This window comes from Paraburkholderia graminis C4D1M, from assembly GCF_000172415.1.
Taxonomy (GTDB): domain Bacteria; phylum Pseudomonadota; class Gammaproteobacteria; order Burkholderiales; family Burkholderiaceae; genus Paraburkholderia; species Paraburkholderia graminis.
The window spans coordinates 1-56,585 of the sequence record NZ_ABLD01000024.1; the positions used below are offsets into that span (position 1 = coordinate 1).

Consider the following 56,585-nt stretch of genomic DNA (forward strand, 5'->3'; position numbering starts at 1 on the left):
GAGGGCCATATAAGCGCGAACGGCGAAATACCCGACGTCACGCAACTGCGGATTCCGGTCAAGTATCTTGCCAATCTTCTGACTGCCGGAGACGAAGCGCCGGTTATCCGCGCACTCGAACGAATGCTGGCAATGCGCACGTATCAGCGCGGCAAGCATGTCGACGGCTGCGAGAATCTGGCAGTGCTCGAGCAGGTCGGCTTGAGCCGCGACGAAGTGGAAGACATGTACCGCGTCATGGCGCTCGCAAGTTATGAGGACCGCTTTATGGTGCCGGGCACGCATCGTGAATACGCGGAGAACCTTTATGACCTGAAGGGCGGTTGCGGCTTCTCATTCGGCAACGGATGTTCGGATGGCGTTGGCGAGACAAGCCTGTTCGGCGGCGAGAAGAGACGCACCATTCCGATCAGGGAGCAGGTATGAAACGGGCCGACATGAATAGTGACGCTCATCATGTGGCCGCTCGCGTGCTGGCGGCGTTACTGAACTATCCCGGCGCTGAACTGCGCGCGGCCTTGCCGGATCTGCGCGTTGCGCTGCAGTCATCAGAGCGGGCGCTTTCCGACGAGAGCCGTGAAGACGTCGTCTCGCTGATCGACACTCTGCAAGACGCCGATGTGCTGGACGCCGAAGCGCTATATGTCGACACATTCGATCGCGGACGCCGAACATCGCTTCATCTATTCGAACATGTGCACGGAGATTCGCGCGAGCGCGGTCCCGCGCTGATCGATCTGCAACAAACGTACGCACAACAAGGCATGTTTCTCACCGCCGATGAATTGCCGGATTACCTGCCGGTCGTTCTCGAATTCGCCGCGATGCAGCCGCAGCATACGGCGCGCGAGTTCCTGGCCGAGATGGCGCATCTGTTGCAATCGATTCATGCGGCGCTCGTGTGTCAGCACAGTCCGTATGCCGCAGCGGTGGCGGCGACGCTGGACCTCGCGGGCGAGCCGGTGCAGCCGCCCGATGCCTCTGCGCGAGCGCCTGCCGAACCTGCGATCGACGACGAATGGCGCGAGCCGGACGCATTTGGCGGATGCCCGGCAACGGTTTCGCATTACGCGCCCGATATTCGGACCATTCAGTTCGTTCGGCGCGACGCCACTTCTTTCGCTGCGCCCAAGGAAGGCTTGCTATGACCGCTATCGACACGCTCCTCTTCGGCATCTATCCCTATGTCTGCTTTACGGTGTTTCTTGTCGGCAGCCTGCTGCGGTACGACCGCGAGCAGTACACGTGGAAAAGCGATTCGTCGCAGCTTCTGCGCTCAGGCACGCTACGCTGCGGCAGTAATCTGTTTCATGTCGGCGTGCTGTTTCTGCTATTCGGGCACTTCTTCGGCATGTTGACGCCGCACTTCGTGTACGAGCCGTTCATCAGCGCGGGCACGAAGCAGATCGTCGCGATGGTCTCCGGCGGAATTGCCGGCTTGCTCGCGCTGATCGGCGTGACGCTGTTGTTGCGCCGGCGTCTCGGCGATCCGCGTATTCGCGCGACGTCGAAGACCAGCGACATTGTTCTGCTTGTGTTGTTGTGGGTGCAACTGGTTTTGGGGCTCGGCACGATTCCGTTGTCCGCGCAACATCTTGATGGCAGTACGATGCTCAGGCTCGCCGGCTGGGCGCAGCACATCGTGACGTTCAGGTCAGGCGCGGTGCAACTGCTCGACGGCGTGAGCTGGGTTTTCAAGGCGCATATGGTGCTCGGCATGACGGTGTTTCTGATCTTCCCGTTCACGCGGCTGGTGCATGTGTGGAGCGGTTTTGCTTCGCTCGCGTATGCGTTGCGGCCGTGGCAGTTAGTTCGCGATCGACGGATGAATCTGCCGGCGAGCCGGCAGGTGCCGCAGCAGCAACGCCGCGGCTAGCAGCGGACGTCGCTTACGTTCGCGCGTGCTCGGTGCCCGATGGCGCGAGATCAAAACCGCACACCGATGCCGCCCTCGATCAAATCCGTATCGCGGTTATAGCGGGTGACCACGCGATTCCACGTCACGCGGGCGAGCCAGCGCGAGCCGAACCGATAGCTCGCCGACACGGCGAAGAGCGCGGAAACGCGGCCGTCGCCCGTGCGGTCTTGCGGAAGGTTGTCGGTCTGCGTGATCGCAACATAAGGACCAACGCCCGCCGATAACGTGAGGCTGTCGCCGAAGAATGCGCGCGTTGCCCACAACTGCACGGCGATGCCGTCGCGCCGCGATTGAATGTGGCCGCCTTCGTGCAGATATGACGCGCTCACGTCGACATAGCGCCATAAGCCGCGCCGGTATTCAAGGCTTCCCGCACTCGCCGATTCTGACTCGTTGCTGTTGAGGATCGTTTTGCCGAACATGACCGTTAGCTCGTTGTTGGTCACGTTCGAGCTTCGCGGCACCGGTCGCTCACGCGGGCCCGGCTCGCCGGACGCCTCGAGCTGATAACCGACGCCGAATAGCAGCGCGGTCGTGTTCGGACCGCCGAACGCATGTACATGATTCAGTTGGGCGAGGGCAATCCAGCGTCGGTCGAAATAATAGGCGGCGCGCAGGCTAGCCAATACGCCCCAGCCGTGGGTGTTCGAATAATCGCCCCCGGCGCTTGCCGCGGTGGTGTCGAAGTACCGGTATGGCCCGGCGCCCGCCGACAATTCGAGGCGATCGTTCCATAGCGGCATACGTCCCCAGGCTTGCAGCGCCTGTCCGTCACGATGATGGTTGGGCAGGTGTCCCTCGTTGAGCCAGGAAAAGCTCCACGCCGCATAGCGCCCCAAACCTTCGCGATACGTCGCGCTCCACGAGTAGGTATTCGAGCCTGCACTAAAAAGGGGACCCGCCAGTAGCGAGAACTCCTGCGCCTGTGCGCAAGAAGAAAAGCCGGCGAGAGCGCCGAACAGAAGCGCCGACAGAGGCGCAAGAACATGTTTGGAGGATCGATTCGCGGACACTATCCGATAGTCACCAGAGTATGTACAACGAAGGTAGTGTGCAGATGGCCGCGGCGCAAGAGAAACAAGGGTCGGTGTGAGGGAATTAGCGCACGGCACTCAACACTATAGCGGCGCGATCGGCGCGTACGTGTGTTGACGCACTAAACGCAGTTGTCGTGTTCTTGATGCGGTGTGCGGGTTTGCTAATAGGACAAATACCCATTAATGCATGCTGTCAGGTGCTTATATCTCTATTGGCGAGGGATGTTTTAATCTCGCTTGGTGAGAGCCTTGCTTGTTGCCCGGTTTGCGAACGCTGGGTTTTTTGTCCGTTGCCAACGACTCGCTCCCCGCTTGAATGCGCTCGAATAGCGTTAACCACGAGAAAGGAAATTTCGTCGGACGATTGAATGCGGAAAATTCCATCCGTCGTTGCGTAGGCGGCGTGCGTTGTTAGATCGGCTTTCGTCTGATGATGGTTAATTTTTCCTATGGCGTGCACCACTTCTGCGCTAGAAAGAAAGACTTACTGCAAGCCCATGTAAAAGAGAACAATTGTCCTAGGGTCGGATGCACTAACGCGCTGTCCATCTAATCTTCCGATCATCATCTGAAAGCAGGAATTTTTGCGTTACGCGAAGTTCTCGGAAAGATTCCTGCTTTTTGCCCCAAAAGCACCGATTTCCGTGTGACCTGTCCAGCATTACCGGGTACGATTTACCCCGGTCGCGACGGAGAAGCGAACAACTTTCCGAGCGAGTGACCGGTAACAGCTGTCTCGCAGGCGGCGTTTCCAGGTGGTCCATTAACGAATCGCGGCGTCGAGCGCATCGCGACGGGCGGAGCTTTTTCTACCGCCAACCGATTTATTCCACGTTGTCTCCGGCAATGTGATCGCACTTATGCAAAGTGCCGATGGCGCAGCATGCAATTGTGCATAGATAAGCACAACGAATTAATAACAATTGTTTTTTTGAATAATCGCAGGTTCTACCGAACTTCACAAACTCATCTTTTGATTTTTTATCGAGAACTTTCTCGACAGTGGGAAAAACAAACATGGTGAAACGACGACAATTCCTCGGCGGCTTGACGGCCCTGGCCGGCAGCTATCTTCTCAGCGCGTGCGGCGGCGGTGGCTCCGGCGACGGCAGCACGGGTTCGACAGCAAAGGCCTCCGCGAGTCCAATGGCGAAAGTCTCGGCCGCGAACGCCTCGGCAAACGGTACGGTGATGCCGGGAGCCGCTTCGATCATTGACGGTTACGGCGACGTATGGACGCTCGTCAACGGCGTGATTTACCGCAACGGCTCGACGGTCGGCAATACGTATAGCGTGTCGCTCGTGCTCTGGTATGGCGGCAAGATATGGCATTGCGGCACCGGCGGTCAGTTCTATGTGAACGCGGATGACGTGCCCGAAAAATGGCTGCATTGCAGCGACCCGCGTATCGACGTGGCGCCCGTTCCGGGCAGCTTCTACGGTATGAACGGACACGCTGACTACACGTATACGCCGGAACAGGTCGTGTCGATTCTGAAGGGAATGAATTGCACGAGCTATCGCGTTGGCGTGACCGACGATCCGAAAGATCTGAATGCGGTCGTCAAGCTTGCGCAAGCGTTTCAGTCGGCGGGACTTACGCTACTCGTGCTGATCGACCAGGGCGTGTATGAATCGGGCGGCCTGATGGGCAGTGAATCCGTTGCCTACAATCGCGGTTATTCGGTCGGCGCAACCGTCGCTAACGCGTTGAAGCCGTATGGCGTGACGATTTACGAGTGCGGCAACGAGTTGACGCGACAGGACGCGACCGTGGTGGACTTCACGTACGCGGGTTCGAAGGCGAGCGACTTCAACAATCAGAACTGGCCGATCATGCGCGGTGTCATGCGCGGCATGATCGACGGCGTGAAGTCGGCGCAGCCGTCCGCGAAGTGCGGGATCAATTTCTGCGTGGCGGACGTGGGCGCCTCGGATGCACTATGGGAAGGCAGGCAGCCGGACGGCAGCGGTGGCCATCCGACGGTGCGTTGGGATGTCACGACGTGGCACAACTACGAAGTATACGGCGACCTGTTCAACGTCGGCACCGACGGTGCGGGACCGGGCTTCGACTTGGCCACGTATTGCAAGGCCCGCTACGGCGTGCCGCTGATTGTCACCGAGTGGAACACCGGGCCGGAGAAGTCGGAGAGCTATCGCGGGACTTACATCTCGGACAGACTCGCCGCGTTCTACAATGCCCGAAAGACCCACAACATCCAGTCGGTCATGTACTACGTTCTGGATAGCGGAAACAACACGTACGGCATAATGGTCGACGGTAAGGCAATCGACGCACCGTACAACGCGTTCACCAGCTTCACGTCCGGCCACGCGGACACCTGAACGACGTCTAAGATGCTGTTGCAATGAACCTGGTTCTCGCCTCCCTCGTGGGGCGAGGCCAGGTTTTATATCAGCGGCAGAAGCTCCGCGGCACCAGTTTCCCCCACTCGTAGTCGATCTTGTCTGGCGTAAAAGGCAGAACGCCCGCGCCCGGAGTGAAAGTTAGCTCACCGAAATAAACGCGGTTATCCGGCGCGTATAGATCGACGCGAACGTAGTCGAAGTCTTCGCATAGTCTCGTGGCCGCGTGCAGAATGGCCTCCAGATTCTCGGGGCGCGGCGCCGGTATCGGGCTGCGTTTGTAGTAGCCAATCGCTATGTCGAGATGATTCCAGTCGACGTCATAGACGTCGCCCCGCGTATTCCCGCCAAATCTGTCCGAAATCACCAGAATGTAGATGATCGGGCGTCCGCTTCTTCCGCCAAAGCAGTGCAGTTTGTAATCGGCAGGAATCTTGCCGCTCTCGTCGAGCAGCAGTTGCTCAAAGAAGATGCGTGGCTTGATCTGCCGATAGTGTCTTTCGCGCGCGATCTTGTAGAAATCGAGCGACAGCCAGTAGTTCGCGAGATCCCGCAGCTTCTCGAACGATGTTGCCGATTTATCCCTGACCACCTCGACGTAACTGCTGCCGTGGTTGGCCTTCATGACGAACGCATTAGGCAGCGCGTCGAATACTTCTTTCGTGAAGACGTCGGGCGTAGCCAGCAACGGTATGACGTGCTGTTCGCCGATTTTCCTCGCAACATACTCGCGAACCGTCAGCTTGTCGGTCAGCTCGACGAACCACGGGTCGGGCCGCAGGCTTTTCTGCAGGATCTTTTCGTTGAACGTAGTGGGGCGCAGCAGGTTCGGATAGCGGCCAATTTCCTTGTGATGCAGCAGGCTCAGAAATATCGGTGCCGGCAGCATCGACTTGGCTGCTTCTTTTAGCCTTCTGGCCGGAGATTCCTTGCGCGGCGCCAAGTGGTGGCTCGCGGTGTCCTCCGGCATATCGGCCTGGTTGGAGAACTGTACAGACTTCGTTGTTGTCATTGTCCGGTCCCTTTTGAATAGCGGCTCGACGCTCAATCGGCGTGCGTAGCCTGCCAGGGCCAGCGGGGACGGCGCGCTATCGCTCTATATATGAGTGGCGCGGCTCCCGCTCACACTGGCATTAGCCGTCAATCGTCAATCGTCGATCGCCACGCATCGTTCCGCGACTTCCAGGCGCTGCTGCGCGCGGAATTGCGTGGGAGACATTCCATAGCGTTCCTTGAAAAGGCGGCCGAGACGATTGCCGTCGCCCATTCCACAACGCCGCGCGATCTTGTCGACGGGCAGATCGGTATTGCGCAGCATTGCGCGGACGACTTCGAAGCGTGTGCGCAGCAAGTACTCGAGGGGCGTCATGCCGAACTCGAACTTGAACCGGCGCTGATAGTTGCGCTTGCTCATTGCCGCGCACTCCGCGGCTTTCGCGACGGAAATAGGATTGCTGTAGTTCTCCTTGATCCACCGCGCCGACTCGCGGATCTTCTCCGTTGTCGTCGTAATGCTCGCATCGTCCAGTTCGAATTTGTCCGACTCGACGTAGGTGGTTTGCAGCGTGTCGGCGATCTTCCGCGCGACTTCGGTACTCAGGTCGCGTTCGATTTGCGCGAGCGCAAGATCGGTCGGCGTCGCGCTGTTGGGACGGGTCGTGGTCGGCGCATCGTCGAACAGGAAGATCGGCACGGTGGAATGCAACGGGTCCTTGCAAATGACCACCAGGTTCGCGCCTTGCTGAATGTCGAACGACGCAATAGAGCCTTGGCGCGCTATCCATGAGAGCAGGCGGTCATTCGACTCCAGTGCCCGCGCAGCGTCGCGGCACGCGACAAACAATGCATGGAAGTCACCGAGCCGATTGCGCTCGATGCTTTGGGTCCAGATCGAAATGCCGGAGGAACTGGTCACGAGCCCGCCGCTTTCAGAAAGTACTGAAAGACGATAGGGTGAGTCGTCGGTCGCGCCTTCAGACAATTCGTTTGCGAGCCGGAACGCGTCGCCGATTGCTCCAGCAGTCGCCATCGAGCATTCCTGCGACACCAGTAGTCCAATGTGCTTTGCAGGTTTCCGTGTCGCCACTCTTGGGCCGCTGCGGTGCGTATCAAGATACGACGAAAGAAAGTCGGTGGAAGTTGTCACGCTTAGTTCTCCAAACAGGGTGAATCACTGTCTACGTGACGAGATTAACGTACTCAAATCACCCTTGCGAACCTGGCCGGTAATCGATGGTGTTTTGGCGCAATAGTGATGATTGGGGAAATTGTTACCTTGCCTGGCTAAATAAAGCCATACAAAAGGCAGTGAAAAGCAGCAAGATTTGCTTCGCATAATTCAGAAGCCGCTAATAAGGGTCGCAGTGCTCTTTCGCCCGAGAAGCCCGTCCGACAAGGCCGCTCGGGGCGCAACGTGCATTGAATGCCGCGATCAACCCTCTGAAGTGTCACTAAATGTTAGTGACAGAAAATTGGCTGACGCGTATCACTCTGTTACATCCATTGCACATAGCTACAACACTTTCTGGATGGGGTGTTGCGCGGAAATCGCTTCGGCGGAATCGGCCATTAGCACCCGAATTTATGCCGCTAATGATCCACTCATTCGCACGAGCGCTATGCTTCACTGCAACATCTGCAGAAATAGCGGTTGCCGCGGTAGGCGCTATGGAATGCCAGCAATGCGCAATATCTTCACCTTTTGGCGTGGATGGTTCCATTGAGGTGTAGTTATTGCCGTGTCCCGAAGTGCCGTGCACTGACGAAGTACGACGAGGCAACGCTCACGCAAGTCCGGGGCCGGACTGCGTATTGGCGACTCGACGATTCGCTCAGCGCTTCATTGAGCAAGCGAACCATTTGTAGAACCAAATAAAACGCGGTGCGCGGCGTAAAGCCGTTGTCCGGAGATTGGGGGATTCGAAGTCTGGAGACGGGGCGAGCCGTGCTGTTGGCGGTGCAGCCTTTGATCGTTCAAGCAGGTGGACAGCCACTTGGCTTGGCAAGACCATGACGTAGCTTCGACCACGCGTCGCGCTACGCCATACGCATTCCTGCCGGAGACGGCTCTGGACTGTGGACCGTTGGTGCAGCCAAGGCGGTGTCGACTCATTACTGTGCCCATCAAACATGGAAGGATCAAACCGGTGGACTACTATCCTCTGAATTCGCTCCCTGGCACTGCCAGTACAGAGCGTGGACAGCTTAGCGCGAGCGCCATGCTCCGTCTCATGCGCGACCATATCTGGGAGATCGTGCTGACAACGGTCGTCGTTTTCAGCCTGGCCGCCGCCTATTTGCTGATTGCGTCGCCGATCTATTCCGCGGATGTACTCATTCGCGTCGATCCGCCAGAACCGAATGCACTCGGCCTCGCACTCCAGAATCAGGAGAACATGCCTCCGCCAGCTCCGTCTCCTGTGACGGAAATGGGCGTGATCCGCAGCCGCTCGGTGCTCGAACCGGTTATTCAGCGCTTCCGTTTCGATGTCTCGGTGACGCCGCGCAAGCTGCCGCTGCTCGGCGATATCGCGGAGAAGTTCGCGACGCCTGGCGAGCCCTCGCGGCCCTGGCTCGGACTCAAGTCATACGCATGGGGAGGCGAGCAGGTAAAGATCGGCGCGCTCGACGTTCCCAAAGATCTCGAAGAAGAAAAAATGACGCTGGTTGCCCGCGACGACAACACGTACGAGTTGCGCGGTCCGCAGGATCAGGTATTCCTCCAGGGCACGGTCGGCAAAGCGGTATCGAGCAACGGCATTTCGATGCGCGTCGATGCACTGGTCGCGCGGCCTGGCACTGAGTTCACGGTCGTACGCTGGAACGCGGTGGACGCCATCAAGCGTTTCGACGCGCTCATCAAGGTCGGCGACAAAGTGAAAGACTCGGGTCTTGTGCAGATCGAGTACACCGACAAGAGTGCGGCAAAGGCTGCGGAAGTCGCCAATGCGTTGGGTCAACAGTACCTGGCGACGGCAATCGCGAGCCGCCAGCTCAACGATACGACGACGCTCGCGTTCATCAACGGAGAACTTCCGCGTCTGCTCGGCGACCTGAGAAAGGCGGAAGAAGCGCTTAAGTCATTCCGCGCCAACTCGCAATCGATGCAGCCGACGGCTGAGGCGCAAGCCTACCTGCAAGGCGGTCTCGACATCGACCGGCAGATTGCGACGCTGCAATTGCAGCGCACGCAGCTTCTCGAACGCTATACGCCGCAAAGCCGCTGGGTGCAGAGCGTCGACACGCAACTCGCGCAGCTCAATAGCGCGAAAGCGAATTTCAGCGGCCACTTCAACGGTATGCCCGCTTCGGAGCGCCAAAGCGTCGATCTTCTGCGCGCGCAGAAAGTCGCGGAGACGATCTATCTGGGCATGGTGCAAAAGGCCGAGCAATTGCAGGTGCGTCGCGCAAGTACTACCGGCGGCGCGCATATCGTCGACCAGGCAATCACGCCGCATCGTCCGGTGAAACCTCAGCCGATTCTCGTGCTGCCAGGCGGTCTCGCACTCGGCATCGTCTCGGGCATCGTGCTGGTGTTCATGCGCCGCCATGTGCTGACGGGCGTTACCGATCCGCGTTATGTCGAACGCAGAATGAGTGTGCCGGTGTTCGGCGAGATCCTGTTCAGTCAGCAGCAGTCGTTGCTCGACAGAACCAGTCCAGGCGCCAAATCATTGCCCGGTGCCGCGGCGCGGGCCGGATTGCCGCAGCCGGTGGCGGGCGGTGCGTCCGAAATACAGGTGGCGGCGGGCGGCAACAGGGTACTGGCCGAACGCTTCCCCAACGATAACTCCGTCGAGGCGCTGCGAGCAGTGCGCACTTCGCTGGCGCGCGATCTGGCGCATGCACGCAACAACATCCTGATGGTGATTGGACCGACGCCGTCGGCAGGAAAGAGCTTTGTCGCGGCCAATATCGCGACCTTGCAGGCAGAGATCGGCGCACGCGTTCTTCTTATCGATGCGGATATGCGTCGCGGTCATCTCGCATCGCTCTTCAATCAGAGCAATCGTGGCGGACTTTCCGAAGTGCTTTCCGACCGGATGCCGCTGCGCAATGCGCTTCGTCATACGGGTATTGAAGGCTTGTCGTTCCTCTCATGCGGATCGCGTCCGGACAACCCGGCTGCATTGCTCGCAAGGCCGCGTTTCAAGGAAGTACTCGAACGCCTCAGCGCGCAATTCGATCTGGTGATCTTCGATACGCCGCCGTTCCTCGCAGTCACCGACGCGTCGATCATTGCAAGCGAAGCCGGTGCATCGCTGCTGGTTTTGCGCTCGGGCATGCAGAGCGAGGAAGAGATTGAAGACACGATCAAGAAGATGGAGCGCGCCGAGGGACGTATTGCAGGCGCTGTGTTCAACGGCATTCCGCTTCGGCGCAGTACTCGCACCTATGGATATGCGACGAACTACGCCAGCGATTACGGCGATGCCGATCCGACCAGCGCACCTCTCCGGACGTGAGCGAGTTGCCACTGTCGTCGATGAATTCGCAAAACGGAGAAGCAGATGGCGTTTGCAATTAACGGGAAATTTACTTCGCAACCCGTCACGGGTGTTCAGAGAGTCGCGTATGAATTGACGAGAGCGATGCAAATGCGGGTTCCCGCAGGCGAGCAGCTCGAGATCTACGTCCCGCGCAATGCGAGAGAGCCGGGGGCGCTGTTGAAATGGCAACGGCGCTTTTCGTGGCTGCGCGGCACGCTATGGGAGCAGATCACGCTGCCCATCGCCGCGAGAGGTGTCACGCTTCTGAATCTGTGCAACATGAGTCCGCTGTTCAAGCGCCGCCAGGTCGTCATGGTCCACGACATGGCGGTGTACGACGTACCTGGCGGATTCTCGAAGAAGTTCTTGCTGTGGTATCGCCTGTGCTTTTTCATGTTGCCGCGCATGGCGCCAACGATCCTGACCGTGTCGAAGTTCTCCCGATCGCGTATTTGCCATCACCTGAAAATCGATGAGTCGCGAGTCGCAGTCGTGCATCCCGCAGCGGATCACCTCGACCGCGTGACGTCGGAGCCCGCGGTATTGGAGCGCCTGAGTCTCGTCAAGGACGCGTATTGCGTAGTGGTCGGGAGTCTCGATCCGCGCAAGAACCTGCAACGCGTGCTGGAAGCAATTGAGAAGCTCGGCCATCTCGACCATGTGAAGTTCGTCGTGGTCGGCGGAAAGAATGCGCGCATTTTCAACAGCGAACTGGCTGAGGAAAAGCCGCAGTCCGAGAAAGTGGTGTGGGCCGGTTTCGTGACTGACGGCGAACTCAAGGCGCTCTATGAAAACGCGGGCTGTCTGGTGTTTCCGTCGCTATACGAAGGATTCGGCTTGCCGCCGCTCGAGGCCATGTACTGCGGATGTCCGGTCGTCGCTTCTTCGCGGACGTCGATACCCGAAGTGTGCGGAGATGCGGCGCTGTATTGCGACGCGACGTCCGCAGACGATATTGCCAAAAAGATCTCGCTCATGATGACCGACGACGCACTCCGCCAACGCTACAAGACAATGGGATTCGCGCGTGCGCGCGAATTCCGCTGGGATGTGACGGCGCAGACGGTGCTCGAGATCCTCAAGGGGCAGGCGGGCGTTCGGTTGTCGGGCGTGCCGGCCCGCGCGTCGGCGAGCTAACGCATGTCGGTAGGCAGGCCAATGTATCGCATTCGAAAGAGTGCCGGCAGACGTCGGGCGTTGCGAACCATTGCGGGCCTCCTTGGCGCCGCGATACCGCTCGCGTACGGCAAGACATCGCCGTCAGGAAGCGCCGCGCCGCAAACGGGCAGCAGCGGCGGTCGCAGGATCACGGATCTGATCGGCGCGAACGGCTGGGCAGGCGCAAGCCGCGACGTCGAAATGTGGCGTCAAATGGGTATCACATGGGGGCGCGATTCGGTGGGCCCAGGGCAGCCGGAATCGCCGAGAGCACCCATGCGTGTCGACAAGACGGGGTCGCAATTCGACGCCGATCTTCCGACAGCGCTGCTCTTGAACAATCGCAACGGCATCAAGTCGCTGCTGTTGCTCGGCTATACGGCGCCGTGGAACGCCACTGTTCCCGGCGACAGCAATTCCGCGCCGATGGATGTCGGCGCGTGGACGCGCTATGTCGAGGCTGCCGTGCGCAAGTACTCCGCTCCGCCGTTCAACCTGCGCTACTTCCAGATCTGGAATGAGGCGGCCGGAACGTTGTCTGGCGGCGCGCAGCAGGCGACGTTCTGGCACGGTCCGACCTTCAGCAAGGACGGCAAGCACGAGAAGCCGTACGAGCGTGCCATGCAGGATTACGTGGAGCGAGTGCATCTGCCCGCTGCCCGCATTATCCGCAAGTACAACGCCTATATCGTCTACGGGGGGTGGCCCGATCAGGGCGGTCTGTCCAATTACTGTAAGTGGCTCGAGTACAGAAGTCCTGCATCGAACGAACGCATGCTGGACTGGGTCGACTATCTCGACACTCACTACCTCGGTGTGCGCGATCTCGACGAGCTGTATCAGCGGTATGTGAAGAACGGACCGGCGAGAGGCATCTGGCAAACCGAGATCGGCGATGCGTATATGAAGGACCCGCATTACCTGCCAGAGTACTTCTTCGACTTCGCGGTATGGGCACTCGATCACAACTGGGACGATCCGAACAAATACGTCTCGATGATCTATCACTGGGACGGCTATGAGCCATTCCGTCTGACTCATCGGGGGCCGCCGGTACGTACTTACAACGTGTCGGGCAGGAGCCTCATCGTGCTTCATCAGACTGTTTCAGGGCCGCTGGCAAGTTTGTCGAACCCTTTGCAATTTGGTCCAGGCGCTTCGGGCAGTGGCTTGCGTTCGGGCAATGACATCGTGCTCCAGGTGAGCGCGTCGGCGGGTTGGCGAAGGGTGACAGTAGCGGGACTCAAGCGACCCGCGTCGCGCGAAGTAAAGGTTGAGTTCATAGATGCGTTGACGGGCACAGTAAGTGCACAGGACGCGATGACGACCACCTGGAGTAACGACGGTTTGCAATTGAGCTTCAAGGTACCCGATCGGGTCAACGGTGCAGGAAACGATCCGCCGACCCACCTTGCGTATATCGCGGTCCGTTCCCTTGCGTAGCCATTCCGATTCACCGAAACATCAGACAGCGTCGAATGCCATGAACCAGGTCACAGTTGTCATCTGCAACTACAACTACGAACGCTATTTAGCGGACGCGATCGACTCCGCGCTCAATCAGGACTATCCCGGCACGCGCGTCGTCGTGCTCGACGACGGCTCGACGGATGGCTCGCGCGCGATCATCGAGAAGTACGGCAGCCGCATCACAGCGATCTTCCAGGAGAACGGCGGCCAGGTGTCCGCCTACAACCATGCGATCAGCGCGCTCGAAACGGAATACGCGATCCTGCTCGATTCGGACGACATTCTGTATCCGAGCGCCGTATCGGAAGTCATGGAGCTTTTCTCCAGCGGCGCGTGGGCCAAGGTGCAGTTCAGGCTCGACGTGATGGACGCAAACGGCGCAACGACAGGCGCTTATGTGCCGAACACCGAGCCGCCGCCCAATTGCGGAGAGCTGTTGCAAGCGGGCTGGCTGTACCCGTCGCCGCCCGCCTCGGGCAATGCTTATCGGGTGAGTGCGCTAAAGCAGGTCTTTCCGGTTCCCGCACCGGGCATCAATCGCTACGGCGCCGACTTCTTCGCGATCTACGGAGCTGCGCTGGTCGGCCCGGTCGCGACGCTGCGCAAATCGCTCGGCGGCTATCGCGTGCATAACGCCGATGGCGGCACGGTGTCGTTCGCCAATTCCGAGCAGATTTCCAAGGCGCCCAAAGCGTTGGGTATGCGCTGGGCAATTCTGCGCAACATCGCGCGGTCGCGTCTCGGTATCGAGTTGTCGCCGACGTTTCATGATTTCGGCCACGAGAAGGCGATCTTCTGCTCAAGCGTCTATCGCGCGACGTTCGCGCACCGCTGGCGCTGGATGATGCGCGATTCGCGGGGCTATTTCCACGCGATCCTGGCCAATCCATTCTGGAGTGTGAAGAAGAAATTCGGAACTGTGGTTCTTTCCGGCTTGTGCCTCGTGCCGTACTCGCCGCTTTCTGACTTTGTGGTTCGCTACATATCGAACCCGCTTGCGCGTCGGCGCATGGCGCAGCGTTAAGCCCGGGAGCAGGCATTTGGAGAACGGAATGGAAAGACGAGACAACGCAAGCGTCATTGCGTTTGTTTACGGCGGATATCTGATGAGGTACGTGTACCTCATCATCGTGGTGCCGTTCTACGGAAGAATTCTCGGCGTCGCCGAGTATGGGCGAGTGCTCGCGTCGATGTCGCTCATGAACGTCATCTGGATGCTCGTGAGCTACGGCTTCACCTTCGTCGGCATGCGCGAAGTCGCTAAAGCGCATTCGGCGAAGGAGTGCAATGCAATCTATTCGCTTCACGTGAGCGCGCGGCTCATGCTCGCCGTGATTGGCGGAAGCATCGGTCTGATTGCGACGATGTGCTCGCCCACCTTGTCCGAGCGGCCGCTGATCGGCGTGCTGGGCACGCTGCTCGGCATCGTGTCGGCAATGAATCTCGGCTGGCTATTCCAGGGCCGTCAGCGTTTTCGCACGCCGATCATGATCGAGGTATTCGGCTTTGCCGTGAGCCTCGTTCTGGTGCTGAGCCTCGTGAGAAAGCCCGAGGATTCCGTATGGGTGCTGGCGAGTCTGCTGGTTGCCGGCGTGGCGTCGTCGATCATTTCGTATGGCATCACCACGTCGCAATTGGGACTGCCCCGACTGAAAGTGGAAGGCGTGATGCCGCTCATTCGCAGCTCGACGATGCTCTTTTGCTACTCGTCAGGCTCCGTTGTATTGACGGCGTCGTCCACCTATCTATTGACGCTCTTGTCGACGCCGGCTCAGGTCGGCTATTTCGGCGCGGCAGAGCGTTTCGCCACCATTGCACTGAGCCTGATGGGGCCGGCATCGCAGGTATTCGTGCCGACTATTTCGCGGCAGCTCGCACACGGCGACAAAGAGGGCGCGCACGCGACCACGCGCCGTGGCGCGGCGCTTCTGCTCGGTTATGGACTGCTCGTATTCTGCGGCGCAATGACGTTGTCGCCGTTCCTGTTGCCGTTGATTCTCGGCGCCGAGTTCGAGCCTGCCGCACGCATTCTTCAATGTTTCGCATGGATGTTCCCGTTCGTCGCGTTCAACGAATTCGTCGCGTTTTACGTATTCGTTCCGCGCAAGAAAGACCGGCTGCTCGCGTTTGCCGGGCTCGCCTCCGGCCTCGCCAACCTGGCCGCGGCACTGATTCTTGCGCCGCGCTTTGGAGCAATGGGCATGGCCATGGCTCGTGTATTCGGTGAAGCAACGCTCGCCGTGATCCTGCTGGTCATCATGGTCCGTCTCGAACTGATCGGACTGGTGCCGGGCGCGCGGCGCGCCGCTGGAATGCTGGGGCTGGCGTGGGGTGTAAGAGCCCAGACAAGCGCGGCCAAAGACAAGTGAAACGGATTGCCGCCGGTGAAGCGTCCGGCGCGTCATCTCACAGGAGAGAGAAGTGAAAGTCGCTATTGTTCACGATTGGCTGGTGGTTTCGGGCGGCGCAGAGAAGGTTTTGAAGAACATTATCGAATGCTTTCCGAAAGCGGACGTCTTTTCGATTGTCGACTTTCTCGAAGATCGCGATTGCGTGAAAGGGAAACCCGTCAACACGTCGTTCATTCAGAAGATGCCGTTTGCGCGCAAGCGCTACAGAGCTTATCTCCCGTTGATGCCGATTGCGATCGAGCAACTGGACCTGTCCGCGTACGATCTGGTCATTTCGAGTTCGCACGCGGTGGCCAAGGGTGTACTGACCGGACCCAATCAGATTCACATCAGCTATGTGCATTCGCCGATCCGCTATGCGTGGGATCTGCAGCATCAGTACTTGCGCGAATCGCATCTGAACAAGGGCGTGAAGTCGATCATGGCGCGCGCGCTGCTGCACTACATTCGCGGCTGGGATTCGCGTTCGGCGAATGGCGTGGATCATCTGCTGGCGAATTCGCACTTCATCGCGCGGCGGATCAAGAAGGCTTATCAGCGCGACGCGACGGTTATCTATCCGCCTGTCGATCTCGACAACATGGTGATGTGCACGCAGAAAGAAAACTTCTACGTGACGGCCTCGCGGATGGTGCCTTATAAGCGCATCGACCTGATCGTGAGGGCCTTCTCGCAGACACCCGAGCGCCGGCTGGTCGTGATCGGCGACGGCCCGGAAATGAAGCGGATCAAAGCGACTGCGGGGCCGAACGTGACGATACTCGGTCACCAGCCTCTCGAAGTACTCGTCGATCATTTGCGACGCGCCCGCGCATTCGTTTTCGCGGCGGAAGAGGACTTCGGTATTTCGGTCGTGGAAGCGCAGGCTTGCGGCACGCCGGTGATTGCTTTCGGCAGGGGCGGTGCGCTCGAGTCGGTTATCGGCTTGCCTCTGGAGCAGCCCACAGGTGTCTTCTTCGGCGAGCAGACGGCGGAGTCATTGCTCGAAGCGGTGACACGCTTCGAGCGCAATGCCTCTCTGTTCGATCCGGTGAATTGCCGTCAGAATGCCGAGCGGTTCTCAACCGAGAACTTCAAGACGGCATTGACGGACTTTATCGACGCACGGCTTTTGCGCAGCTCGATCGAACAGCTTCGCCCCTACCTGGTGCGCGAGCGCACGGCAGAGGAGCGTCACCTTGCGAGTATGCCCTCGTAAGACTGAATGCGGTATTTGACGCGGCCGGCGAGAGCCATGATCGAATGAGCATGGCTATGTATTTGCGGTGACCGCGTTTCAATGAGCCGCTGAAGCGGCGCCTGATGCCCATAGGCGAGCACGCAGACGCACAGAAAGCTCGCCGCCGACCATGCGGGCCGTGGGCGTTCGAACTCCACGGAAAGCGCCTTTCGCAAGAAGAGCAGCGCGACGATTGCGCCCAGAATCCAGCCTGAAATGACTTCGGGTACGGAATGCGAAAGGTCCATCAGGCGCGACACGCCAGTCAACGCACCGATAACCAGACCGGCCGCAATACCCAGAAACGCCGGCAGACGCCACCATCTGAGCTGCAATGCGAGGGCCACCATCCACACGGAGGTGGAGAGCATCGCGTGGCCGCTAATCACGCGGAAATCAGACGCCGGAAACGATATGCCCCAGCCCGCATAGAAGATCTTGCTCGCGCCGACAATAGCGACGCCGGCTGCGAGCATCGCGATCCACCGGCAGGCCAGCTTGACGTCGAATAGTGCGATCCAGCAGGCGCAAACAGCGGCCACGGGCAACGTGACGGCCGCATCGCCTATGTTAGTGAATACAGTCCACATAGGGTTCTCGTTGTTGTTGGGTTCTCTACAGCGGGATCTTTGTGTTCCCGCTGTACCGGAGTGGGCGCAGGTACTATCAGACGCGCGAGCGAATCAGCGAGTTCCGCCGATTGAATTCCGCCGAGATTGCATTGGCCGATTGCGAGGCCAGCAGTAGCGAGATCACGAGCGAGAGGATCAGGACATTGGAAGGCGACACGAGGCGATGTTCCGTTGCCGCCATGACCAGCAGGCAAATAGAAGAGATCTCGACGAACCGGAAGGCGGCGAAGTTCTGACCGCCTCCCACGAGCGCGCCCGCAGCCGCTCCATGCTTGCTCCAATCAACGAGTCTCCAGAAGAAGCTCAGCAGCAGGAAAAGACCGACGACACCGGTTTCCGCGAGGAAATTGAGGTACGAGTTGTGGGCGTGCGAATCGCTATGTTCGACGAGGACGTTCGACGGCGCACCGAACAGGTGAAAGTATGAAGTCACATTGCCGATGTGATCGTCGAAAGAACCGAAGCCCATACCCACGATCGGACTTTGCTCGAAATAGGCGAGCGCGCGCGGCCACAGCCACTCATACCGGATGTTCAGATTGGCGACCTTCGCATCCTGGTTGTGGATACTGAACGGGTAGCCCATGTAGTCGACGGTGGCGTCTGTGTGATAGAACGCCATTGCAAGCGAACCTGCTATGAGCACGCCCATCAACGCAGCCAGCAGCCAGCGCTTGCGGCCGAAATAAAGGTACGGCAGTACCGCAGCCGCGCCGAGCAGCGAACCGCGGCTATACGTGGAGAACAGCATCAGTGCGTTCATCGCGAGTAGCCCGAGCAGCAGTTTGCTGCGCTTTTGCAGGTAGCAGCCCACGCCGAGGCAGAACAGCATGGCGAAGAATCCGCCCGCCGCATTGCGCGCGATGAAGTAGCTGCCGAAGCTTTTGTCCGGATTCGTGAAGATGCCGAGGAGTCCGGTGCTGACGATGTACACCGCGTACGGCGGGATATTGATGCCGACCGCGAAAATAAAAAACGCGCGAAGTACTTTGTTCAGATCGAGACGATGCGCGTACAGGCAACCGGCAAAAATGGGAGCATACGAAATGAAGAAGTTACCGTCGCGCCGATAGAAATCGAATTCGGCAAAAGACTGAGGATCGTAGAGCAGCGTCGAGACGACGATCACGACCGTCAGCGCGGTGAGCGGCGTAATGAACGCCGGATAGCGGCGACCGTAAAAGCGCCACGCGTACACGAAGATCGGCACGAAGCCGACCGCGCTGAGAGGCACGAAATTCGTAACCGTTAGAAACAGCGCAAGTAGCGAAATGTAAGCCATTGCGACTCCCGGAAAACAAATGGCGCATAGCTTGCAATGACAGTGCCATTACGTGCGAAGACAACCTGGTTGGAGGTGCGGTGCACCACGATGGCGGTGCACCTGAACGGAATCGGGGTCCTACGTCTCGATGAACGAACTGCCCATCTGTCATGAAGGTACTCGCGAAGGTACCACGTCTAGGCACTGATTTCCACGCGCTACCGCACACACAGCGGCCATAAGAAAGGCCACAGTGGCCGATGTGCGGGCTAATGCGACGAGGCTGGCCAAAACCTCAACTGAACGCGCCACCATTGCTGTGGTGCAGCGTGAGGTGACTATGATGGATCACATCGAGTCATGCTTGAGTGGCATCGGCTTTCTGGCGCCACGCCGATATGTGTGCCGCTAACGCTCGCCTGGTGCGAGAACTTCGGTGCGCATCCCTAGCTTTGCGCGGACAGAACGGCTCGCCGAGCCCGTTGATGCCCACACCCCGTTATTGATCACACGTGAGACCGGAGCAGTGCCGACGTGCAGCGTATTTCGTCGGCGCTTATGCGATTAATCGCGCTTTGGCTTGCCCGTCCAGGAGCAATAAAAATGGATAAAGTTTTTGCAACCGCACACGAGAACGACAACGAGACGCAAAGCGCCGCGTCGCAGGAATGCACCACGCTCGCACAGGTGATTCTCGCAGGCGGCTCAGGCACGCGTCTATGGCCCGTATCACGCGAGCAGTTCCCGAAGCAGCTTATCGACGTGATCGGCGATCAGACGCTGTTGCAGGCCACGATGGGACGCATGAATAACTTCAGTCCTCTCTGGGCGGTCGCTCCAGAACCGGTGATTGTGTGCGGTGCCGAACATTACTTTGCACCTGCGAGCAGGCGCGCGAAAGCGGCGTGAAGGCACGGGTCGTCGTCGAACCTGGCCGCCGCGATACGGCTCCTGCACTCACGCTTGCTGCGCTGGCTGCAGCGTCGGACGGCAACGACGTGATTCTCGTCGCGATGCCCGCGGACCACGCTATTGCAGATCTCGATGCGCTTCATAAGGCAATCGAAATAGCTGCGCGTCATGCCGACGCAGGCGCAATCGCGACGCTCGGCGTTCCGCCCACCGGCGCGGATACGGGCTTCGGCTATATCCGCCTGGGTGCTGCGTTGAACGACGGCGCGCGCCGCATCGAACGTTTCGTTGAAAAGCCGGCGCCCGAACTTGCGGCGCAGTATGTCGAGTCCGGCAATTACTGGTGGAATAGCGGCATGTTCGTCGTGCGTGCGTCCGTATGGCTTGCCGTCATCAAGCAATTTCAGCCGCAAATTCACGATGCCTGCGTGCGCGCTTACGAAGGCGCCAAAGTCAACGACGGCTGCATCGTTCCCGATGCCGAGGCCTTCCTGCAATCGCCGTCGGACTCGATCGACTACGCGGTGATGGAACATCTCGGCAAGCCCGAATCGCAATTCGCGGGGATCGTCGTGCCGCTGCAAGCGGGATGGTCGGACCTCGGTTCATGGGACGCCGTGTGGCAGGCAATGGAAAAGGACGAGTGCGGCAACGCGTCGAATGGACGCGTTCTTTTCGAAGGCGCGACGGCAACGTATGCGCGTTCGCAAGGCGGCCGGCTCGTCGCATGTGTCGGCACCAACGACCTGATCGTCGTCGAAACGGACGACGCGGTTCTGGTGGCCGACCGCTCGCATGTGCAGGACATCAAGGGACTCGTGTCGCGCATCAAGGCCGAAAATTCGCCGGAAGCGGATGCGCACCGCAAAGTGCGTCGTCCGTGGGGCTTTTACGATTCGATCGATCACGGCGACCGCTTTCAGGTTAAACGCATCGTGGTAATGCCGGGCGCGCGCCTGTCGTTGCAGATGCATCATCACCGCGCGGAGCACTGGATTGTGGTGAGCGGCACCGCGCTCGTCACACGCGGAGAAGAAAAATTCCTGCTTGGCGAAAACGAGTCGACGTATATCCCACTCGGTGTCACGCATCGTCTCGAGAACCCAGGTTGCGTTCCGCTTCAGATCATCGAGGTGCAGTCCGGCGCCTATCTCGGCGAAGACGACATCGTCCGGTTCGACGACAAATATGGCCGTGCGGGTTAATCGGTCGTGGCGAACCAGAGCGTATTCGAGGGGGCTGCTATGCGATTGATTACCGGTCTGCTGGCCAGAATGTTCGATGTGGCGATGATCCTCGGCGGCGCATTCGCTGCCTCTCATATCCGCTTCGACGATTTCGCGCAACGCAACTTTTATCTGGCATTCGTCGCTTTCGCGGCGGCGTTTTCGCTCGCGGTGTTTCCTGCATTAGGCGTCTATCAGTCGTGGCGCGGCCGCTCGAAACGTGTACTCGTCGGTCAGGTCGCGCTCGGCTGGCTGCTGGTCCAGGCATGCGCGCTGGCTTTGATGTTCTCGTTGCATCGGATCGACTTCGTGTCGCGCCTATGGTTCGCGTACTGGACGGGAATAGCGGGCGGCGCAATGATCGCTGGCCGGATAATGACGCACGTTCTGCTCGGGCGCGTTCGCCACGCTGGCCTGGATCTGCAAAAGGTGGCTATTGCGGCATGCGGAGAACATTGCGACGAGATCCTGCGCAAAATGGAACGGGAGCCGGCAGCGGGTTTTCGCGCGAGCGCCGTCTACAACCTGCGCCCGGTCAACAAGACGACGAGTTCCGTGCCGACGTTCGAACAGCGCGCGGCTTTTGCGAAGTATGTGCGCGAACAGCAGGTGGATGAAGTGTGGCTCGCGCTGCCTTTATCGGAAGAACGCGCGATTCTCGAGCTGGTCGATGAGTTTCGCAACGATCTGATTAACGTGCGCTTCATGCCGGACGTGCGCGCATTGGCGCTCTTCGATGGAAGCGTGACCGAGTTGCTCGGCTTTCCGACGATCAATCTCGCCGCTTCGCCATTGCCGCCGAATGCAATGGTGGAAAAGGAATTGTTCGATCGCGTTTTTGCACTGCTCGCATTGATTGCCGTGTCGCCGATTCTTCTTGCGTGTGCGATAGCGGTCAAGCTGAGTTCGCCCGGCCCGGTGTTCTTCAAACAGTGCCGCAAGGGCGCGGACGGACGCATCTTTATGATCTACAAGTTCCGCAGCATGCGTCTGCATGAACAGAAACAGGGGGTGCTCGAACAGGCCACGCGCGGCGACCCGCGCATTACGCGGGTGGGGCGTTTTCTGCGGCGCACGAGCCTCGATGAATTGCCGCAGTTCTTCAACGTGCTGCGCGGCGATATGTCGGTGGTCGGTCCGAGACCGCACGCGCTCGAACACGACGACCTGTATCAGGGCATCGTCTCCGGCTATATTCACCGTTACCGGATCAAGCCAGGCATTACCGGCTGGGCGCAAATCAATGGCTTTCGCGGAGAGACCGATCGCATCGAAAAGATGGAAGGCCGGGTCGCACACGATTTGTACTACCTTCGAAACTGGTCGTTCGCACTCGACGTCAAGATCATTTGCGCGACCATTTTCAAGGGACTGCATCATCCTAACGCTTACTGATCCCCGCGTCGGATCGAGTCGTTGATTGTGCGGTATGAGAGTGGGTCAACAAGAACCTGATCACGAGGGGACAATGAAACTACACGGCGTAGAGAAAGTAGTCAGACGTTCAATCAAGAAGGTGGGGCAATACACGTTCCACCAGGTTCATCGCGCACAGGCGAGACAGGTTCTTCGGCTATTGCAGAAGAAATACGGTCCTCCCGATCCGGCCAACCTGAAGCTCGCCGACACCTATGCGCGGGACGTGTTTGGCGACGCAAAGTATGCGCCGTGGCTGCGTGTCTACGCGGCGTTTAGCGGGACCTTCAAGGAAGGCTGGATTCCCGACAACTACTACGGCGGCGTGGTTGTGCCCAGCATGAAAGGCGGCTATGGACGAATCTCCAATCTGAAGCCGATGTCGCGGGTTATCTTCGGCTGTGACGCGTTCCCGGACCTGGCCTACTTCGCGAACGGTCTCTTCTTCACGGACCGCAATCTGGTGGTGCGCGAGCAGGAGATCGAGCACGTCGTCTTCCGCGAATGCGACAAGATCGTTTTCAAACTCGACGGCTCGGCGCAAGGCAAAGGTATTCATTTCTTCGACCGGGAATCGTTTGACTGCGGCCTGATCAAATCGCTTGGCAATGGCGTGATTCAGAAGTTCATCGTTCAGCATCCGCTTCTCAGCACGTTTGCTCCAAACTCGGTTGCGACCTTGCGCCTGACGACGGCTGTCGACAATCTCGGCCGCACTTCTCTTCGTGCGGCTTTCTTGCGCCTTGGCAGAGCGCGTCATACCCACATCAGGATTGACGACGAAATCTGCGTGCCGGTGGATCTCGTCACAGGAGAACTTGCGCGCGAGGGTTTCCTGACCGATTGGGGCGCGACGGAAGAACACCCCGATTCGAAAGTCAGATTTGCCGGCCTGAAGATGCCCGCATTCAACGATTGTGTCGATACGGTGCTACAACTCCATAGCAAGGTGCCTTTTGCACGCTGCATAGGCTGGGACGTCACAGTCGACAGCGACGGCAAAGTCCAGGTGATGGAGTGGAATGGCGAGCACAACGACGTCAAATTCAGTGAGGCGACGCAGGGCCCATGCTTTTCCGACCTGAAATGGGAACTGCTGAACGCCAGTCCCTTATGACTGTACCCGGCGAGGAACGTCGCGTGAGCGAACAATTGTGGTGCGTCCATATTGAAGGACCTGACGACTTTATCGCAGCAACTTCAAAAGAGGCGGCGGAGCAGGAGGCATTGGCTATCAATGCGTATGTCGAGCGCTCGGGAGAAGGGCGGCGCGACTCGCCGGTGCGAGCAGTCGCGATGGAGTGGCCCTTCACGCCGGAAAGTCACGCGCGTGCTGTGGAAAGCGACTGGGAAGATTTGCAGCGCATGCCGCATCGCAAGCAACAACCGGCTTCGTCCCAGAACATTTTGACGAGTATCGCGCGCCGTGTGAAAGAACTGATCGAAACGGCGCGCGGTGCCTGACCCGGTTAGTGCAGATCCATTCGGGGGCTCGACGATACGACGTTGCCCGAACTGTCCACGATCACGACGGGGTCGTTCTGAGGGGCCGGCGGCTGCTCGATCACGAGAGGACTTGTGACGTTCGTGCGGCCCGTTGAGACCATGCCAATCGAGGCTGCACTATCGAGCAACGAGAAGAACGTGGACAGATAACTTTGCACGCTGTCTTGTAGAGCATCCACAAGATCATTATGCGTGTCCACTGCAATGTCCTCGACGTGCCCCCAATAGGCGCACGTCTTTTTTATTGCTGCCGGAACCTGCTGAAACTGCAGATCGATCATCTGGTTGAGAGAGCCGGATGAGAGCGCGGCATCGACCAGTGCCTGTTGCTCGGACAAAGAAGTCTTGACGGTCTGCACATTCAACTCGACAACTTTTTCAAAGCCCGCAACGGCTTTAGCTGCAAGTTCGTAGGCGGCAATTGCATGGCTTTGCTGACCGACATCGGGCTGGTTCGGGACGATTGCATTCATGAGGTGCTCCGTATCAATGCGAGTGGGGGAAATGCCTGACAACAGGCAGTGTTTAAGCAACGCCTATTCCTCCCCACGACGCAGACTGCATACGCCGCGAGCTTCACTTCACACAGCGCGGAAGCGCAAAGAACCGCTATTGGCTTGCGCCCGCAGGCGCGTCGCTTGCTGCCGTGGCGGGCGCGGAGACGGCAGGCCCACTCTGCGCGGCGCCGCTGACGGCGGCCGCGCCCGCCTGATCCGACGATGGACCGGAGCGGTTGCAACCGGTAAGCGCCACGCTCAGCGCAGTCGCGCTGGCTGCAATCAACAAGAGTGTATGTTTCATGGTCGCGAATAAATCCGTTGGGCGGCGCAGGGGCGCGCCGCATTGCATAGAATGAGCAATGCATATGCCTCGCGCGCAGCACGTCTCGTTGCCCGACAGCCAAAATGGAAGATTGTCATGACCGAACCCGATCTCTCGGACATCTACCGAAGCTATATCGCCTGTCTGAACCGGCAGGACTGGAAGAACTTGCCGCAATTCGTTCATGACGATGTCTATTACAACGACAAGCAGATCGGCTCGGCAGGCTATCGCGCAATGCTCGAGAGAGACTTTCGCGAGATTCCCGACCTTCATTTCGACATCGATCTGCTGGTTGCCGACCCGGCTTATGTCGGGGCGCGGCTGCGCTTTAATTGCACACCGCAAGGAACATTTCTCGGTCTCGAAGTCAATGGAAGAAAAGTGACCTTCACCGAAAATGTCTTCTACGAATTCCGCGGAGAAAAAATTGGCCGGGTCTGGTCGATTATCGATAAGGCGGCTATTGAAGCCCAACTGTAGTTCGCACACGCCGCGCGAGCCGTCATAGATTGCTGCCGAGCGCCTGGAACAACGCAGCCGTGTCGGAAAAGCGGTTTGCTTGAGCCTGGGTTCGATCTATCGCCGTTTGCAGCGAATCACGTTCCGCGTCGAGAAGAGCGAGCTGACTGATTCCACCCGCAGCATATTGCCGAGTGGCGACGTCCAGACTGGCTTGCGCTTGCTGCGCGGCTTCGGTGCGCGCCTGCAACTCGCGGGCGTCGTTCTGCACGGCGGTCAGCGAATCGGCGACCTGCTGCAATGCCTGGAGAACCGTTTGCCGATAGTTCTCGAATGCGGCGTCATAAGCGGCTTCTGCCGCGCGTTTCTTCGCATGCAATTCTCCACCGCGAAAGATCGGTTGCGTCAGGTTCAGGCCGATATTCCAGACGTTCAGCCCATTCACAATGTCGCCGATCCGCGTGCGCTCCGAGCCGATTCCCGCGGACAATGAAAATTGCGGGTACAGGTTGGCGGTTGCGACGCCCACATTCGCGCTTGCCTCGTGCAGTAATGCCTCGGCCGCTTTTATATCGGGCCGCGCGCGGGCGAGTGTCGACGGCAAAGCGAGTGGAATATCCAGCGGCAAATGCAGCGCATCGAAAGTGAGTTCGTCGAAATCCGCTTGCGACGGTACTCTGCCCAGCAAAATGGCGAGTTGATGATCCGCAGCCGCGAGCTGGCTTGCAAGCGGCGGCAACGATGCGCGTGTCTGTGCAAGCAGGGTGCGCTGACGGTGCACATCCAGTTGCGATACGCCGCCGGCGGCGAAGCGCGCTTCAACGATCGACAGTTGATGCGCCTGTGCGTCGGCCAGGCGTTGCGTCAGCGCAATCTGCTGCTGTAACGACGCGCGCCGCACCGCGGTAGCCACGATATTGCCGGCGAGACTCAAGCGCGCTGCATCGAGTTCATACGACTCGTAATCGACTTGCGCCATGCTTGCCTCGAGCGCGCGCCGATTGCCGCCGAAAATATCAAACACGTAAGAGACGCTGACCGACGCGCTGAACAGCGAGAAGGGTCCGGGGCTCTCGACGTGCGGAATGCCGAACGCAGCGGGATCGACTTTCTGCCTTGAGCCGGAAAGCGTTGCGTCTATGCTCGGGAATTGCGTTGCGCCCGCGAGCGCGGTGTAGTTTTCGCGCGCCTCGATCAGTCTTGCGCGCGCTTGACCGAGTGTCGGATTGTGGCGCAGTGCTTCATCCACGAGACGGTTTAGCGCGTCGGACTGGAATTGACGCCACCACATAGGTATGGGACCAGGCGCCGCGTTGAACGTCTGTGCGGCTCCCGCTGGCCCTTCGGACGAGGCCGTCTGCCCAGGTAATGCGCGTTGCGTGTAGTTTTGAGTGTCGGGCGCGGCCGGTGCGTGAAAGTCCGGCCCCACCGCGCAGCCGGTCAAACCAAATGCGCACACAACAAGAAGTGTTTTCATGAACGTTCTTCCTAGTCGAGTGTGCGCCGATAAAAACGCAGCGCAATCGCCATCACGACGGCGGTGAAAAGAGCCATGGGCCACACTGAGGGCCAGAGATCCGCCCATCCGTCGCCCTTGAGCATGATTCCGCGAATGAGCCGGTTGAAATACGTCAACGGCAAGAAGTTGCCGATGAACTGTGCCCATTTCGGCATGCCCGCGAATGGGAACATGAAGCCGGACAGAAGAATGTTCGGCAGAAAATAGAACATGGTCAGTTGCATCGCCTGCAACTGGTTCTGTGCAAGCGAGGACAGCGTAATGCCCACAGTCAGGTTCGCGGCAATGAACAGCAGCGCGGCCAGATAGATTGCGATGGGACTGCCGACAAAGGGCACATGAAATACGAAGCGTGTGGCGATCAGTATGATCGACGCCTGAATCAGGCCAATGGCCACATAAGGAATGATCTTGCCGGTCATCACTTCGACGGGAAGAACTGGCGTCGCGAGCAGATTTTCCATCGTGCCGCGCTCGCGTTCGCGCGTGACGGCGAGGCCGGTCATCATCACGAGCGTCATGGTGAGAATGACGCCCATGAGCCCGGGAACGACGTTGTACTGCGTAATTCCTTCGGGGTTGTACAGGTTGTGGACTTGCACGCCGAAAGCGCCTGGCGTGCCGTTGAGATGCGCGAGCGGTCCGGTGATGTCCTTGTCGGCGACGGGCTGTACGAGATTGGGCAGTGCGGCGACGGCGGTGTGAGTCGCGGTCGGGTCGGTGGCGTCAGCCTCGACAAGCAGTGAAGGGTGCTCGCCGCGCAGCAGCTTCCTCGAGAAATCGACCGGTATGTTCAGCACGAACTGCACGCGGCCCTGGGCGAGCGCACGGCGTCCGGCTTCTTCGTCGGGCAGCGTTTCTACGATGTCGAAATACGCGGAGTTCCTCATCGCCGCGATGAAGCTGCGCGAGAACTCGCTTTGGTCGTGAACGATAACGGCAGTCGGCAGATGCTTCGGGTCGGTGTTGATCGCGAAACCGAACAACGCGAGCTGAACGATCGGTATGCCGACGATCATCGCGAACGTGACGCGGTCGCGCCGCAATTGAAGGAACTCCTTCAGCACCACGCTCCACCAGCGCATCAACGAAAAGCCCGTACCTGTGCTCACGATCGCGCTCCGAAGTTATCTCGCGAATGACTCATCAGATAGATGAACACGTCTTCGAGTCCGGTTTCGATCGGCTCCATGCGCAAACGCGTGTTCGCGGTGGCCTGTTTGAGCGCGTGTTCCAATGCCGCATGATCGCGCCCGCTGGCATGCAGCGCGGCGCCGAATACGACGGTTTGATCGACACCAGGCATCTCGCGCAGCTTCTCGGACAATTCGCTCAGATGCTCGCCTTGAATCGACCATGTAGCGAGGTTCTGCGACTCGATCACCTCTCGCGACGTGCCTTGCGCGAGCAGCTTTCCATACGCGATATAGGCGAGTTTGTGACAGCGTTCGGCTTCGTCCATGTAATGCGTGCTGACGAGGACGGAAATGCCGCGCGCCGCGAGCCGGTGGAGTTCTTCCCAGAAATCGCGGCGCGCAGTGGGATCGACGCCCGCAGTCGGCTCGTCGAGCAACAGCAGTCTGGGCTCGTGAAGCATGCACGCTGCGAGCGCGAGGCGTTGCTTCCAGCCTCCGGATAGCGACCCTGTGAGCTGATTCGCGCGGCTTTGCAGTCCGAGCGATTCGAGCGATTTGTCGACGGCATCGCGACGGTTGCGCATCTGGTAGATACGCGCGACGAACTCGAGGTTCTCGCGAATGGTCAGATCTTCCCAATACGAGAAGCGCTGCGTCATATAGCCGACATTGCGCTTGATCTGCGCACTCTCGCTGCGGATGTCGTAGCCGAGACATGTGCCGGTGCCCGAGTCCGGCGTCAGCAGTCCGCACATCAAACGGATCGACGTCGTCTTGCCGCTGCCGTTAGGGCCGAGAAAGCCGAAGATCTCGCCGCGCGCGACCTGCAACGAAACGTCGTTGACCACGTGCTTGTCGCCGAAATGCTTGTTCAGGCCGTGGACGTCGATCACATACTCTGGCGCGGGTGTACTCATTTGAGCGCCACCGTCACCGGCTGACCCGGATGAAGCTTCGTTGCATCTGCAACCGACGTGTGTGCTTCGATCATGAAAACGAGCTTCGCGCGGCTCTCGTTGCTATAGATAACCGGCGGCGTGTACTCGGCTTTATTCGCAACGTAGGTAATCTTCGCGGTCAAATCCACTGCGCATCCGTCGCAATGGATCGACACTTCGCGGCCCGGCGCCAGTGCGCCGACTCGCGTTTCCGGCACGAAAAAGCGCACCTTGATGTTCTGCGGCGGCAGCAATTGCACAACGGGACTGCCGGCCGGCACCCACTCGCCGAGGCGATAGAGCGTGTCGTAGACGAGCCCGTCGGCGGGCGCGCTCGCGCGCTTCTGATCGAGCTTCCACTGCGCCTGTGCGACGACCGCTTCGGCCGCCGCGACCTGAGCCTGCTGCGCAGCGATTTGTTGCGAGCGGCCCGGCAAACGCGCTACTTCCACCTGATTCGTAAGCTGCCGCACTTGCGCCGACGTCGCCTCTGCATTCGCGCGCGAATCGTCGAGCTGCGCTTTTGCAATGCCGCCCGCGCTGTACTGCGCTTCGTCGCGAGTGAGTTGCAGCGCCGCCTTGCGCGCGTTCGCCGCAGCCTCGGCGAGTTGCGCGCGATTGACGTTGACTTCGGGTACGCGCTTGCCGGTTTGAATGTCGGCGAGTTGCGAGCGGGCCGCCGCGAGTTGCTGCTGCGCCTGCCGCAGCGCGGCCGTTTCGTCCACTGAATCCAGTGCGAAAAGAGACGCGCCCGCTTTTACGGTTTGACCGCGCGAGACCTGCAACTGCGTGAGCGTGCCGGCCTGCGATGAGCCCAGGTACACATATTCGCCCTCTGCATAGCCCTGGTAGGCGTTCTCGTCGCGCTGCGTGCATCCTGCAAGCAGTACGCCGAGAAAGAGTGCCAATGCGGGCCGCCAGAGCCGGGTAATGAAGTTCCTCATGGGGTGTCGTCCGCACGGATGAAGTACAATGAATATATGCGAATTTGAATTCGAATTCAAACTATTTCCGGAGCCTGCACTTTCCCATGCCGACGAAACGAGCGACGACTCCTGCAAAGCAGAAAGAGCGGACCAAGCAGGCAGGCGCAACGAAAACACCCACGACGGCGGCGCGCAAATCCCGCACGGAACAGGGAAAGCAGCCTCGGCCGGTCAATCGCGCGAGCCGTCCCGACGGTGCGGCGACACGCCAGCATCTGCTCGATATTGCGGGGCAGGTATTCGCCGCGCGCGGTTTCGCCGATGCCACCAGCAAGGAAATATGCGAGCGCGCGGGCACGCCGATGGCGTCCGTGAACTATCACTTCGGCAGTCGGGAAGCGCTATACGAAGCGGCGCTCGTCGAAGCGCATCGCCAGGTCGTGAGTCTCGATGAATTGTCCGCGCTGACAGAAGGGCCGGGCGATGCGCGGGACAAGTTGCGAGCGGTAATCTCGCGATTCGTGGGTCTGTCGACCAGCAGCGGCGCGCCGTGGGGATTCATGCTGATGCTGCGCGAAGTACTGTCCCCGTCGCCCGCTATTCCTGCGCTGATTGAAAAGGCGGTGCGGCCAAAGGCAACGGTTCTACTCGGATTGATCGGCGAGGTATTGCAATTGAATCCGCAAGAGCCGGCCGTGCAGCGCGCGCTGATGTTCGCCGTGCTGCCCTGCATCGCGCTGATGATCGCGCCCAGGCAAATGCAGGCAGCGTTGCTGCCCGCCGTTGCAAAAGACAAAAATGCGCTGGTGGAGGACTTTATTCGCTTCGTGATGGCGGGACTCGATGCAGTCGCCGCCGCGCATCGAACGCGCAAATAGTTCTATTGATCGAATGCGATGCCGTGCCTGCGCAATTCGCGCATTGCGCTTTGCAAATGCGCGTGCGCGCTTTCCTTGTCGCCGGCGCGCATCTGTTCATAAGTACGCTGCGCCACTTCGTGCGGTATGGGTTTCAGCGGACGATTACTGCTCATTGCCTTTAACTGGACTTCAGCCGCACGCTCCAGGTAATAGAGATCATCCCACGCTTCGGCAATACTCTCGCCGGCCACCATCACGCCGTGATTCTTGAGGAGCAGGATATCGGCGTCGCCGATGGTCGCGGCAATGCGGTCGCCTTCCGAGTCGTCGAGCGCGAGGCCGTTGTAGTTCTCATCGACGGCGGTGCGGCCGTAGAACTTCAGGGCCGTTTGCCCGAGCCACAACAGCGGCGGACCGTCGAGCAAACATAACGCCGTGGCGTTCGGCATATGCGTATGAAAAGCGGCCTTCACGCGCGGCTTTAACCGATGCAATCGTGCGTGAATATAAAACGCCGTTGCTTCGGGCTTTCCTTCACCCGACACCACATGTCCGTCGAAATCGCAGATTAGAAGCCGCGATGCAGTGATCTCCGAGAACGCATAGCCATACGGATTGACGAAGAAGAGATGGTCGTGTCCGGGCACGACCGCCGAGAAATGGTTGCAGATTCCCTCTTCAAAACCGTATTGCGCCGCTAGTTGAAAGCATGCCGCTAGTTCGATACGGGCCACCATGACAGCGTCGGAATCGAGTCGTAATGTCGTCGACGATTTCGCCGAACCAATGGATGAAAGCGTATGCGCCATGTTCGTCGTTCCTCAAAGTCACCAACCGAGCGATGCAAAAAGAGCCGGCACCTGGTCGAGCGTGGACAGTGTTGCATCGGGCGTGTAATCGGGCAGTAGCGTGCGGCCAGTCGCACGGTCGATCCATACGCAGCGAAAGCCGATGTCGCGCGCGGCCGCGTGATCGAGATGCGGACTCGCGCAGATATGCACGACTTCATCGCGTGTCACGCCGAGTTGTTCATGCGCGTAATCGAATAGCCGCCGGTTCGGTTTGTACGCGCCCGCTTGCTGTGCAGTGATCACACGGTCGATAAAGCCGCCCAGTTGCGCGACGTTGCCGGCAATGATGTCGTCGTCGGTATTCGACACGATGCACAGGCTATAACCATCCTGCTTGAGTTGCCGCAATGTGTCGACCACTTCCGGAAACGGCGGCATCGCGGAAATGCGGCCCGTCAAAGTACGTATGTCGCGCTCGTCGCGCTCGTCGCTTTCGTCGCCGGGCAAGCCGAATTCGGCGAGGGCAATACGCAGCGCCGTGCCCGCGACTTCGCGAAACGTGCGATAAGGCGGAGTCTGCTCGAGTGCGTGTTCGTGCCGGTCGTAGACGGCGAGCAGCTTCGCGGGGTCCACGTCATGACCGCGCTTGCTCTGAAGAATCTCGCGTACCGCGGCTTGCAAGCCTTCGTCCCACTGGATCAGTGTGCCGTAGCAGTCGAACGTCAGCCAGCGCGGGCGTGCGGTGTTTTGCAGTGACATGGAATGTGTTCCCGAAGTGATGGACCTGTGAATGGCGTTTAGCTTAGGCGCATTGACACTTATTGGAAAATTAAATTAACCTCTCGACGTCAGTTGCATTGCAAATAACGAAGCGAGTCCATCATGCTTGATCTTGACCTGTTGAATACGCTCATCTGCGTTGTCGATGAAGGCAGCTTCACGCGTGCCGGCGAGCGCGTGCATCGCACGCAATCCACGGTGAGCCAACAGGTTCGGCGGCTGGAAGAACTGGTCGGTCGCACGCTGCTGATGCGTGACCGCACCGGCAATCAGGTGACGCCAACCGAGCATGGCGAACTGCTCGCGCAATATGCGCGACGGCTGCTCGCGCTGGCGCAGGAAGCACAAGATGCGTTGACGAGCGACGTTGCGGTCACGCCGCTTCGCATAGGCGTTCCGGAAGATTTCGACGCGCGCCGCATGTCGGCCATGCTGTCGGGCTTTGTCAAAACGAGGCCAGGCGTCAGGCTCGAAACAGTGGCCGGCATGAGTGCCGATTTGCAGCGCAGGCTCGCGAATGGCGAAATAGAAATCGCGCTGATCAAGCGCGAGCCGGCAAGCGGCGAGTGTCTCGCGTCGTGGCCGGAGTCGCTCGTGTGGGTGCAGGGCGCGAATGCACAAGCGCTGGAACCTTCTTCCGACGAACCCATTCCTCTCGCGCTATTTCCGCAAGGCTGCGTGTACCGGCAGCGCGCGATTCGCGGTCTCGACAAAGCGCATCTGCGCTGGCGCATTGCATTCGGAAGCCATAGTCTCACTGGCATTCAGGCCGCGGTGTCGTCCGGATTGGGCATTTCGGTTCTGCCCACTACCGCAGTACTGCCGGAGCATCGCTTATGCAACGGCTTACCGCCTTTGCCGCCGACAGAGCTTGCGCTCGTCAGCTCCGGCGGCGTGCTCAATGCGCATCAACGCGCGCTGGTCGACTTTCTTCTCACGGAAATGAGTGCATAGAGAGGGTGCATAGAGCGGCCGGCTCGAAGCAGAAGCCGGCCGCCATGCTCTCACATCTACGAAAGATGATGCACTTCCTGCAATCCGAACACGGGTGTCGGAATGCCTTCCATGCGAGCCTTGAGTTGCAGTGACAGATACTGCGAGTAATGCCGCGACTGATGCAGATTGCCGCCATGAAACCAGAGTGCTTCTTGCTGAGTGGGCTTCCACATGTTGCGCTGTTCGCCTTCCCACGGCCCTGGATCTTTCGTCGTGTTCGAGCCGAGGCCCCACACTTTGCCGACTTTGTCGGCCACTTCGCGTGAGATGAGATCCGCGGCCCAACCGTTCATCGAACCATAGCCTGTTGCGTACACGACGAGATCCGCTTCGAGTTCGCTGCCGTCGCTGAGCAGCACCGAATGCTCTTTCAGTTCGACTACATCGACGCCGCTTTTCAGCTTGATCTTGCCGTCGGCGACGAGTTGCGATGCGCCGACATCGATGTAATAGCCGGAACCGCGCCGCAAGTACTTCATGAAAAGGCCGGAGTCGTCGTCGCCGAAATCGAGCATGAAGCCGCTCTTTTCCAGGCGCGCATAGAACTCCGCATCGCGCTCGCGAATCGCGTTGAAAACCGGGATCTGAAACTCGTGAAGCATCGCATACGGTATCGATGCGAAGGTCAGATCCGCTTTCGCGGTCGTCATGCCTGCGGCCACCGCGCGTTCCGAATAGAGATCGCCGAGCGCCAACTCCATTAGCGAATCGGACTTCACGATATGCGTGGACGAGCGCTGCACCATCGTCACGTCGACGCCTGCTTCCCACAGCGCCGCGCAGATGTCGTGAGCCGAATTGTTCGCGCCGATCACGACGACCTTCTTGCCGTGATACGCGTCCGGCCCCGGATGCTGCGACGAATGATGCTGCTCGCCCTTGAATACATCCATGCCCTTGAAGCTCGGAATATTCGGCTTGCCGGACATGCCGGTCGCGAGCACGAGTTGCTTCGGGCGCAATGTGATGGGCTCTCCGCCTCGCTCGACTTCGACGATCCATTCGCCTTTCGCTTCGTCGTAGCGCGCCGATTTGCAGACGGTCGATCCCCAGTAGTTCAGCTCCATGACCTTCGTGTACATCTCGAGCCAGTCGCCGATCTTGTCCTTCGGCGTGAAGACGGGCCAGTTGTCGGGGAAGGGCAAGTAGGGCATATGGTCGTACCAGACCGGGTCATGCAGACACAGCGTTTTATAGCGCTTGCGCCATGCATCGCCCGGCCTTTCGTTCTTATCGACGATGATGGTCGGCACGCCGAGTTGCCGCAGCCGCGCACCGAGTCCGATGCCACCTTGCCCGCCGCCGACAATCAGGCAATACGGTTGCTCCGCCGTGCCAAGCGTGTCGAGCTCGGCCTCGCGCCGCTCTTTCCAGCTCGTGCGATCGCGGCGTGCGCCGTGCTCGGCGCCCATCGGACGAAGCGGCCCTTTGGGCTCTTCATGGCCCTTCAATTCGGCCATCGTGGTGAGCAGCGTCCAGATGCGGCCTTGCTTAAGTCGAATGAAGCCGGTGCCGCGCGCGACGCCGGTTTCGAACGTGATCCAGCCTTGCGCGACGCCGTCCGCTTCCGTTGCGGGCTCGTTATCCGCAAGCCGCAGCCTGGACGGTTTGATTGCAGCCAACTGTGTATTCAGCATTTCCGCGATTTGCTCGCGGCCTTCGAGCGTCTTGATGTTCCAGGTGAAAGCGACGAGATCGCGCCAGTAGCAGTCGGGCTGAAACAGGTCGACGGCGGCTTGTGTGTCGCCGCGTTTGAGCGCGGCTTCGAGGCTTTCCAGCACAGCGGATATAGCCTGATTTGCAGTGTTTTCAGACATGGTTGCTCCTCCATATGAAACGGATAGTCAAACTTCAGAGAGAACGCGGGTTCTATGCCCGCTAAGGGAATCTGTGCAGCGCCGCTAGCACTTGTGCGGCGGCAGAATATGCAGCTTCGCGATGCGTCGATACAAAGTCGCGCGCGATATGCCGAGTGCTTGCGCGGCCAGGTCCGTGCGCCACTTGGCGTCGTTCATCGCGTCGACGATGCGCCTGCGCTCGAGCGCTTCGCTCTCCGACATGAGTGGCATATCGTGCGGCGCGGCGTTTGCGTTGTTGGTGCTTGTGTCGGGCGATGCGGCGTGCGTGCGTCGGGAGATTCGCGCGGCGGCCGGTGCGCGCACACGCGCATAGAGCGGCGAGCCGGTATCGTTGAGCCTCAACGAAACGAGACCGCGGCTTGTCTTGGCGTCGAACAGACGCTCGGGCGGAACGTCGAAGATCTCCGACACATGGCGCGGCAACTGATTGAGCACCGGCAGACATTCGCGCGCGCGCCGGTTCGCGGCGACGGCGTGGCCGCGTGCGTCGATGGCAATCAGAATCTCGGGCTGCGCCTCGACGTAATGGCGGTTGCGATGTGCGAGCAGTACCCAGCAATCCGTTGCGGCATTCAGGAAGTAAGCGTCCTCGATCAGCAGCGCGCTTTGCCGCACGATGTGATTGACGAGCCGCTGGCTTTCGCGATCGTCGGGCGAACGTACGGCCGATGCATCGAGCACGCCGAGCAGTTCGCCGTGCAAACCGAAAATCGGCGACGCGCTGCACGTGAGCGTGGTGAAGGCCGCGCGAAAATGATCGCTGCGATGAACGGTAATCGGCTCCGCGTCGAGCAGCACGGTCGCGACGCCGCACGTGCCTTCCTCGCTTTCGGACCAGCATGAGCCGAGATAGAGTCCAGCGCGCTTGAAGTCGTGGCGGCGGTCCTTGTCGACGCGATAGTCGATCGTCACGCCTTTCGCGTCGGTGAGCATCACGCAGTAGTCCGCTTCGCGCACCATCTCGTGCAGCCGCGACAAACACTGGCCCGACGCGCGCAGAAACGATTCCTCGCGATGCTGCACGTCGCGCAATTCGGGCACCGTCAGAATGCGCGGCCCGGCGGTCGCGCCGGGATCGAGATGGTATTGCTCGAGCGAGCGCCTATACGACGAGGCAAGCCGTTTGCCGTCTGCGCCCGGACGCTGGGTTCGTCCTTCTATGACGTTGCATATGCGGTCGATATGTCTCGTGGACGGAACGTAGGGCATGACGAGCCTCCGGGCGAACTCAGCGCGAACTGGGTGCTGGAGACATTCTGCGCTACACCGCACCGCGTGTCTCCGAAGCCTGAAACGTACGGTACGTTTGTAGCACGCGCGAATCGGGAGATCACACTGCAGTGCACCATCGGGGGCGGTGAGAATTTTTTCTCAAGGGCGAAGACGCACGCGACATGGCGCGTGCGCTGGCTTGCTGCAACAAAAACCGGCGCTCGTGCGCCGGTTCTTGCGGGAAGGGACGGACTTAGAACGTTTCCCAGTTTTCCGCGCCGGCGGTCTGGAGTTCGCGTTCCTTGAAGTGCGAGGACGATGAAGACGACGAGGAAGACGCCGGCAACGCCTTGCGCGCCGTGGCGCTAATAGCCTTCGACTTCGCCCCCGGCACAGCCGCCTTTTTCGGCGGCGTGGCGCCGCGCGCGGACCTGGCTACACCGGTGCGCATTGCCCCTTGTCCACTATGCCCGGCCGCATCCACTTGGAAAACCGATACCGCCGAGCGCAGGCTTTCGGCCTGATCCGCCATGGCCTGCGCGGCGGCGGTTGCCTGCTCGACGAGCGCCGCGTTTTGCTGAGTGACTTCGTCCATCTGCGTGACGGCCACGTTGACCTGCTCGATGCCCTTCGTTTGCTCCGACGACGCCGACGCGATCTCGCCCATGATGTCGGTCACCTGCTGCACCGAGCGCACGACTTCGCTCATCGTCTGACCTGCGTTTTCGACGAGTTGCGAGCCGCTCGCCACATGCGACGCGGAGGCTTCGATCAGTTCCTTGATCTCCTTCGCCGCGGTCGCACTGCGCTGGGCGAGCGTGCGGACTTCGCCCGCGACGACCGCGAAGCCGCGGCCGTCTTCGCCTGCCCGAGCGGCTTCGACCGCTGCGTTCAGTGCGAGGATATTGGTCTGGAATGCAATTGCTTCGATCACCGAAATGATTTCGGTCACCTTCGTCGAACTCGATGAAATGTCGCGCATGGTCGACACGACCTGGTGAACCACTTCGCCGCCGGATGCCGCGGTCGTGGAAGCCGCCGCCGCGAGCGTGCTGCCCTGACGCGCGTTGTCGGTGTTATTGCGCACCGTCGACGTCAATTCTTCCATGCTCGCCGCGGTCTGCTGGAGCGACGCGGCCTGTTCCTCGGTGCGTTGCGACAGGTCCTGGTTGCCTTGCGCAATCTCGCCGGCCGCCACCGAGATCGATTCCGCCGACGTCTTGATGCCCGACACGATCGCGGTGAGCTTCTCGCGCATTGCTTCGAGCGATGCCATCAGACTGCTCCGGTCGCCGGCTGCAACCTGCACGCGCACGGTCAGGTTGCCTTCGGCGATCTGCGCGGCCATTTCCTGCGCGGCGCGCGGCTCGCCGCCCAACTGCCGCAGAATGCTGCGCGAGATGAGCGCGGCAGTCGCCACGCCCAGCAGGAATGCGATCGCGGCAATGACCGAGATCATGGTGCGGACCGTCGAGTAAGTCGCGAAGGCGCTGAGCTGCGCTTCCTTGTTCTGCTCATCTTCGACGCGCGCGAGTTCCGTCGCGCGGGCAAGCCATGCTCGCTGCGGCGGCCGCGCGTTTTGCAGCAGCTCCTGCGTCGCGAGCGCGGCGTTCTGCGACAGTGCGAGATCCATCGCCTTGCGCAACGGCGGCATCGCCGCGGCTTCGTCCTGCTTGAGCTGTTCGATCAGCGAGCGCTCCACCGAAGTCGTGGCCGGCTCCTGCGCGAACAGGCGAGTGAGTTGCTGGTAGGCCTCCGCATAATTCTGATCCTGCTTCTTGATGCGGTCCGCTTCCTGCGCAAGGTCGCGCGGCTCGGTGATCAACGCCAGGTTGCGTATCGCGATGGCGCGATCCTGAATCGACGCGCGCAATTCGTTCGCGAGACGGGTCTCCTCGTTATTCACGCGGGCAATACCGTCGAGACTATCGTTCAGCTCGGACAAGCCGAACAGCGCGATGCCGGCCAGCACGAGAAGCAACGCCGTCAGCAGGCCGAAGCCGGTTTGCAGGCGCGTGGAGACCTTCATGTTTTTCATTTCCGTTCCTGTATCCAGAAGAGGCGTACATCTGGTTTACGTCTGCCTGCCGGAATACTGAAGGGTGTTTGTAATTGAAGGTTTTCATTGCGCGGGGCAAGGTGGCGCGGTTTGCCCACGCACGAGGCGATGGGCACGCGCTGCGGCGTCGAGCGCTCGGATGCCGTCGGCGACATTGGCGGCAATCTGCTGAAGCGCTTGCCGATGGCCGGCCACGAGCGCGTCGTTGCCCGCGCCGACCGGCTCGCTGACGACGCTGCGGCACGTCAGCACCGCTTCCTCGGACAACGCCCGCACGCTCCACACCGCGTCGATCAGCGCATGCGAGCCCGGCCACGATTCGAAGCGCTGCACACTCAATTTCACGCGATAAACCGACACGCCGGCCGGGCGCGGAGAACGCGAGACGTCGATCGCATCGAGCTGTTGCGCGAGTTGCTGCGAGAGCGCGAGACGGATTTCGTCGGCGGGCAACGACGCCCAACGGGCTTGCTCGAGCACGTCCACGCGAGTCGCGCTGGTCTGCACGACGAGCGCCGACCGCGCGACTTGCGCGGGCACGTCGACGGCCGCGACGTCGATCATCAGCAGAGGCGGCGCGGCGCTGCGCACTTCGCTCGATGCGAGCCCGCCGGCGAGCGTATAAAAGCGGCTCGGCGGCGACGAACAGGCACTGAGCGCGCCGAGTGCGACGAGTGCCACCGATGCCACCGATGCGATCAATGCCGCGCACGGCGCGAGCGCGGCAAACCCGGCGAGCGGACGACGCGAATAGCGGCTCATGGCTTGTCCTCCGATTTGCCGCGCACGAGCGATTCCGGATGACGCTCCAGATAATCGGCCAACGCGTTCAGCGATTGCAGCGTGCGCGTCAGTTCCTGCAACGCCTGATGCATGTCGGCCTGCACCGGCGAATCCTGCCTGAGCGTGGCCTCTGCGGAACCGAAAGTCTGCTTCGCCGCCGCGAGCGTGTCGCGCGCCTGCGGCATGATCTCGGTGCTCAACTGCGTGAATAGCTTGTCGGCGTTTTTCAGCGAGTTGTTCAGATTCGTGCCGATCTGATCGAAGGGCATGCGCTCCAGCTTCTTCGCGATCTCGGCGACCTGCGTTTGCAATGCGTCGAGCGAGTTTGGAATGGTCGGCAGTTCGAGCGGATCGCGCGCGGGATCGAAGCTCACGGGCGCGGCCTTCGGGAAAATATCGAGCGCCACATATAACTGACCCGTCAGCAGGTTGCCGGTGCGCAATTGTCCGCGCAGCCCGCGCTCGACGAGATGTTGCAGCAGCCGCTGATTTTCCACCGTCCCGGCTTTGGGGACCTCCGTGCCGTGCACCCGGCGCCTCAGCCGGTCGGGATACAGTTCCAGCGTGACGGGCATCGTGAAGCTGCGCGTCTTGGGATCGTAGTCGACGCCGATGTCCGTGACCTGGCCGAGCACGATGCCGCGGAAGTCGACCACCGCGCCCACCGACAATCCGCGCAGCGACTGGTTGAACTTCATCACGGTACGCACGGGCGTCGTGTCCGGCGCGCGCATTGCATCGGCTTCGTCGGACGCGAGATGGAAGCTCGAGTAGTCCGCGGCCTGCGGCCCCGGCGTCTGGCCCGGCGGCGCGCGGAACGACAGACCGCCGATCAGGATCGACGTAAGCGACTGCGTGTTCACGACAAAGCCGTTCGAATCGAGCCGCACATTGACGCCGCTTGCATGCCACCAGCGCGAATTCGTGCCGACGTACTGATCGTACGGCGCTGCCACGAATACCTGCATCGTCACGCCCGTGCCGTCCTTATCGAGCGAAAGGGCGTACACCTGGCCGACCTGCACGCGCCGGTAAAAAATCGGCGAGCCAATGTCGATCGAGCCGAGCGAATCGCCGTGCAGCGTAAAGCGCCGGCCTTTCTGATCGCCGGTGACGGGCGGAGGCGCCTCGAGCCCGACGAACTCGCTGCGCGCCTCTTTCGAGCGGCCCGCGTCCACGCCGATATACGCTCCCGAGAGCAGCGTGCCGATGCCGGTTACGCCGCTCGCGCCGATTCGCGGACGCACCACCCAGAAGCGCGTGTCCTTCACCGCGAAGTCGTCGGCCTGGTTGCTCAATTGCACCGCCACCTGCACCTGCGAATGATCCTTCGACAGCGTGATGCTCTTCACCGAGCCGATCACGACGTCCTTGTACTTGACCTGCGTCTTGCCCGGCTCGAGACCTTCCGCGTTGTTGAAACTGATGGTGACCGCGGGGCCGCGTTCGGTGATCGACTTCACGACGAGCGCGATGCCGATGAGCGCCGCGATCAGCGGCACCACCCAGACGAGAGAGGGCAGCCAGCCGCGGCGCGGCTCGATGCCGGGATCGGGCGCGTCCGGCAGATCGCGCGGCGCGGCGGGGCCTTGCGGGCTATTCATGAGGCGGCTCCGTAACGGGGCGGGACATCGGCGGGCTGCCGCCTTCGAGGTTGTCCCAGATCAGTCGCGGGTCGAATTGCATCGACGCCAACATTGTCAGTATCACTACGCAACCGAACGCGAGCGCGCCGGGACCGGCCGTGATGACGGCAAACGATTCGAAGCGCACGAGTGCGACGGTCAGCGTGATCACGAACACGTCGAGCATCGACCAGCGGCCGATGCGCTCGACAAGCCGGAACAGCTTCACGCGCTCCATCGGACGCCATGCCGAGCGGCGTTGCGCAGTGGCGGCGAGCAGCACGAGCACGCCGAGCTTGAGCATCGGCACGAGAATGCTCGCGACGAATACGACGATGGCTAGCGGCCACGACCCCGAGGTCCAGAAATAGATGACGCCGCTGATGATCGTGTCGTCTTCCGAGCCGACCAGCGACGACGTATGCATGACCGGCAGCAGATTGGCCGGGATATACAGAATCGCGGCCGAAATCAGCAGCGCCCACGTGCGTGCGAGGCTGTTGGGATTGCGCCGATGCAGGGCCGCGCCGCAACGCGGGCAAGACTGCGCGGTGTGAGCGGCGTGAGCGGCATGAGCGGTTGCGCGTCGCGCGACGCGTCCGCATGCGTGGCAGGTGAGGAGCCCCGCTTTCGATGCGGTGAGTGTGTTCATCGCGTGACCCGGTGTTTGTGCCACGGACCGCGCGGAGCCGCGACCGGCAGCCAGTTGCCGCGCGTGCGTCCTGGCTGCGCTGCGCGGCGCGCGCGGATGTCGTCTGCGAAGTCCCAGAGCGTGCGCGGATCGAACATGACGACGAGCACCAGCATCAACGTGAGTGCGCCGAAGGCGAACAGCGCCGCGCCTGGCACCACGCGCGCGAGGCTCACCATCTTTACGATCGTGACCAGCACGCCGAGCATGAATACTTCGATCATGCCCCACGGCCGCACGAACTGAATGGCGCGCAGCACGCGATTAAAGCCTGGCGGCACGTAGCCCTGGCGAATGGAAGTCAGCACATATAGCAGCGCGGCCAGTTCGGTCAGCGGGAACAGCACCGTCGAGCAGAACACCATGGCCGCGACCAGTTGCATGTCCTCGTTCCATAGCGCGACGAGTGCGCCGAACAGGCTCGTGTGCGAAGTAATGCCGCCCGTTTCGAGTTCGAGGAGCGGCGTGCCGAGCGCGATCACGAACGTGAACAGCGACGCGAGCGTCAGCGCGCAAATGCCGTCGAGGTTCGTCGACATGCCGCGATACAGGATCGCGCCGCAGCGCAGGCAATGCGCGGACGACTTTCCGCGCAACCGGCGCTTGCGGAACAGCGCGTCGCACTCGTGGCAGGCAACCAGGTTTTCTTCGTTCATACGGGCATCGGCGTCGGTATCGGCATTCACGGCGCTACCGGTTCCCACGACGGATCAGGATCGAACGATCGGAGCGCCGCCGCTTTTCTTGCCGACTGCGGCCCGAGGTTCTTCTGATAAACCTGGCCATCCTGATTAACGATGAAACTCATCACGCCGGTCTTGCCATATTCGGCGGGCCACGCAACGAGGCCATAGCCCTTCGTCAGCGTGCCGTTCTCCGCATAGTCGAGCGCGCCGCCCTTCGCGTGCGAACCCTGCGCGCTCAGAATGCGAAAGCGATAACCGTGATAGCCCTCCTTGCTGACCGATCCGGTGTTCGGCATCGCGGCTGCGAGTGGACCGAGCGGACTTTCCGCCTCGCCGGGAGCGGTGGGCCAATAGAGGCCGTCGTGTTGACCCGGTGTGCTGAGGAGGCGCTGCGCGTAATGGCCGGCCGATGCGCGATAGTCGCGCTGCGCATCGAGATAGGCAAGCGACGTCATGATCGCCGCGCGTTCGTTGCGGCCGATCCTGCGCGTGAGGATTTCATCGCTGCCCGCCGCGGGATCGAAACGCCAGCCGCTTGACGCCTGCACGAGCGGAATCGGCAGCGTCCAGCCGCCGGTGCCGACCGACAGATGCTTGCTTGGGCGGCCATGAAGCGGCGCGGCGTCGTCGACGATGCGATGGCCCGCGGCCCACGCGCCGAGGAATTCGTAGATGTCCTCGTCGCCGACGTCCTTCGACGGAATGAAGCGGTCGTAGTGCTGGCCGAGCACGTGCTGCATGGCCGCGTGGTCGTTGATGGCGAGCGCGTCGGCGAATGCATCGGCGGCGGCTTCCGGTGTCGGATAGACGGCTTGCGCATGCGCCGGTGCCGCGCAGACGAGTAGCGACGAGATCGCAATCGTCGTGTGAGCAAGATGGCGCGACAGCGGCACTGCGGTGAATCTCGCGAGACAAGCGCGAATCGATTGAATGTGGTTCATGAGCGGCTCCTGGGTATCGTTCAACGTTGCCGGCCGAGGTGGCGTTGTCCACCGCCGCCCGCGCCGAAGCCGCCGCGTTCGTGTCCACCGCCGCCTGCACCGAAGCCGCCGCGTTCCTGTCCGCCGCCGCCTGCGCCGAGTCCGCCGCGCTCCTGTCCGCCGCCGCCTGCGCCGAGTCCGCCGCGTTCCTGTCCACCACCGCCTGCACCGAGGCCGTTGTGCGAGCCGGCTTGCGCCTGGCGGCTTGCTTGGCCGCGCTCGATGTCCTGCCGTGCGGCCGGGCCGTTGCCCGCGCCGCGCAGCGCGTTGTCGCGATTGACGTTCTGCGCGCTCGCCCGAATGTTGCCGGCGTTTGTGCCGCCATGCTGAATGCCTTGCAGACGCTCGCTCGCGCTGCCGCCGAGATTTTGACCAGTGCGGTTCTGCAGCGCCTGCTGCGCTTGTGCGCGTGACGTGGAGACGTCGCGCCCGCGGTAAGCGTCGCGCTGCACGCCGCCGCCGAGATTCGCCGATGCGTTCCGGTTGAACGTCGTGTCGCGATTCCATCGCGTGGTGTTGCTGTTCACGTCGAGGCGCCGGTTCACGTTGATGTTGTTGTATCGGTTCACGTTGATGTTGACGTTGTGGTTGTTCCAGTTGACGTCGCTCCACAACGCGCTCGTGATCGCGATGCCCACGCCGAACGCGAGACCCGCGGCGAGCCCGCTTGCGACCGCATAGCCGGGCGGCGGCGGCACATACACGGGCGGATAGGCAGGGTAGGGCCACACGCCGTACACCACCGTCGGGTTATACGTCGGCACATAAACGACCTGCGGATTGACCGGCACGATCTGAATCGTGCTCTGTTCGACGATGACCTTCTGCTGTTCGGTCGTCTTCAGATTGCCGGCTGTTTGCGCCTGTTTGCGCAGACGTTGCACGGAGTCCATCACGTCGTTCGGCTGCGCGAGAAACGCGTTGCCGAGTTGCGCGACCCAGTCGGGCTTCGACGCCATCGTGGCGAGCACCTGTGGAAACGCCACTAGCGATTGCACGCTCGGGTCCCACGGTTCTGCGGCGACGGCTCTGACCGCGTCGTCGCCCTTGCTGTTCGGATTCGCCTTCGACCATGCCGCCGCGGACGTGACTTCCTGCGGAAAGGTCGTGGCCATCAGCACCTGGGCGAGCAATGCGTCGGGATAGAGCGCGATCGGCGCGGTCAGCGAATCGAGTTGCTGACTGGATATCTTCGCCGAGGTTTGCGCGTGGGCCGCGGGAGTCGCGACATCGAGCATGACCGGCAAGCCGGCCAGTATGGCAATCGCGATTAGCGTTGCCCCCTGGATTGCGCTTGAGCGTTTCACGATGGAATCTCCGTGTGTCGAAGTTGCATGTCTCGTTGTGATGTGGATGAGGGCGGGCTCGTGGTGCGCGCTCGTGCTTGCACATGAATCGACGGGCGCGGCGTGACGAACATTGGACTGCGAAACGCGGGAATGGAATGGGCGTGTGCGGCAAGCGTGTCAGGCATTCGTGTCGGTATATCCCCGTTTCAATGGCGAGATTATTAGCTCTATTCCATATGGAATTGCAATGCTCGAGCCAAATAAATTCGGGTTGAACTTGGCGAAAGGATGATCTATGAACGCCGTATTGAACGAGCACTTCGAGTGGTTAATGCCAGTTCGAAAAAACGTAGGCATTCTAAGCATAGCCTTGCATTTGCTAATGGATTTTTCTATCTTCCAAGCTGGAAGAATCATTCGGTGAAGAGAATCGTAGCGCATGAATCGGTGCGCACGGTGTTAAGCAAAGCTGTTCACGTTTAGCTGCATTGCTCTCGGCTGCCGCGAGCCTGCCAGGTAAGATGCGTTGAGCTGTGCGCCTCGCAGACTGCCCTCGTTCAGCAGATGCATGAGCCGTCAGTGTTCCTCACTAGAAGGTTTCAAATGAAGCGATTCGCCGCATTGATTCTGGCAAGCGCGAGCGCGCTTGCTTATGCCCAGAAACCGGCAACCTATCCCGCGCATGGACAAAGCCAACAGCAGCAGATGTCGGATGACGGCGCGTGCTATGCCTGGGCGAAGCAAAGCACCGGCATCGATCCGGCTGTCGTCGCGCAGACGCCCGCGCCACCAGCGGGCCCGACCGGCGCGCGCGTCAGAGGGGCGGCGCGAGGCGCGGCCGCGGGTGCGATCGTCGGGGACGTGAGCGGCAATGATGCGGGACACGGCGCCGCGGTGGGCGCGACCGCGGGCGTGCTCGCCGGCGGAGTGCGCAGCCGTCAGCAGCATGCGGCGCAGGCGCAGTCCGCTACAGCGTCGCAGCAATCTTCGATGACGACTTATTGGCATGCATACGGCGCGTGCATGCAAGGCAAGGGCTACACGGTGCAATAGCGATAGCGGGCAACGGGCGACAGGCTCGCATCGCGATTTCATCGCATCTCATCCGCGCGGCCTGACGCCGATCATTCTCCCGCAGCGGCGAGCAGCGATACGGGCACGCCGCGGCAGCTCACTGTCGCTAGTACCGCGACGCCTTCTTTACCATTGAGCTTCACGCCTGTCTCGTCCCGAGATAACTGCCTGTCGACGCGCACGAGGTTAAGCGGCCACGATGCACGCGACAACCGTTCATGCGCAACGGAGCCGATCCACAGCGGCACGGCGGACGTGCCGTTATCGACCGCATAGCCGCTCGGCCAGAAGCGCAGCACGTCGCGTCGATTGCGCGTGTCGCCGGGACGCATGAACACGAGCGACGACGGCACGCCGTTGTTCAGCTTCGGCAACACGGGCAACGCGGTCGCGGGCACATCGGGCGAGGCGAGCGAAAGCAGGCTATGCACGGAGAGCGTCGTGCCCTCGATCCATCCCTGCTCGCGCAATTGCCGGCGCAGCGTATCGCCGTCGGACACCCATTGCAGCGTAAGCGGCTCCTTGCGGTCGCCGCCCATATCCGAGCGATAACAAGGCAGTTGCTTCCACACCGAATCCGTCCATTGCTGCTGCGTCACATGCGTGAGCGGCAGCGGCACCAGCGTCAGGCCGCCCGCCGGCGCGCCGCTTATGCCGACGCCGGACTGGACGCCCACGCTCGCGAGCACCGTCACGAGCATGACGGCCGGCATCCAGCGGCGCGCGGGCGGCGGCTGCGGATGCCGCAATATCGCGGTGAGCGCGACAATCGCCACCCACACATAGGCGAGCGCCGCGCCGCCGATCGCGTCCGACACCCAGTAGCGGCCGAAGTACACGCCCGCCAGCGCGACGACGATGACGACAAGCGTGCTCGCGGTGACGACGAGCAGACCCTCGAGCATGCCGACCCGCCGCGCGAGCAGGAACGCAAGAAAGCCATACACGATGACGGTCGCCGCCACGTGATTGCTCGGGAATACGTAGGCGTCGGTCATCAGCGCGTTCGGCGCGGCGCGCTGCATCGCGAGTTGCAACGCGAAGATCAGCAGCTGCGAAAACAGCACGGCCGCGAGCCAGTAGCCGACGGTGCGCCAGCGCCGCTCCCATGCCATCCACAGCGCGACGGCGACGATCAGCGCGGCGAGCGTGCCGGTGCTGCCGAGCGTCGCGAGGCCGGCGAGCAGCGAGTCGCCCCACGGCGTGCGCACCGATTGCATGAAGCGATAGACGGACTGGTCGACGTGTGTGAGCGGGTCGCCGCTGATCACGTCTTCGAGGATGCCGAAGAACAGTGCGCCGCATATGAGCACGATCAGCGACGCCGCGAGAATGCTGGTCGCATCCGGCGCTTCGGGATCGAGCAGTCTGCGCGCGACGCGGCCGACCGGCCCCGGATGACGGCAAGCCCAACTGCCCAGATGGCGACCGGCCGCATTCGACCATGCGTGAGCGTGCGACAGCAGGAACGCCGCCGCGCGATAGCTGAGCCAGATGCTCGCGACGAGCAGCGCGAGAATCACGACGAGCCGGAACGACACCGCGCCGGCAAGCAGCACCGACGCGCCGAACACGACGCCCGGCAGGATATGCGCGGGCGCCCACAGCAGCGCGGACAGCACGTTCATCGCGTAAAAGCGCACGGGCGACATGCCGAGCATGCCGGCGACGACCGGCACGATTGCGCGCAACGGTCCGGCGAAGCGCGCGAGCACGACGCTCTTCGCGCCATGCTTGCCGAAGAAGCGGTAGCCGGCTTCCAGCACTTCGGGATGACGGGAGAACGGCCAGAGCTTGACGATGCGGCTCTTGTAGCGGCTGCCGATCCAGAAGCTGAGGCCGTCGCCGGCGATGGCGCCCGCGATCGCCCACGCGAGCACCCAGCCGAGGCTCAGCGAGCCGGTGCCTGTGAGCGCGCCCGCGAGAAACATCGCGGTGCTGCCGGGAACGAATGTGCCGATGACGGCAACCGATTCGAGAAAGGCCGCGAGGAATACGACCGTGAGCAGCCATTCCGGATGACCGGCCAGCAGGTGCAGGAGGTGGACGTACGCTTGCTCCATCGTGCGCGATCAGCCGTTTGGGCCGTTTGGGCGTGACGGTCGATCATAACGCGCGCGGAGGGTTTGTATCGTCGGCGGTGGCGTGCGGTGGGTGTGCGGTGGGGTTTGGGCGGGGTGCGGCCGGTGCGTGCCCGATGATGCTGGGGGTGCCGATCGCTACAAACCGTGGCCGCGGGTGCCGGTCATGCCCGCGGGTGCGCGTCCATGCCATTAGTGCGTGCTTGCCAGTGCCGGTCGTCCTGGTTTCTGCACGCGCTTTCCTCACGCCCCGGCACGCGCGAGGAAAGCTCGTCAAACGCTAAGCGTCACGCTCACGAAGCCGAAAGCTGGTCGCCCGAAACATGCACGCGTTCGCCGACCTGGACCGGCGGCTGCGTCTGATAGTCGAAGTTGCGGTAGCTGCCGTCCTGCATGCGCACCTGGACCTGATAGCTCGTCTGCTTGCGCACCGCATGCTCGATGCCGTTGCCCGCCAGCCCGCCGCCGACAGCGCCCGCGATCGTCGTCAGGATCTTGCCGCGTCCGCCGCCGATCTGATTGCCGACAAGCCCGCCCGCGACCGCGCCGCCGAGTGCGCCGAGGCCGGTCGTCGGCTCGGGCGACTGCACGGTGTTGATCGCGACCACTTCGCCGGCGTACGGATCGGCGGGAACCGGGCGTGTCGCGGGTTCGTTGGCCGTCTGGTAGCCGTTGTTGTTCGCGTAGCGGGGCGCAGCCGCGCCGCCGCTATGCGTGCGATGCACCGGCGGTTTGGCGGGCGCAGCATGCTGTGCCGGCTCCTGCGCCGTTTGCGCGGCGGGCTGCTGCACGTTTTGCGGCACGGCCTGCTGCGCCGTTTGCTGTGCAATCGACGGCTGCTGCGCGTTGAGCGTGCCGCTCGCGCTTTGCGCGGCGAGCGCCGCGGGCGAAACCGCGGGTTCGGTCACTGCATGCGACGTGGGCAGCAAGCCGGTCATCGCGGCGATCCCCGTCGCGCTTGCGACGATGACGGCCACCGCTGCGCCGGCGATCAACGGATGGATACGGCTGCGCGGTGAAGTGCTGGTCGTGACGTTCGTGTTCATTGCGGTCTCCGCGGGTAGGTGCCTGCAATAACGGTTGCGCGACGCGTCCGGTGCACGTTCCGCCTGCGCTGCTTTGTAAGGATTTGTACGACTTTGCACAGCGGCAGGCGGTCCGAGGCGAAACGCGGACATAAGCTGTTACGAGCGTGAACGAAGCAGGCCGCGGTTCGTCATACAGGTTGAGCGGCGCGTTATCGCGCGCAGTCGAACGGACGGAATGACGGAGTGGAGCAATGAAAATCGTAATGGGCCGTATGGCAGCAACAGTGGTGATCGCGGCGTCCCTGTGCGGCGCGGTCGGAACGGCGTGCGCGCAGTCGGGCGGCACGCGCGCGGTGCCGTCTACCGGAAACGTGGCTGGCGGCGGCGGAACGGTCGGCTCGACGCTCACGCCTTCGCCGGGACTTGCGACGCCAGGCGGCTCTATTGGCACAGGCCTGAGCGCAGGCGGCGTCGGCACGGGTCTGAACTCAGGCCACGTCCCTAACACGATGCGAGCGAACGGCACGAGCCTGAATCAGAACCCCGATCCGCGAGTGCCGAGTCTCAGCGGCAGGCCGGCGGCGCCGCGCTAGATCGACGCGCGCGAGCGGTGGTTTGCAGCGCATAAGCGGCTTTAAAATGAACGCTTCATCCACCGGTTCACCGATCAGAGGAAGCGCGCATGGCATACGGCGAGCACAACTACCAGGTCTCCGTTCAATGGACGGGCAATCGCGGCAGCGGCACATCCGGCTATCGTGACTACAGCCGCGACCACGTGATCGCTTCGGGAAGCAAGCCGGACATTCCGGGCTCGTCCGACGCCGCGTTTCTCGGCGACGCAAAGCGATGGAACCCCGAGGATTTGCTGGTCGCGGCGGCCTCGGCGTGTCACAAGCTGTGGTATCTGCACCTTTGCTCGGACGCGGGCATTGTCGTCGTCGACTATCGCGACGACGCCGAAGGGACCATGCTCGACAGTCCGCAGCAGGGCCGCTTTTCGCAGATCGTGCTGCGTCCGCGCGTGGTGATTCAGGCGGGCGGCAACGCCGAACTGGCGCAGCAGCTGCACCACACGGCGCATGAGAAGTGCTATATCGCGAACTCGGTCAATTTTCCGATTCTTTGCGAGCCGGCGATCGAAACGCGTGCGGGCTGAGCACTGACGCGCGCCTTTACCGGACGTTCAACGCGCTTTACCGATTGCCGTCGAGCAGGTCGCCCAGCAGTTCGTCGAAGGCGGCCTGGGCGTCTTCGAGTTCCTGCAGCGCGGCGTCGAAAGTTTGCAGCGCGAATTGCGAGGGATTGCCGCTGCCGGCCGGCGGAAACTGCGATTGCAACGAAGCGAACGCGGTCTTGACCCGCTGGGTCGCCGTCAATACGCGCTCCATTGCGGCGGCTTCTTCCGCTCGCGCTTTCTCGTGATCGATGTTGTCCATGAAAACTCCGTGTTCGCCGACGCGTTGCCGGCGTCAGATTGATGCCACCTGCGATGCGCCGTTGATGCAACGCGCACCGCCTGAAAAGGCGTGACTATGCCACGTTCGCACTCACGATAGCGGCAAGCCGCTGTCCGCCTTCACCTCGCGCAACGATAGCGCCGATTCCACCGACGTCACGCCAGGCAGGCTGCGCATCTGGTCGCGCATGAAAGTGCCGTAGTCGTCGAGATCGCGCGCGACCACTTGCAGGATATAGTCCGCGCTGCCCGACACGTTGTGGCACGCGATGATGCGCGGTATCGCCTGCACCTCGCGCTCGAAGCGGTTGGCGAGATTCTTGTCGTGCACGGCAAAGCGCACGAGAACGAACGCGACCACGCCGAAGCCGAGCGCCGGACGCGCGAGCACGGCGCGATAGTGGCCGATGTAGCCTTCGTTTTCCAGGCGCTTGAGCCGCCGCGCGCAAGGCGTCTCGCTCAGCCCGACGAGTTCGGCGAGCTTCGCATTCGACATGCGGCCGTCTTTTTGCAGCGCCGCGAGAATCGCGCGGTCGGTCTTGTCGAGATCGGTTGTCATGGTCGGGCGGCCGATGTTTTGTGCTAGAGGAAAGCTGATGTAGATGACGCGATGTTAGCGTATTCCACCAAACGTCACGCCACCGCGCCGGAAATTCGCCAACGAACCCTCCATCGACGATAGCAAGATAGAGCCATCGAATCCACGAGGCTCTCATGATTTCCGCACATCTTCTCGCCGTCTATATCGCCGCACTGCTGGTCGTCTACGCGGTGCCTGGCCCGGACATGGCGCTGATCCTGCAAACCAGTATTGGGCGCGGCGTGCGCAGCGGTTTCGCGGCGGCTTGCGGGCTCGGCGTCGCACGCGCGACGCATGTCACGCTGTCCGCTTGCGGCGCGGCCGCGCTGCTTCGCAACGCGCCGTGGCTATACGACGTCGTGCGCTATGGCGGCGCGGTTTATCTCGCCTGGGTCGGCATCCAGATTTTTCGCTCGCCGGTGTTCGCGTTGCCCGAGGGCGGCGCCGCGCGCGACGGGACCGGCGGCGTGCAGCAGCAGGCTTCGGAGGCGGGCATGCCGCAGTTGCGGGCTTCGTTCGTCAAGGGCTTGCTGACCAACCTGCTGAATCCGAAGGCGCTGCTGTTCTGTTCGGTGCTGCTGCCGCAGTTCGTGCGTCCCGAAGCGGGACCGGTCGCGTTGCAGATGATGGAGCTGGGTTCGGTGCTGCTCGCCGTCGGCTTCTGCTTCGACCTGGCGTACGCAGTCGGCGCCGCGCGGATCGCCCAATGGATGCGCGCGCATCCGCTTGCACAAACGCTGCAGCGCTGGACTTTTTCGGCGGCGCTGATCGGCTTCGCGGTGCGGCTGTCGCTCGATTGACGCGGCTTTGGCGGACGCCTGCGAGTTAACGCTGCGCTCGCGGCTCGTGTCGTGCGCCGACAGCCTGCGTGCCGATGCTACGACCCACAGCCGGCGTCTCGATGACGCCGGCCGGCGCGGCCGATCACTGAACTTCAGCCGCGCGCACAAGGCCGGCTCTTACTTCAGCCCGCCCAGATAGTCGAGCTTGCCGAGCTCCACACCGTTATGACGCAAGATGTCGTACGCGGTCGTCACGTGGAAGAAAAAGTTCGGCAGCACAAATCCCAGCAGATACGACTGACCGGTGAACTCGATTGGTCCGCTGCGCATTTTCAATGTGATCGCGCGCTCTTCCGATCCGTCGATCTGCTGCGGGGTGAATTCCTTCAGATAGTCGATCGTCTTTTGAAGGCGAGCGTGCAGTTCGTCGAAAGTCTGTTCGACGTCTTCGTACTTGGGCGCTTCGACATCCGCAAGCCGCGCCGCGCAGCCCTTCGCGGTATCGCTCGCGATATACACCTGACGCGTGAGCGGCAACATGTCCGGCGCGAGGCGGGCGTTCGTGAACACCGCAGGTTCGATCTGCTTTTGCGCGGCGTGCGCCTGAGCTTTGCCGAGGATGCCTTGCAGATTGGTGAGGCCGCGAATCAGCACGGGCAGTGATGCTTGATACATCGAGATTGACATGGAGTTCCTCTGATTCTTCGATCTTGCGCGCGGACGCGCGAGGCAATGCAATGTAACGGCTAAACGGCCGCTGCAGCATCATAGCCGAGCGCCGCGGACCATGCATCGGACGCCGCGGCGCCTGGCCATTCGGCCGACTGCCGCTCGGACTGGAACTGTGTTCGAATGCATTGGTCCGAAGGTTTGCGAAGTCCCGCATGCCGCGCTTCGCATGCAGCACCTTCCAATAGCTGTCGTCGGGCGTTGAGTGGATGGGCGCGTGCGCCGGTCCGTCTCGCATCCGGCGCCGTCATGCCAAGAGGAGAGTCGCACATGGCCACCAAGCATCCGCTGCCCGGAAGCGAGCGCAACGTAGAACGAGGTTCCAAACTCATCGGCGACTGCGATCCATCGGAGAAGATCGAGGTCTTCGTGATGCTGCGCCGTCAGCAGCAGGCGCAGTTCGACGCGCTGATGAGCCGGATCGAAGCCGGCGACCCGAACGTGAAGCCGCTGTCGCGCGAGGCGATGGCCAAAGACTACGGCGCAGCCCCCGACGACGTCGCCAAAGTCAAGGCATTTGCCGCCGCGCATGGGCTGACGGTGGTGCGCGAGGATCTGGCCGCGCGCTCGGTGCTGCTGTCGGGCACTGTCGCGCAGTTCCAGAGCGCGTTCGAAGTCAAGCTCGAAAAGTATCAGCACCATACGTCCGGCGAATTCCGCGGACGGACCGGCGCGGTCAACGTGCCGGACGATCTGCACGACGTCGTCGAGGCGGTGCTTGGGCTCGACAACCGTCCGCAGGCGCGGCCGCACTTTCGCATTCGTCCGCCGTTCAGGCCGGCTAAAACGCATCAGGCTTCGTTCACGCCGCTGCAGTTGGCGTCGCTCTACAAGTTTCCGCAGGGCGACGGCAGCGGGCAGTGCGTCGGCATCATCGAGCTGGGCGGCGGTTACGATCCGGCGGATCTGAAGTCGTACTTCGCGAGCCTCGGCGTGCCTTCGCCCACGGTGAAATCGGTCAGCGTCGACCAGGCGCGCAACGAACCGACCGGCGATCCGAACGGCCCGGACGGCGAGGTCACGCTCGACATCGAGATTGTCGGCGCCATCGTGCCGGGCGCGACGATCGCGGTGTACTTCGCGCCGAACAGCGACGCCGGTTTTATCGACGCGGTGAGCCGCGCGGTGCACGACACGGTCAACAAGCCGTCGGTGATTTCGATCAGTTGGGGCGGGCCGGAGTCGATCTGGACGAGCCAGTCGCTGAAGGCGTTCAACAGCGTGCTGCAAACCGCGGCGGCGCTCGGCGTGACGGTGTGCGCGGCGTCCGGCGACAGTGGCTCGAGCGACGGCGCCAATGGCGGCGATAACGTCGACTTTCCGGCGGCGAGCCCGTATGTGCTCGCGTGCGGCGGCACGAGCCTCACAGCGTCCGGCACGTCGATCACGCACGAGGTGGTGTGGAACGACGGACCGCAAGGCGGCGCGGGCGGCGGTGGCGTGAGCGGCGCGTTTGCGTTGCCGGCGTGGCAGGAGGGGCTTTCGGTGGCGTTGTCGGCGGGCGGCAAGAAGCCGCTCGCGAAGCGCGGCGTGCCCGATGTCGCCGGCGATGCCTCGCCGCTTACCGGCTACACGGTGCTGGTCGGCGGCACGCAAACGGTGGTGGGCGGAACGAGCGCGGTCGCGCCGCTGTGGGCCGCGCTGATTGCGCGCATCAACGCGGCGAAGGGCGCGCCGGCAGGCTTCGTGAATCCGAAGCTGTACAAGGCGGCGGGCGTGTGCAACGACATCACCCAAGGTAATAACGGCAGCTTCGCGGCGTCCAAGGGCTGGGACGCCTGCACGGGACTCGGCAGTCCCAATGGTCAGAAAGTGGCTGCCGCACTATAGTCAGCAGGTTGATCGGCGAGTTGTCTAGCGAGTCGATCGGCACGAGTCCCGCAGCACCGGCACAAGACGTGAACGTACCCATGGAGCGATCATGACAAGCACAGAGCCAGCGTCCGTTAGTCCGCAGTCGCCGCACAATTCCGAAGCGTCAGCCAGGCCGGCAGCGGCGGGCAAGCACAAGGCGGGCGACCAGCCCTTCTTCGATCCGGTCGCCTACGGCAACGGCCCCGACGATTCCGTCACCGCGACCGACGAGAACGCTGCGATCACGCATCACTCGGTCACGATAGACGGCAAAAAGATCGACTACACGGCGACGGTCGGCCATCTGGTGATCGTCGACCCGAGCAGTTCGCAGCCCGCCGCGCGGATGTTCTACGTCGCGTTCACGCAGGACAACCAGAAAGAAGAAACCCGGCCGCTCACATTCTTCTATAACGGCGGGCCCGGTTCTTCCGCGGTGTTCGTGCTGCTCGGCTCGTTCGGGCCGCGCCGCATCAGGACGTCGATGCCGAACTTCACGCCGCCCGCGCCGTACACGATCGAAGACAACCCCGACAGCCTGCTCGACAAAAGCGACCTGATTTTCGTCAACCCGGTCGGCACCGGCTATTCCGCGGCCGTCGCGCCGAAAAAGAACCGCGACTTCTGGGGCGTCGACCAGGACGCCGATTCGATCGCGCAGTTCATCAAGCGCTTTCTGACGAAGAACAATCGCTGGAATTCGCCGAAGTATCTGTTCGGCGAGTCGTACGGCACCGCGCGAAGCTGCGTGGTCGCTTACCGGTTGCACGAAGGCGGCGTCGATCTGAACGGCATCACGCTGCAATCGTCGATACTCGATTACACGCAGGCCGGCAATCCGGTCGGCGCGCTGCCCACGGCCGCCGCCGACGCGTGGTATCACAAGAAGCTCGGCATCGCGCCGCGGCCGACCGATCTCGGCGCGTTCGCCGAGGAAGTCGCGCAGTTCGCCCGCACCGATTACCTCGCGGCGTTGCGCAAATTCCCGACCACCGACGCAGCGACGGTCGAGAAGCTCGCCGAATACACCGGCATCGACAAGACGACCTTGCTTGCGTGGAGTCTCGACATAGCGTCGTACGACAGCCGCGGCAATTCGCTGTTCCTGACCACGCTGCTCAAGTCCAAGGGTCTCGTGCTGGGCGCCTACGACGGCCGCGTCACCGCCATCGGCACCGGCATTGCGGGCAAGATCGATCCGAACTCCGGCGGCAACGATCCGACGATGACGGCCGTGTCCGGCGTCTATACGACGATGTGGAACGTCTATCTGAACGAGCAGTTGAAGTACACGTCGAACTCGGCCTTCACGGATCTCAACGATCAGGCGTTCCAGTTCTGGGACTTCAGCCACATCGACCCGACCGGCGCGCAGAAGGGCGTGGACGACAAGGGCAACGTGATTCTCTACACGGCCGGCGACCTCGCGGCGGTCATGGCGCTCAATCCCGATCTGAAGGTGCTGTCGGCAAACGGCTTTTATGATTTCGTCACACCGTTCTATCAGACGGTGCTCGATTTGCAGCAAATGCCGCTGCTCAGTCAGCAGGTGCGGCAGAACTTGTCGGCGCGCTTTTATCCGTCGGGCCACATGATTTATCTCGACGGCGGCTCGCGCACCGCGCTGAAGGCGGACCTCGCGCACATGTATGACTCGACGGTGGCCAACACTGAGGCACTTAGCCGCATCCGGGCGTTGCAGGCGCGCACGGCGCAATAGCGAAAGCGCGGGGTTCCACGGCGGCTGTCGCGGTCGCCGTGGAAACTTTGTAGCGCTCCCGCGCACCGCTCGGAGTCGGCGGTTTTTTCCGTATGCGTATCGAATGTGTTTTAATTGCCTTGCGAATTGAACTACCGCGTGCCTCGACAGGCGCGCCGACGAATGAAGGCAGGCATTGCAGACAGGCGTCGCGGCGAGGCTTCCGGCGACCACATAGGCAGTACTTTTCGACCGCGCGCAGTTGCGTTCGCGCGGCGGCGCGCGTGGCGCGCGCGTTTCACGCTGACGCTGGGTCTTGCCGCGCTGCTCGCAGTGCGCGTCGGCGCAGTGTATGCGCAGGACGCAGCCATGCTCGACGAACGCGTGACGCAGCAATCCATCCGCGAGACGATTTGCCGCCCTGGCTATGCGAGCGCGGTCTCGCCGCCGTTCGATGAACTGATGGCGCACAAGGACCGGATGCTCGCGGAGCGCGGCATCGACGCGGACGACGGCGCCGAGTTCGCGCTCGATCGGCGCGTGCCCGTGGTGCTCGGCGGCTCGCCGGACGCGCCGTCCAATCTCGGCCTTCTGCCCTGGGCGGGACGGCAGGGCGAGCGGCGCAAGGCGCGCGCGGCGGTCATGCTCAAGCGCTGCGTCTGCGAAGGCAAGTTGAGTCTTGCGGAAGCGCAGGCGGCGATCGTCGGTGATTGGTCGGTGGTCTATTCTGGCTTTAGCCAGGAGTCTTGCGACATCAGCCGGCTGGATGTTGCGACGAGCGCCGACAGCGGGCGCACAGCGGGGCGCGGCACGCAGCCGTAACGGTTGGTGTCGGCGCGGATCGCGCCGCGCTTGCG

Annotated in this window: 48 protein-coding genes and 2 pseudogenes; 24 read left to right on the plus strand and 26 right to left on the minus strand. The window is 61.5% G+C overall.

The genetic code is table 11. The features are described 5' to 3' along the window. From narH to narI, 3 genes and pseudogenes are all read left to right on the plus strand, one after another. Positions 1–426, plus strand: a pseudogene (narH, locus tag BGRAMDRAFT_RS26800) (nitrate reductase subunit beta); the annotation flags it as partial. 11 nt (positions 427–437) lie between these two features. After that, entirely contained in the window at positions 438–1,148 is a 711-nt protein-coding gene (narJ, locus tag BGRAMDRAFT_RS26805; protein WP_044021899.1) for a nitrate reductase molybdenum cofactor assembly chaperone, read from the plus strand. Next, positions 1,145–1,876, plus strand: coding sequence for a respiratory nitrate reductase subunit gamma (gene narI / locus BGRAMDRAFT_RS26810; RefSeq protein ID WP_006052028.1), 732 nt, complete (start codon positions 1,145–1,147; stop codon positions 1,874–1,876). Before narJ ends, narI begins: the two co-directional genes overlap by 4 nt. 50 nt (positions 1,877–1,926) lie before the next feature. Here narI and BGRAMDRAFT_RS26815 read toward each other — a convergent pair whose 3' ends face one another. Then, a complete protein-coding gene (locus BGRAMDRAFT_RS26815; protein ID WP_006052029.1) occupies positions 1,927–2,931 on the minus strand; it encodes a hypothetical protein in 1,005 nt (334 codons plus the stop codon). A gap of 1,041 nt (positions 2,932–3,972) precedes the next feature. On the opposite strand from BGRAMDRAFT_RS26815, the gene BGRAMDRAFT_RS26820 reads away from it, so the two are divergent. Then, entirely contained in the window at positions 3,973–5,304 is a 1,332-nt protein-coding gene (locus BGRAMDRAFT_RS26820) for a hypothetical protein (RefSeq protein ID WP_006052030.1), read from the plus strand. A gap of 70 nt (positions 5,305–5,374) precedes the next feature. Here BGRAMDRAFT_RS26820 and BGRAMDRAFT_RS26825 read toward each other — a convergent pair whose 3' ends face one another. Together BGRAMDRAFT_RS26825 and BGRAMDRAFT_RS26830 are read right to left on the minus strand one after the other, a co-directional pair. Then, positions 5,375–6,337, minus strand: a complete 963-nt coding sequence (locus tag BGRAMDRAFT_RS26825; RefSeq protein ID WP_006052031.1) for an ATP-grasp fold amidoligase family protein — start codon at positions 6,335–6,337, stop codon at positions 5,375–5,377. Between the two features lie 135 nt (positions 6,338–6,472). After that, positions 6,473–7,354 (minus strand): GlxA family transcriptional regulator, encoded by an 882-nt coding sequence (locus BGRAMDRAFT_RS26830; protein ID WP_006052032.1) that lies wholly within the window; start codon positions 7,352–7,354, stop codon positions 6,473–6,475. 1,189 nt (positions 7,355–8,543) lie between these two features. Between BGRAMDRAFT_RS26830 and BGRAMDRAFT_RS26835 the strand changes: the two genes are divergently transcribed. From BGRAMDRAFT_RS26835 to BGRAMDRAFT_RS26860, 6 genes are read left to right on the plus strand one after another with little or no spacing between them, the layout of a single operon-like run. Further along, positions 8,544–10,790, plus strand: a complete 2,247-nt coding sequence (locus BGRAMDRAFT_RS26835) for a polysaccharide biosynthesis tyrosine autokinase (protein ID WP_035569443.1) — start codon at positions 8,544–8,546, stop codon at positions 10,788–10,790. Between the two features lie 45 nt (positions 10,791–10,835). Continuing rightward, on the plus strand, positions 10,836–11,951 hold the full coding sequence (locus tag BGRAMDRAFT_RS26840) for a glycosyltransferase family 4 protein (protein ID WP_006052034.1): 1,116 nt from the start codon (positions 10,836–10,838) through the stop codon (positions 11,949–11,951). A 21-nt stretch (positions 11,952–11,972) separates the two neighbouring features. Then, positions 11,973–13,415, plus strand: a complete 1,443-nt coding sequence (locus tag BGRAMDRAFT_RS26845) for a hypothetical protein (protein WP_006052035.1) — start codon at positions 11,973–11,975, stop codon at positions 13,413–13,415. 40 nt (positions 13,416–13,455) lie between these two features. Beyond that, positions 13,456–14,466 (plus strand): glycosyltransferase family 2 protein, encoded by a 1,011-nt coding sequence (locus tag BGRAMDRAFT_RS26850; protein ID WP_006052036.1) that lies wholly within the window; start codon positions 13,456–13,458, stop codon positions 14,464–14,466. A gap of 28 nt (positions 14,467–14,494) precedes the next feature. Beyond that, a complete protein-coding gene (locus BGRAMDRAFT_RS26855) occupies positions 14,495–15,811 on the plus strand; it encodes a lipopolysaccharide biosynthesis protein (protein ID WP_006052037.1) in 1,317 nt (438 codons plus the stop codon). Positions 15,812–15,863: 52 nt separating this feature from the next. Beyond that, positions 15,864–17,051, plus strand: coding sequence for a glycosyltransferase family 4 protein (locus BGRAMDRAFT_RS26860; protein ID WP_006052038.1), 1,188 nt, complete (start codon positions 15,864–15,866; stop codon positions 17,049–17,051). Here the strand turns inward: BGRAMDRAFT_RS26860 and BGRAMDRAFT_RS26865 are convergent. Beyond that, complete coding sequence (locus tag BGRAMDRAFT_RS26865; RefSeq protein WP_006052039.1) at positions 17,027–17,662, minus strand: phosphatase PAP2 family protein; 636 nt, start codon at positions 17,660–17,662, stop codon at positions 17,027–17,029. The genes BGRAMDRAFT_RS26860 and BGRAMDRAFT_RS26865 overlap by 25 nt on opposite strands. Before the next feature lie 76 nt (positions 17,663–17,738). Beyond that, entirely contained in the window at positions 17,739–18,986 is a 1,248-nt protein-coding gene (locus BGRAMDRAFT_RS26870; RefSeq protein ID WP_006052040.1) for an O-antigen ligase family protein, read from the minus strand. Positions 18,987–19,571: 585 nt separating this feature from the next. On the opposite strand from BGRAMDRAFT_RS26870, the pseudogene BGRAMDRAFT_RS26875 reads away from it, so the two are divergent. The 4 genes and pseudogenes from BGRAMDRAFT_RS26875 (at position 19,572) to BGRAMDRAFT_RS26890 (ending at position 23,986) form a co-directional block, all read left to right on the plus strand. Then, a pseudogene (locus BGRAMDRAFT_RS26875) lies at positions 19,572–21,085 on the plus strand (mannose-1-phosphate guanylyltransferase/mannose-6-phosphate isomerase). Between the two features lie 39 nt (positions 21,086–21,124). After that, positions 21,125–22,501 (plus strand): undecaprenyl-phosphate glucose phosphotransferase, encoded by a 1,377-nt coding sequence (locus tag BGRAMDRAFT_RS26880; RefSeq protein WP_006052043.1) that lies wholly within the window; start codon positions 21,125–21,127, stop codon positions 22,499–22,501. Positions 22,502–22,613: 112 nt separating this feature from the next. Then, complete coding sequence (locus tag BGRAMDRAFT_RS26885; protein WP_044021900.1) at positions 22,614–23,639, plus strand: sugar-transfer associated ATP-grasp domain-containing protein; 1,026 nt, start codon at positions 22,614–22,616, stop codon at positions 23,637–23,639. Further along, on the plus strand, positions 23,636–23,986 hold the full coding sequence (locus BGRAMDRAFT_RS26890; RefSeq protein WP_006052045.1) for a hypothetical protein: 351 nt from the start codon (positions 23,636–23,638) through the stop codon (positions 23,984–23,986). Before BGRAMDRAFT_RS26885 ends, BGRAMDRAFT_RS26890 begins: the two co-directional genes overlap by 4 nt. Before the next feature lie 5 nt (positions 23,987–23,991). Here BGRAMDRAFT_RS26890 and BGRAMDRAFT_RS26895 read toward each other — a convergent pair whose 3' ends face one another. Beyond that, on the minus strand, positions 23,992–24,501 hold the full coding sequence (locus tag BGRAMDRAFT_RS26895) for a phasin family protein (protein ID WP_006052046.1): 510 nt from the start codon (positions 24,499–24,501) through the stop codon (positions 23,992–23,994). A 445-nt stretch (positions 24,502–24,946) separates the two neighbouring features. Here BGRAMDRAFT_RS26895 and BGRAMDRAFT_RS26905 point away from each other — a divergent pair, with 445 nt between their 5' ends. Beyond that, positions 24,947–25,333, plus strand: coding sequence for an ester cyclase (locus tag BGRAMDRAFT_RS26905; RefSeq protein ID WP_006052047.1), 387 nt, complete (start codon positions 24,947–24,949; stop codon positions 25,331–25,333). Between the two features lie 22 nt (positions 25,334–25,355). On the opposite strand, the gene BGRAMDRAFT_RS26910 is transcribed toward BGRAMDRAFT_RS26905, so the two are convergent. From BGRAMDRAFT_RS26910 to BGRAMDRAFT_RS26925, 4 genes are read right to left on the minus strand one after another with little or no spacing between them, the layout of a single operon-like run. Then, positions 25,356–26,789: an efflux transporter outer membrane subunit gene (locus BGRAMDRAFT_RS26910; protein WP_006052048.1), complete on the minus strand. Its 1,434-nt coding sequence runs from the start codon at positions 26,787–26,789 to the stop codon at positions 25,356–25,358. Between the two features lie 11 nt (positions 26,790–26,800). After that, entirely contained in the window at positions 26,801–27,916 is a 1,116-nt protein-coding gene (locus BGRAMDRAFT_RS26915; RefSeq protein WP_044021901.1) for an ABC transporter permease, read from the minus strand. A gap of 23 nt (positions 27,917–27,939) precedes the next feature. Continuing rightward, positions 27,940–28,884 carry an ABC transporter ATP-binding protein gene (locus BGRAMDRAFT_RS26920; protein WP_006052050.1) on the minus strand — a complete coding sequence of 315 codons (945 nt, stop codon included), beginning with the start codon at positions 28,882–28,884 and terminating at the stop codon, positions 27,940–27,942. Then, complete coding sequence (locus BGRAMDRAFT_RS26925; RefSeq protein ID WP_006052051.1) at positions 28,881–29,849, minus strand: HlyD family secretion protein; 969 nt, start codon at positions 29,847–29,849, stop codon at positions 28,881–28,883. The genes BGRAMDRAFT_RS26920 and BGRAMDRAFT_RS26925 overlap by 4 nt, the downstream gene beginning before the upstream one ends. An 86-nt stretch (positions 29,850–29,935) precedes the next feature. Between BGRAMDRAFT_RS26925 and BGRAMDRAFT_RS26930 the strand changes: the two genes are divergently transcribed. Beyond that, on the plus strand, positions 29,936–30,709 hold the full coding sequence (locus BGRAMDRAFT_RS26930; protein WP_006052052.1) for a TetR/AcrR family transcriptional regulator: 774 nt from the start codon (positions 29,936–29,938) through the stop codon (positions 30,707–30,709). Positions 30,710–30,711: 2 nt separating this feature from the next. Here BGRAMDRAFT_RS26930 and BGRAMDRAFT_RS26935 read toward each other — a convergent pair whose 3' ends face one another. Together BGRAMDRAFT_RS26935 and BGRAMDRAFT_RS26940 are read right to left on the minus strand one after the other, a co-directional pair. Next, positions 30,712–31,500, minus strand: a complete 789-nt coding sequence (locus BGRAMDRAFT_RS26935; RefSeq protein ID WP_006052053.1) for an aldolase — start codon at positions 31,498–31,500, stop codon at positions 30,712–30,714. An 18-nt stretch (positions 31,501–31,518) separates the two neighbouring features. Further along, complete coding sequence (locus BGRAMDRAFT_RS26940; RefSeq protein ID WP_006052054.1) at positions 31,519–32,241, minus strand: haloacid dehalogenase type II; 723 nt, start codon at positions 32,239–32,241, stop codon at positions 31,519–31,521. Positions 32,242–32,364: 123 nt separating this feature from the next. Between BGRAMDRAFT_RS26940 and BGRAMDRAFT_RS26945 the strand changes: the two genes are divergently transcribed. Next, positions 32,365–33,216 (plus strand): LysR substrate-binding domain-containing protein, encoded by an 852-nt coding sequence (locus tag BGRAMDRAFT_RS26945; protein WP_006052055.1) that lies wholly within the window; start codon positions 32,365–32,367, stop codon positions 33,214–33,216. 56 nt (positions 33,217–33,272) lie between these two features. Here BGRAMDRAFT_RS26945 and BGRAMDRAFT_RS26950 read toward each other — a convergent pair whose 3' ends face one another. The 9 genes from BGRAMDRAFT_RS26950 to BGRAMDRAFT_RS26990 all read right to left on the minus strand — a co-directional run bounded on the left by BGRAMDRAFT_RS26950 (position 33,273) and on the right by BGRAMDRAFT_RS26990 (position 44,460). Further along, on the minus strand, positions 33,273–35,075 hold the full coding sequence (locus BGRAMDRAFT_RS26950) for an NAD(P)/FAD-dependent oxidoreductase (RefSeq protein WP_006052056.1): 1,803 nt from the start codon (positions 35,073–35,075) through the stop codon (positions 33,273–33,275). 84 nt (positions 35,076–35,159) lie between these two features. Next, positions 35,160–36,326: a sigma-54-dependent Fis family transcriptional regulator gene (locus BGRAMDRAFT_RS26955; RefSeq protein WP_006052057.1), complete on the minus strand. Its 1,167-nt coding sequence runs from the start codon at positions 36,324–36,326 to the stop codon at positions 35,160–35,162. A gap of 256 nt (positions 36,327–36,582) precedes the next feature. After that, entirely contained in the window at positions 36,583–38,367 is a 1,785-nt protein-coding gene (locus tag BGRAMDRAFT_RS26960; protein WP_006052058.1) for a methyl-accepting chemotaxis protein, read from the minus strand. An 84-nt stretch (positions 38,368–38,451) separates the two neighbouring features. Further along, positions 38,452–39,150 carry a PqiC family protein gene (locus BGRAMDRAFT_RS26965; protein ID WP_006052059.1) on the minus strand — a complete coding sequence of 233 codons (699 nt, stop codon included), beginning with the start codon at positions 39,148–39,150 and terminating at the stop codon, positions 38,452–38,454. Then, positions 39,147–40,775 carry a PqiB family protein gene (locus BGRAMDRAFT_RS26970; RefSeq protein ID WP_006052060.1) on the minus strand — a complete coding sequence of 543 codons (1,629 nt, stop codon included), beginning with the start codon at positions 40,773–40,775 and terminating at the stop codon, positions 39,147–39,149. The genes BGRAMDRAFT_RS26965 and BGRAMDRAFT_RS26970 overlap by 4 nt, the downstream gene beginning before the upstream one ends. Then, a complete protein-coding gene (locus BGRAMDRAFT_RS26975; RefSeq protein WP_006052061.1) occupies positions 40,768–41,448 on the minus strand; it encodes a paraquat-inducible protein A in 681 nt (226 codons plus the stop codon). The genes BGRAMDRAFT_RS26970 and BGRAMDRAFT_RS26975 overlap by 8 nt, the downstream gene beginning before the upstream one ends. Then, on the minus strand, positions 41,445–42,143 hold the full coding sequence (locus BGRAMDRAFT_RS26980; protein WP_006052062.1) for a paraquat-inducible protein A: 699 nt from the start codon (positions 42,141–42,143) through the stop codon (positions 41,445–41,447). The genes BGRAMDRAFT_RS26975 and BGRAMDRAFT_RS26980 overlap by 4 nt, the downstream gene beginning before the upstream one ends. A gap of 26 nt (positions 42,144–42,169) precedes the next feature. Then, positions 42,170–43,114, minus strand: coding sequence for a DUF2950 domain-containing protein (locus BGRAMDRAFT_RS26985; RefSeq protein ID WP_006052063.1), 945 nt, complete (start codon positions 43,112–43,114; stop codon positions 42,170–42,172). 20 nt (positions 43,115–43,134) lie between these two features. Further along, entirely contained in the window at positions 43,135–44,460 is a 1,326-nt protein-coding gene (locus tag BGRAMDRAFT_RS26990) for a DUF3300 domain-containing protein (protein WP_006052064.1), read from the minus strand. 585 nt (positions 44,461–45,045) lie between these two features. Between BGRAMDRAFT_RS26990 and BGRAMDRAFT_RS26995 the strand changes: the two genes are divergently transcribed. Then, a complete protein-coding gene (locus BGRAMDRAFT_RS26995; RefSeq protein WP_006052065.1) occupies positions 45,046–45,495 on the plus strand; it encodes a YMGG-like glycine zipper-containing protein in 450 nt (149 codons plus the stop codon). A gap of 71 nt (positions 45,496–45,566) precedes the next feature. On the opposite strand, the gene BGRAMDRAFT_RS27000 is transcribed toward BGRAMDRAFT_RS26995, so the two are convergent. Together BGRAMDRAFT_RS27000 and BGRAMDRAFT_RS27005 are read right to left on the minus strand one after the other, a co-directional pair. After that, complete coding sequence (locus BGRAMDRAFT_RS27000) at positions 45,567–47,579, minus strand: bifunctional DedA family/phosphatase PAP2 family protein (protein WP_006052066.1); 2,013 nt, start codon at positions 47,577–47,579, stop codon at positions 45,567–45,569. A 311-nt stretch (positions 47,580–47,890) separates the two neighbouring features. After that, positions 47,891–48,643: a glycine zipper 2TM domain-containing protein gene (locus tag BGRAMDRAFT_RS27005; RefSeq protein ID WP_006052067.1), complete on the minus strand. Its 753-nt coding sequence runs from the start codon at positions 48,641–48,643 to the stop codon at positions 47,891–47,893. 233 nt (positions 48,644–48,876) lie between these two features. On the opposite strand from BGRAMDRAFT_RS27005, the gene BGRAMDRAFT_RS27010 reads away from it, so the two are divergent. Next, positions 48,877–49,218 (plus strand): hypothetical protein, encoded by a 342-nt coding sequence (locus BGRAMDRAFT_RS27010; RefSeq protein WP_006052068.1) that lies wholly within the window; start codon positions 48,877–48,879, stop codon positions 49,216–49,218. A gap of 89 nt (positions 49,219–49,307) precedes the next feature. Then, positions 49,308–49,784 (plus strand): OsmC family protein, encoded by a 477-nt coding sequence (locus BGRAMDRAFT_RS27015; RefSeq protein WP_006052069.1) that lies wholly within the window; start codon positions 49,308–49,310, stop codon positions 49,782–49,784. Positions 49,785–49,821: 37 nt separating this feature from the next. Here BGRAMDRAFT_RS27015 and BGRAMDRAFT_RS27020 read toward each other — a convergent pair whose 3' ends face one another. Next, on the minus strand, positions 49,822–50,064 hold the full coding sequence (locus BGRAMDRAFT_RS27020) for a hypothetical protein (RefSeq protein WP_006052070.1): 243 nt from the start codon (positions 50,062–50,064) through the stop codon (positions 49,822–49,824). Positions 50,065–50,175: 111 nt separating this feature from the next. Next, entirely contained in the window at positions 50,176–50,643 is a 468-nt protein-coding gene (locus tag BGRAMDRAFT_RS27025; protein ID WP_006052071.1) for an Lrp/AsnC family transcriptional regulator, read from the minus strand. Positions 50,644–50,798: 155 nt separating this feature from the next. Between BGRAMDRAFT_RS27025 and BGRAMDRAFT_RS27030 the strand changes: the two genes are divergently transcribed. Then, a complete protein-coding gene (locus BGRAMDRAFT_RS27030) occupies positions 50,799–51,464 on the plus strand; it encodes a LysE family translocator (RefSeq protein ID WP_006052072.1) in 666 nt (221 codons plus the stop codon). 159 nt (positions 51,465–51,623) lie between these two features. Here BGRAMDRAFT_RS27030 and BGRAMDRAFT_RS27035 read toward each other — a convergent pair whose 3' ends face one another. Then, on the minus strand, positions 51,624–52,133 hold the full coding sequence (locus BGRAMDRAFT_RS27035; RefSeq protein ID WP_006052073.1) for a DUF1993 domain-containing protein: 510 nt from the start codon (positions 52,131–52,133) through the stop codon (positions 51,624–51,626). Between the two features lie 312 nt (positions 52,134–52,445). On the opposite strand from BGRAMDRAFT_RS27035, the gene BGRAMDRAFT_RS27040 reads away from it, so the two are divergent. From BGRAMDRAFT_RS27040 to BGRAMDRAFT_RS27050, 3 genes are all read left to right on the plus strand, one after another. Beyond that, a complete protein-coding gene (locus BGRAMDRAFT_RS27040; RefSeq protein ID WP_006052074.1) occupies positions 52,446–54,005 on the plus strand; it encodes a S53 family peptidase in 1,560 nt (519 codons plus the stop codon). A 91-nt stretch (positions 54,006–54,096) separates the two neighbouring features. Then, on the plus strand, positions 54,097–55,749 hold the full coding sequence (locus tag BGRAMDRAFT_RS27045) for a S10 family peptidase (protein ID WP_006052075.1): 1,653 nt from the start codon (positions 54,097–54,099) through the stop codon (positions 55,747–55,749). Positions 55,750–55,911: 162 nt separating this feature from the next. Beyond that, positions 55,912–56,550, plus strand: coding sequence for a hypothetical protein (locus BGRAMDRAFT_RS27050; RefSeq protein ID WP_006052076.1), 639 nt, complete (start codon positions 55,912–55,914; stop codon positions 56,548–56,550). Positions 56,551–56,585 lie beyond the last annotated feature (35 nt).

Coding starts and splice junctions, on each gene's coding strand:
- BGRAMDRAFT_RS27035 (WP_006052073.1), bottom strand. CDS start 52,133: ATGTCAATCTCGATGTATCAAGCATCACTGCCCGTGCTGATTCGCGGC.
- BGRAMDRAFT_RS26960 (WP_006052058.1), bottom strand. CDS start 38,367: ATGAAAAACATGAAGGTCTCCACGCGCCTGCAAACCGGCTTCGGCCTG.
- BGRAMDRAFT_RS26925 (WP_006052051.1), bottom strand. CDS start 29,849: ATGAGGAACTTCATTACCCGGCTCTGGCGGCCCGCATTGGCACTCTTT.
- BGRAMDRAFT_RS26920 (WP_006052050.1), bottom strand. CDS start 28,884: ATGAGTACACCCGCGCCAGAGTATGTGATCGACGTCCACGGCCTGAAC.
- BGRAMDRAFT_RS27000 (WP_006052066.1), bottom strand. CDS start 47,579: ATGGAGCAAGCGTACGTCCACCTCCTGCACCTGCTGGCCGGTCATCCG.
- BGRAMDRAFT_RS26930 (WP_006052052.1), top strand. CDS start 29,936: ATGCCGACGAAACGAGCGACGACTCCTGCAAAGCAGAAAGAGCGGACC.
- BGRAMDRAFT_RS27010 (WP_006052068.1), top strand. CDS start 48,877: ATGAAAATCGTAATGGGCCGTATGGCAGCAACAGTGGTGATCGCGGCG.
- BGRAMDRAFT_RS26835 (WP_035569443.1), top strand. CDS start 8,544: ATGCTCCGTCTCATGCGCGACCATATCTGGGAGATCGTGCTGACAACG.
- BGRAMDRAFT_RS26880 (WP_006052043.1), top strand. CDS start 21,125: ATGCGATTGATTACCGGTCTGCTGGCCAGAATGTTCGATGTGGCGATG.
- BGRAMDRAFT_RS27040 (WP_006052074.1), top strand. CDS start 52,446: ATGGCCACCAAGCATCCGCTGCCCGGAAGCGAGCGCAACGTAGAACGA.
- BGRAMDRAFT_RS26825 (WP_006052031.1), bottom strand. CDS start 6,337: ATGACAACAACGAAGTCTGTACAGTTCTCCAACCAGGCCGATATGCCG.
- BGRAMDRAFT_RS27020 (WP_006052070.1), bottom strand. CDS start 50,064: ATGGACAACATCGATCACGAGAAAGCGCGAGCGGAAGAAGCCGCCGCA.
- BGRAMDRAFT_RS27005 (WP_006052067.1), bottom strand. CDS start 48,643: ATGAACACGAACGTCACGACCAGCACTTCACCGCGCAGCCGTATCCAT.
- BGRAMDRAFT_RS26850 (WP_006052036.1), top strand. CDS start 13,456: ATGAACCAGGTCACAGTTGTCATCTGCAACTACAACTACGAACGCTAT.
- BGRAMDRAFT_RS26840 (WP_006052034.1), top strand. CDS start 10,836: ATGGCGTTTGCAATTAACGGGAAATTTACTTCGCAACCCGTCACGGGT.
- BGRAMDRAFT_RS26995 (WP_006052065.1), top strand. CDS start 45,046: ATGAAGCGATTCGCCGCATTGATTCTGGCAAGCGCGAGCGCGCTTGCT.
- BGRAMDRAFT_RS26915 (WP_044021901.1), bottom strand. CDS start 27,916: ATGCGCTGGTGGAGCGTGGTGCTGAAGGAGTTCCTTCAATTGCGGCGC.
- BGRAMDRAFT_RS26830 (WP_006052032.1), bottom strand. CDS start 7,354: ATGGCGACTGCTGGAGCAATCGGCGACGCGTTCCGGCTCGCAAACGAA.
- BGRAMDRAFT_RS26975 (WP_006052061.1), bottom strand. CDS start 41,448: ATGAACACACTCACCGCATCGAAAGCGGGGCTCCTCACCTGCCACGCA.
- BGRAMDRAFT_RS26820 (WP_006052030.1), top strand. CDS start 3,973: ATGGTGAAACGACGACAATTCCTCGGCGGCTTGACGGCCCTGGCCGGC.
- BGRAMDRAFT_RS26910 (WP_006052048.1), bottom strand. CDS start 26,789: ATGAAAACACTTCTTGTTGTGTGCGCATTTGGTTTGACCGGCTGCGCG.
- BGRAMDRAFT_RS27025 (WP_006052071.1), bottom strand. CDS start 50,643: ATGACAACCGATCTCGACAAGACCGACCGCGCGATTCTCGCGGCGCTG.
- BGRAMDRAFT_RS26955 (WP_006052057.1), bottom strand. CDS start 36,326: ATGCCCTACGTTCCGTCCACGAGACATATCGACCGCATATGCAACGTC.
- BGRAMDRAFT_RS27045 (WP_006052075.1), top strand. CDS start 54,097: ATGACAAGCACAGAGCCAGCGTCCGTTAGTCCGCAGTCGCCGCACAAT.
- BGRAMDRAFT_RS26870 (WP_006052040.1), bottom strand. CDS start 18,986: ATGGCTTACATTTCGCTACTTGCGCTGTTTCTAACGGTTACGAATTTC.
- BGRAMDRAFT_RS27015 (WP_006052069.1), top strand. CDS start 49,308: ATGGCATACGGCGAGCACAACTACCAGGTCTCCGTTCAATGGACGGGC.
- BGRAMDRAFT_RS26855 (WP_006052037.1), top strand. CDS start 14,495: ATGGAAAGACGAGACAACGCAAGCGTCATTGCGTTTGTTTACGGCGGA.
- narJ (WP_044021899.1), top strand. CDS start 438: ATGAATAGTGACGCTCATCATGTGGCCGCTCGCGTGCTGGCGGCGTTA.
- BGRAMDRAFT_RS26865 (WP_006052039.1), bottom strand. CDS start 17,662: ATGTGGACTGTATTCACTAACATAGGCGATGCGGCCGTCACGTTGCCC.
- BGRAMDRAFT_RS27030 (WP_006052072.1), top strand. CDS start 50,799: ATGATTTCCGCACATCTTCTCGCCGTCTATATCGCCGCACTGCTGGTC.
- BGRAMDRAFT_RS27050 (WP_006052076.1), top strand. CDS start 55,912: ATGAAGGCAGGCATTGCAGACAGGCGTCGCGGCGAGGCTTCCGGCGAC.
- BGRAMDRAFT_RS26970 (WP_006052060.1), bottom strand. CDS start 40,775: ATGAATAGCCCGCAAGGCCCCGCCGCGCCGCGCGATCTGCCGGACGCG.
- BGRAMDRAFT_RS26950 (WP_006052056.1), bottom strand. CDS start 35,075: ATGTCTGAAAACACTGCAAATCAGGCTATATCCGCTGTGCTGGAAAGC.
- BGRAMDRAFT_RS26905 (WP_006052047.1), top strand. CDS start 24,947: ATGACCGAACCCGATCTCTCGGACATCTACCGAAGCTATATCGCCTGT.
- BGRAMDRAFT_RS26890 (WP_006052045.1), top strand. CDS start 23,636: ATGACTGTACCCGGCGAGGAACGTCGCGTGAGCGAACAATTGTGGTGC.
- narI (WP_006052028.1), top strand. CDS start 1,145: ATGACCGCTATCGACACGCTCCTCTTCGGCATCTATCCCTATGTCTGC.
- BGRAMDRAFT_RS26980 (WP_006052062.1), bottom strand. CDS start 42,143: ATGAACGAAGAAAACCTGGTTGCCTGCCACGAGTGCGACGCGCTGTTC.
- BGRAMDRAFT_RS26940 (WP_006052054.1), bottom strand. CDS start 32,241: ATGTCACTGCAAAACACCGCACGCCCGCGCTGGCTGACGTTCGACTGC.
- BGRAMDRAFT_RS26845 (WP_006052035.1), top strand. CDS start 11,973: ATGTATCGCATTCGAAAGAGTGCCGGCAGACGTCGGGCGTTGCGAACC.
- BGRAMDRAFT_RS26965 (WP_006052059.1), bottom strand. CDS start 39,150: ATGAGCCGCTATTCGCGTCGTCCGCTCGCCGGGTTTGCCGCGCTCGCG.
- BGRAMDRAFT_RS26935 (WP_006052053.1), bottom strand. CDS start 31,500: ATGGCGCATACGCTTTCATCCATTGGTTCGGCGAAATCGTCGACGACA.
- BGRAMDRAFT_RS26895 (WP_006052046.1), bottom strand. CDS start 24,501: ATGAATGCAATCGTCCCGAACCAGCCCGATGTCGGTCAGCAAAGCCAT.
- BGRAMDRAFT_RS26985 (WP_006052063.1), bottom strand. CDS start 43,114: ATGAACCACATTCAATCGATTCGCGCTTGTCTCGCGAGATTCACCGCA.
- BGRAMDRAFT_RS26945 (WP_006052055.1), top strand. CDS start 32,365: ATGCTTGATCTTGACCTGTTGAATACGCTCATCTGCGTTGTCGATGAA.